Source organism: Pseudomonas helleri, assembly GCF_001043025.1.
Classification (GTDB): Bacteria; Pseudomonadota; Gammaproteobacteria; order Pseudomonadales; family Pseudomonadaceae; genus Aquipseudomonas; species Aquipseudomonas helleri.
On record NZ_JYLD01000009.1, the window covers coordinates 57,672 to 114,813 of the forward strand.

The window sequence follows — 57,142 nt, forward strand, 5'->3', positions numbered from 1 at the left end:
ACGTGGCCACAGCGCTGATCATCATCGTCGGCTTTCTGCGACGGTCCAGCACGGTGTCAGACAACCAGCCCCCTACGATATTGCCCAGCACGCCGCCAGCAAAAGGCAAGGCCGCCACGAAGCCGATCTGCATCAGTTCAAAATGCTTCACTTCCCCCAGGTACTTGGGCAGCCAGGCGAGCAGCACGTTGACCACGCCAGTCATCAACAAATAGCCCAGGCCGCAGCCCCATATGTTCCAGGACGCAAACACAGAGCGTGAGCTGGCCAATCGCGGGGTTTGCTTGTAACGCAGCAAAGTGTCCAGCGCACCGAAGCTTTTGTGAGTGCGCACACTGTCGGTTTTGCTGGTCTGCAGGTCTTCGATGTAGGTGGCTTCTGCGTCGTTGACCCGGCGACCGGCACGTGGATCGTTGGGCACCAGCCACCACCAGATCAGCGCCAGCACGACGCCGGGGATGGCGAAGGCAAAGAACATCGTCCGCCAGCCATCGAGCATGATCAGCGCTGCGCCAATGGGCGGGGCAATCACTGCGCCCATCTTCGCCGCCGACAGAAAAGCCCCTGTGGCGAGACCTTTTTCACGCGCCGGGAACCAGCGATTGATCGTACTCAGCATCGACAACGGCAGGGCAGCTTCGGCAATGCCCAGCGCTGAGCGATAGATTTTCAGCAGCCCGAAATTATGCGCGGTGCCAATCAGCAGGGTGACGATTGAGGTCAAGCCAATGGAGATCGGCGCCACAACACGCACGCCCACTTTGCTGAGCAAAAAGCCTGCTGGAATTTGCCCCAGGGAATAAAACAGAAAGAACGCGCTGACCAGCAATCCCGCCTGGGCATTGGTCGCCCCGAACTCTTTCTGGATGTAGGGCAAGGCGATACCGATGTTGGCCCGATCGGCAGCGGCCAGCATGTAAACAACGACAATGACTGACAGAACAACCCAGCGATACTTTGACCTCGCCTGAGCGGCAACGTCGGTGGCGGCGATTGCGGTCATGAACATTCCTTTTTTTTATGCTTATTGGAGCCGCCATGTTCTGCATTCAGCGATGTCGATAAAAGCGATAAATAAGAAACCTTATTCATTCCTTTTTCGAATCATTAAGAGCCGCTATTCAGGGGTGTAACGGCAGGTGTTCGCGCAAAAAAAGGCACGACACTTGACCGGGTGTTCTCATCACTCCCCTTTGCCACGTGCAGTGCAAAGGGAAACAGGAGACTTCAACACCTTGGGTTCAAGCGCGTGCCGAACGCTCAGCGGAGCGAATCAAACAATCGTGACGTGTTTACGCCTGCTCAGTGGGCAGCAGTTCGGAAATCTCGATCAGGTTCAGATCAGGGTCGCGAAGATAAACAGAGCGGATAGGGCCGGTTGCCCCCGTGCGCTGCACGGGACCGAGCAGAATCGGCCAGTTCTCGGCTTCCAGGTGGGCGATGACCTCATCCAGGGTGACGGTGGCGATGAAACAAAGGTCGAGCGCCCCCGAGACGGGCAAATGAGCTTTGGGTTCGAACTCAAACCCGCGCACGTGAACGTTGATCTTCTGCTGGCCAAAATGGAACGCCATCCGCCCTCCCGGCGAAGGGACAAATTGCATGCCGAGCACACGCATGTAGAAGTCTTTGCACGCCTGCACATCAACGGTGGTCAGAACTAAGTGATCAAGGTGTTTAATCATGGGGCGCCCTCCAGAGTTTCGAACACAACCTGCTTATTCAAGGTTGATAGCGTTTCTAACATTAAATGCCCGTTCTCAGCGTCACATAACGTAGGGAATTTAACGGGTTTGGGTTAAACGACGTTTCTTGGCTCGCCACGAACAAAGGCTTCAATGTTGTCGACCAATTGATCGGCCAAACCTTGTACGGCCTCATCACTCGCCCACGCAACATGGGGGGTGAGAATAAAGTTGGGCCGATCCACCAGCGTCATGAACGGATGATCCGGCGCTGGCGGCTCGGCCATCACCACATCAAAACCAGCGCCGGAAATCTGCCCCGCTTCCAGGGCCGGGCCGACAGCGCTTTCATCCACCAGCCCACCGCGTGCGGTATTGATCAGTAAAGGCTTGCGGCGCATCAGCGCAAACTCTGCGGCGCCAATCATGTTGCGTGTCTCTGGCAGCAGCGGGCAGTGCAGGGTCAGGATATCGGCTTCAGCCAACGTCTGCTCAAACGGCACATACAACGAGCCAAGCCCGGAGTGCCCTTTGTACCCGGCGAAAATCACCCGCATGCCGAGCCCGCGCGCCATATTGGCGACCGCCTGCCCCAGTACCCCATCACCGATGATGCCGAGGGTAGAACCGGCCAGGTCCTTGATCGGGTAATCGAAGAAGCAGAACTGTTGCGCCTCTTGCCAGCGCCCTGCCCTCACCGCGTCACGGTACGCACAAATGCTCCGGCGCAGGGCAAAGATCAGGGCAAAGGTATGCTCTGGCACCGTGTTGACGGCGTAGTTGCGGATATTGCTGACCACGATGCCGCGCGCCTTGCACGTCGCAATGTCGACGTTATCGGTGCCCGTTGCGGCAATGGCCACCAGGCGAAGGTTTTTCGCCGCAGCGATTACTTCACCGCTGAGCTTTACCTTGTTGAGCACAACGATGTCGGCATCGGCGATCCGCTCAGCCACTTGGTCGGGAGCGGTGCGCCCCCAGGACTGAATCTCATGCGCAAAGGACGGCGCCCGCAGCACGGTCTGTGGCGACAGCGTGTCCCGGTCAAGAATGACGATCTTCATGCCTTGTAACCCAGGCGTGCCAACTGGGCATCAATCCAGGTGATATCCAGGCGGTCTTCTTCGATTTCTTTAACCGTCACTTTCTCTGCTGCGCACTTGCCCAGCGCGGCATCGAGGATCTGCTCGGCGGCTTCAAATGGTACGCACAGCAAGCCATCAGCATCACCGAGTATCAGGTCACCCGGGTTGATCACCATGCCGTTAATGGCGATTGGCACGTTGATTTCGCCAGGCCCGTCCTTGTACGGGCCACGGTGGGTGATCCCGGCGGCGTACACCGGAAAGTCACCGGCCTGGATCGCATCGATGTCGCGAATCGCCCCATTGAGCACGATGCCGCCAAGGCCGCGCTTGATAGCCGTTGCCACCATCAGCTCGCCCATCAGCGCGTTCGTCAGGTCGCCGCCGCCGTCCACCACAATCACGTCACCGGGTTGTGCCAGATGCAAAGCCTTGTGGATCATCAGATTGTCACCCGGACGGGCTTTGACCGTGAAGGCAGGCCCCGCCAACACACCGCCTTTGTGATACGGACGCAACTGAGTACCGCCAGCAGTCATTCGCCCCATGCAGTCACTGACGTTGGCGACCGGGACTGCGCGAAAACTGTCGACCAGTGCGGCGCTGACTTGGCGTGTACGAGGGAGGATTCGAAGTCCGATCATTGTTGTTTTCCATCTTGACGGAGTGGGCGGTCGGCAATGTGCCAGCCGGGGGTACAGGTGTGGATGCCAGCCGCCTTCAAGCCAGGGGCGCGGCCGATATCACCTGCGGATTGACGCCACTTTAGGAGAAGGCTTCGCCTGTAAAAAGCGAATTAAAGAAGGCAAAAATGTTCGAAAAAAGTGATGAGTTAGTGGCTCGTCAGACCACTAAAAGGGCATTTCGCAGCGGTCTAAACCGCCCCCACCAATGCCCTCAGGTGCCGCCCCGCGCCCCCTGTACGCTGGCAGCTATGGTAGATTGCCGCGTAAACCAATGGCTCTCACTTGGGATCTTTGTCATTACGGAGGATATATGTCCGACACGCTTTCTCAGCTTGAATCCGACCTTAACGGCCCCTTGGTCGCGTCTGCCCATCTGGTGGTAGAAGGCCAAGTGCCGGCGTCGGAGTTTGAGTTCGGCATGATCCTGACGTGGAACGCATTTTCAAGGTGGGCCACCTCCTGCATGAGCGCGGCCGGAGCACCGGATCTGGGCATGGTCGACATCATGGTGCTGAACCACATTTGCCACCGTGGCAAACAGAAGAAGCTCGCCGACATCTGCTTTACCTTGAATTTCGCAGACACCCACATCGTCTCTTACTCCCTGCGCAAGCTGTCGGGGAGCTTGCTGATCAGTTCCAAAAAGATTGGCAAGGAAGTGTTCTACAGCCCGACCAAAAAGGGCTTGGCGCTGGTAGAGCGGTATGTGACGGTACGCACCAAATGCCTGGTGCCGAGCATCGATCAAAACCTGGTCGAAAAACTCAGTTCAACGGCCCGGACGTTGAGAGAAATGTCTGGCACGTATGACCAGGCAGCAAGGGCAGCCTCTTCACTGGTTTGACCCCCTCAAGCTTTACGCAAGCACTCGACGCGATGTTACCTTTTGTAGCGACTTTGCTCCCTTAGGTAGCATTGCCAAAATAGCGTCGCGAGCTGAAAAATCCTTTTCCCGCCGAATTCTCGGCAAAAAATCGCAAAAAACAAAATCTAATTTTCAGCTTAACTTTCAATTAGTTACTTTCTTAAAAAAGCACTTTAAAGACTAAACGAAGACAAAACACATTCGAATCGTAAACGTTGGCGTGCTCCATGCAACGCCTCCCGCACGGCATCTGTCGTTCGGTGAGCACCTGCATTTGGAATAGCCATGATTCTTTTTGAACCCACATTAGCAACGTCAAAGGCCGTTGATACCTCTGTGCGAATCTCGCTCGCAGGTACCAACGGCCTGCTTCTGGATGTGTCCTGCGGCCCTTATGACAAGGCGCTGCAACAACGGCTTTGGGCGTTGAACAACACCCTGCGTGATCCGCAAAGTTTTCCAGGGTTAGTCGAAACCGTGCCAGGGGTTAACAACCTGCTGGTCATCTACGATCCCCGCAAGATCCCCCCAGATGCAGCGGCACAGGTGCTGTCCGACCTGTGGATCCGCTCCAGCCCAACCCCTATCAAGGGCAAGCACTTCGTCATCGACATGATCTACGGCGGCGAACACGGGATGGACCTGGACTACGTCGCCGAACAAACGGGCCTCACCCCACGTGACGTCATTGCCCTGCACAGCTCGGTCACTTACACCGTGGCCGCGCTCGGATCGATGCCAGGCTTTCCCTATCTCGTGGGCTTGCCCCCGGCACTTGAAGTCCCTCGGCGCCAAATCCCGCGCACCTTGATTCCTAAAGGCAGCGTGGTGATCGCCGGTGAGCAGGCCTCTGTCTTCCCGTGCCCAGGCCCGTGCGGCTGGCACGTCATCGGCCACGCCGACTTTGATGGCTTTGACAGCCAGGCAATGCCGCCTGCGCTGTTGAGCCCCGGTGACACCCTGGTATTTCGTTCAAAGGCGCAATTGAAATGATGGAAATCCTCTCTAACGGTCCTCTCAACATCATTGTCGATCGCGGTCGTATCGGGTTCCTGGCCAGCGGTGTCAGCCGCAGCGGTGCCATTGACAGCCTGAGCTACGAGCTCGGCAACGCGATGCTGGGCAATTCACGCGAGGCTGCCAGCATTGAGATCAACAACTTCCCGTTCAAGGTGCGCATGAGCGAAGCGTGCTGTGTTGCCATTACCGGCGCGCTAAGCACTAGCCGAATCGGGCAAAAACAACACGCGCCGTGGTCACGGTTAAAGCTCAATGCGGGTGAAACCCTGGTCATCGAAGCGCCTCAAGAAGGCCGCTGTGTTTACCTGGCAATCGAGGGCGGCATTGAGGTGCAACGGGTGCTCAACTCTTGCGCCACCGACCTTAAAGCCGCGTTCGGAGGCCACGAAGGCAAAGCCCTGGCGAAGGGCGACAGCCTCCGCAGCTCCCCCCTCAACAGCACTGCATCAGCCGCCGCATCGAGCCTCTTTGACCCGGCACTGCAAACCTACTGGCGGACGCTGAGTGAAGCGGGAACCACGGTTCGCGTCTTGCCCTCGGCCGAATGGCAAGAGTTCCCGGACGAGAGCAAAGAGCGTTTCTTCAACACCCATTACACCGTCGGGCGCAGCTCCAACAGGCAAGGTTACAGGCTGTCTGGCGCCGTGCTGAAGCGCACGGTCAACCGTGAGTTGCTCTCCCACGGAATCGTCCCCGGAACGGTGCAAATACCCACCAGCGGCGAGCCGATCATTCAACTGGTCGACGCCAATACCTGCGGTGGCTACCCCAAGCTGGTGAACGTGATTGAAGCCGACCTCTGGAAACTGGGCCAACTGATGCCGGGGCGCACCCTTCGGTTCGAGCTTACCGACATCGACGCCGCCCTCAGCGCAGGCGCCCAGCGGCACTCCTTGTTTGAAACGACCGCGACGCAGTGGCGGTAAGTTTTTTGTAGTTGATCTGAAAAAAGTGGATGAGGAAAAATGCACAGCAAAGATCTTGAACGATTGATTGATAGCTTCGAGCGCTCGACTCTCGTTGAGTTGAAGTACACCCAAGGGAACACCAAAGTCCACCTCGGTCGCCGACAACAAACGCCTGTCAGTACCACCGAAACACCTCTCAAACCCGCAGCCACTGTGGTTGTGCCAGCACCCGCCGCACCACTGGATGAGCACCTGATTGCCGCCCCGATGGCGGGCATCGTGTACCTGCGACCCTCCCCGACAAAGCCTGACTTCACCAGCGTCGGCAGCCAGGTCAGTGAAGGCGACACCCTGGCGGTGATTGAAGCGATGAAATTATTCAACCCGCTGGAGGCCGAGTTTGCCTGCGAGATCGTCGAGATCCTGGTGGCGGATGGTGAAGACGTTGAGCGCGGCACCCCCATTTATCGAGCCAGGAAGGTTAACCATGTTTGACAAGGTATTGATCGCAAACCGGGGTGAAGTCGCGTTGCGTATCTGGCGTGCCTGTAAATCACTGGGCCTGCAAACCGTGGCGGTGTATTCAAAAGCTGACCGCGACTTGCGCCATGTAAAGCTGGCTGACACCTCTATTTGCATCGGCCCGGCTTCGGCCTCCAAAAGCTATCTGTTGCAGCAAAAAATCCTGCTGGCGGCAAAACTCACGGGGGCTCAGGCCATTCATCCGGGGTATGGTTTTCTGTCCGAGAACGCCGGGTTCGTCAAAGCGGTTGAGGACGCAGGCCTGACATTCATAGGTCCGTCATCCGAGGCCATTGCGTGCATGGGCGATAAGGTGCGCGCCAAGCAGGCGATGATTGCAGCCGGTATTCCGTGTGTGCCGGGGTCAGATGGCGCAGTGCCTGATAGCGATGCAGAGATCCTCGAGTGCGGCACAAAAGTCGGCTACCCGCTGATCATCAAAGCGGCCGGTGGCGGGGGTGGCCGTGGTATGCGAGTGGTCAATGCGCAATCGGAGCTACTGCGCTCGGTCAGCCTGACCCGCGAAGAGGCCAACGCTGCCTTTGGCAACCCGGTGGTCTACATGGAGCGATTCCTTCAGACACCGCGTCACGTCGAGATTCAGGTGCTGGCCGACCAGCATGGCAATGCGCTGTGGCTGGGTGAGCGAGACTGCTCAACGCAACGCCGACACCAAAAATTGATTGAAGAATCCCCGGCGCCGGGCGTCGGCCGGGATTTGATCCAGGAGATTGGCCAGTTGTGCGTGAAAGCGTGCCTGGCGATTGGCTATGTCGGTGCCGGGACATTCGAGTTTCTCTACGAAAACGGCGAGTTCTTTTTCATCGAAATGAACACCCGCGTTCAAGTCGAGCACCCGGTTACCGAGATGGTCACCGGCGTCGACATCGTCGCCGAGCAAATTCGAGTGGCCATGGGCCTGCCGCTGTCGATCAGCCAGGATCAGATTGTATTTTCAGGCCACGCCATCGAGTGCCGTATCAACGCAGAAGACCCATGGTCTTTTGCACCGTCAGCCGGCACGGTGAGTGACTGGTTGCCGCCAGGTGGTCCGGGCATTCGGGTCGAGTCACACCTTAAACCCGGGTTCAAAATCACCAGCCACTATGACTCCCTTATCGCCAAGGTTATTGCCCATGGCTCAACGCGAGAGCAAGCCATCGAGCGAATGAAAGTAGCGCTCAGTGAACTGGTGATCGCCGGTGTTGATTCAAATATCCCCTTGCAACTGGAGATATTGGGCACACCGCAGTTTGCTCAAGGCGGGGCGAACATTCATTACCTGGAGCATTATCTAGACCAGCGAGAAGGGAGCCAGCAGTCATGACCATTGATGACATTGAATTATTGATCCAGCGACTGCAAGGATCGAGCATCCGCTCATTAACCGTTGAAGATGACCATTATTCTTTAAGCCTTGAGTTTGGTAGCGCAACGACAACCCTGAGCGTTGCAGAACCCGCGCTGGCAGCGCCTGCCAAGACTCTGCAAGAGGGCACAGTGATTGAATCACCCGAGATGGGTGTTTTTTATCATCAGCATCCCTTTGCCGGGGCCACGACTGACCTCTGCGGACAACAGGTGACACCTGACATGATCATTGGTTATGTCGTCGTTGAAACAACAATCGTACCGGTATACCCCAGCACCAGCGGAACATTGAAAAGTTATTCAGTCAGTAATGCTCACGTTGTGGGCTACGGAGATATCGTCGCAATACTTATATAACGCCCAGCCTGACGTTTAACCTGACAAGCAACATCACCACCGGTTTAGTGGCGCGACTTCTCACGCTCTGAATTTCTCTATAGATGAGAAAAAGCGATGATATTCCATCCCAATAAATCGCTATAGCCATGATAAGCGGTGGTGTATGTTGCAAGTGGCTTACAGCAAACAAATACAATAACAATTACTAGCTACTACGGGTTAATGCTTCGGCACCTGCTCTTTCCCTACTGTCTAGTGGTTACATCTCAAAAGTTCTCGGATTCCTCCGGCGAGATAAACACCTATGATAAAAGATACTGCAGTTCTGCATTATTCATTCGATGAAACTTCATCCAAACCTCAATCCCCCTGGAAAGCCTCTATTGTTGCAGGCATGGGTTCAGCCGTTGAGTACTATGACTTTGCGATATATGGCTTATTGGCCAGCACGTTGGCGAAAGTATTCTTTCCTGCCATGAATTCATTTGAGGCCCTTCTTTCTGCACTTGCCGTTTTCGCCAGTGCTTTCATCATGCGCCCATTGGGGGGCATCTTTTTCGGTCGCCTGGGTGACCGTCGGGGCCGTTCGTACACATTGGTTGCGACGGTCATCGGCATCGGTATTGTCAGCGGCATCGTCGGGATACTACCGACCTACGATCAAGCGGGAGTGCTTGCCCCTGTGATGCTGGTGGCCTGCAGAATGGCGCAGGGGTTTTTCGCGGGAGGCGAAGCCAGCGGTGCCGCCACGTACATATCCGAGTGTGCTCCCGCCAACAAACGCGGGTTCTTCGGTGCCTTCAACCCGGCGGGTGTTGCCATTGGTATTGCCACCGCCGCGGGCATGGCGGGCGCGGTCAGTTTCATGATCACCCCGCAAGAAATGGTGGCGTGGGGCTGGCGTATTCCATTTTTGATCTGCATTCCCTTTATCGGCCTCACCTTATGGGCACGGATGAAGCTGGAGGATTCCCCCAAATTCAAAAGCCTGGTGGAATCAAATGAAGTGGTTAAAGCCCCGGTTCGCGAAGTATTCACGCTCCATAGAAAATCGCTGTATCTGGCGGTATCCATTGCCTTTGCGCAGAACTGCACCGCCTACTTGGGCATTGTTTATTTAAACCTGCATATGACCCGAACCCTGGGCTATGAAACAGGCAAAGTCTTTTGGCTGATGGCCGCCAGTACCTTGGCCGCGGCCTTGGCAATGCCCCTGTTCGGTCAAATATCTGACCGGGTGGGTCGTAAAACATTAATGATCATTGGTTATGCCAGCTATATCGTTGTTATCCCCATTTCAATGTACTTGATGTCACTTGGCAGTTTCCCACTGGCCAGCTTCGCCGCCCTGCTCGCCTTTTTGCCGTTTGCCATTGTTCAGGCCCAGGGTTACACCGTTTACGGCGAGTTATTTCCAACCCGTGTGCGTTACACCGGCATGGCCATGAGTTTTAACGTGGGCGCTATTTTTGGCGGCGCCAGCACGCCGTTTATCTGCACTTGGCTGGTCGAAAATACCGGCAACTCAATGTCACCGGCCATTTGGACAAGCTTGGCCGCCATGATTTCCATTATTGCCCTGAGCAAGATGAAAGATGTCACCGGACAAGAACTCACCAACTAACTAAAGGAGTTTCACCGTGCTTAAGTCTGTCGATATTAACTGCGATATGGGTGAGGGCTTTGGTCCTTACACCATTGGTCAGGATGACGAAATGCTGGATGTTGTTACAACGTCCAACCTTGCCTGCGGTTTTCATGCGGGCGACTTCAAGATCATGGCCGATATTTGCGCAAAAGCTAAGCAAAAAGGCGTCGCGGTTGGCGCTCATCCGGGTTACCCCGATCTGTGGGCCTTTGGTCGTCGGCATCAGGAATTCTCCCAGGACGAACTCCGCCAACTGTTGGCCTATCAAATTGGCGCCGCATGGGCGATGGCCAGGTCGGTCGGCCACCGGTTGACCCATGTAAAAGCCCATGGTGCCTTGGGGCATTTGGTTGCAGACAATGAAATGGCAGCTCAGGCGTTAATTGAGACGATCCAGAAAGTCGACGACACGCTCATTCTGTCGACCATGGCCGGCGTCACCCTCGAACGCCTCGCCGAGAGTGCCGGGGTGGCGTACGTCACCGAAATCTATGCCGACCGCGCTTACCTTGATTCCGGCCGCCTTGTGCCAAGAACGCAGCCAGGTGCGGTGATCCATGACGCCGACCAGGCGGCAGCACGGGTGATGCAGATGATCGAAGAAAGCGCAATTATCACCCAGTCGGGCAAGCGTATTCCGGTGTCCATCGACACCATCTGCGTTCATGGTGATACCGACGGCGCGCTGCAGATGGCGAAAAAAGTGCGTGCCTCCCTTGAGCAAGCAGGCATCGCGGTGAAGCCCTATTGCCAACCTGAGTAATTAACCGCCCCAGGCAAAACGCCCAACTTCGTGTTGGGCGTTTTGTTTTTAACGCGGCTGCCAGAGCATCGTTATCTACACAACTCTAAAGCGACGTGGCTTTGTGGCCGCTCTGCGATCGGCTGCGTGGTTTAGGGGGGCCTCTTAGATCAAAAGCCAGATCAAGATCAACAGATCGCGAGCAAGCTCGATCCTACAAGGTATTTAGAATCAATAACTTATGTTGTGTTTGATAAGAGTTGCCGCCCCGTCTACGACGCCGCGCTGTCGCGTAGCAAACAGGTGACTGTAGTCGCTGACGAGGTACGAAGGCTGCGATCGGCTGCATGCAGCCGTAAAACCATCCACCTCGGTATTTTTGGGTACATATCTATTGCTGCGGCTTAGCCACTGCGCAACACCTGCGTTCGGACAACGTGGTTTAACGGGGCCTCTTAGATCAAAAGCCAGATCAAGATCAAAAGATCGCGAGGCAAGCTCGCTCCTACAAGGCCTTTGGCATCAATCACTTATTTCATGTTTGATAGGAACTGCCGCAGGCGGCGATCTTTTGATATTGAAGGTCAAATGATCGCAGCCTGCGGTGCTCCTACAGCGCGATTATTTTATGCCTTTCAGCAACGTGGGCCTGATCAGCGCAACGCTTCACAGGCACGACGAATTCGCGCGCAGCCGTCCTGGATCACCGCTTCGCCACTGGCAAAGGACAACCGCACGTAAGGGCTGATGCCATAGGCCTCGCCCACGACCGTGGCGACACCCGCCTCCTCCAGCCAGTACTTGACGACATCGCTGTCGGTGTTCAGCACCTGCCCACGCGGGGTGGTCTTGCCCAGGAGCCCTTTGACGTTGACGAATACGTAGAAAGCGCCGTCCGGGACGGTCCAGGTCAGGCCTGGCACGCCTTCAAGTGCAACCAGCATGATGTCCCGGCGGCCCTTGTAGAGCGTCGACATTGCCTGGACCGGACCTTGATCTCCGCTGAACGCCGCAACCGCCGCCGCCTGGCTGATCGAACTCGGGCAAGTAGTGCTCTGGGACAGCAACTTGCCAATCGCAGCTATCAGCCATTTCGGGCCCGCGCCGAAGCCCAGGCGCCAACCCGTCATCGCGTAGCCTTTGGAGGCGCCATTAACAATCAGGGTGCGTTCCTTGAGATCGGGAGCGGCGGCCGGGAATGAGACATAGGGCTCATCGCCATACACAAAGTGCTCATAGATTTCGTCAGCCATGATCAGCACATGGGGGTGATCACGAAGCACTTGGGCCAGTGCTTGCAACTCGGCAACGCTATACACGGCGCCGCTGGGATTGTTCGGGCTGTTCAGAATGACCCACTTGGTCCGTGCCGTTATGGCGTCTTCAAGTTCAGCCGGGGTCAGCTTGAAACCGTTGCTTTCGTGCCCATGGATAACGACCGGCGTGCCGCCATTCAGGCGAGTGATATCGGGGTAAGAAACCCAGTAAGGCGTGTGGACGATGACCTCGTCGTCAGGGTTGAGGGTGGCCGCCAGCGCTTCAAAAATAATTTGCTTGCCGCCCGACCCGGCTACCACCTCTTCGAGGCTGTACTCCAGGGCGTTGTCACGCGCCAGCTTGGTCACGATGGCATGGCGCAGCAAAGGTGTCCCAAGGGTGCTGGTGTAATGAGTATCGCCAGACGCCATGGCCTCGCGCGCCGCCTCAACGATATGCGCCGGCGTGTTGAGATCAGGCTCACCCACGGTGAAGTTCACAATGTCCTGACCTTGTGCCCGCAGCTGCGCCACCAGGGCGTTGGCAGCCACACTCGGGGACGGGGCAATACTCAGGACCCGCTCGGACAAAAACGCGTTTGTCATTTTATTTTTTTCTCGCCGCAAACTGATGTCAGCCAAAGCGGAGTTGATCGACAGGGATCAGCAGATCCCTGTCGATCACAGCCTTGACGTGTCGTTACGGTCATGCCGCCAACGCTGAGGTTCAGCTTGCTGCGTAGAGGGACAGTGGGGGGACCAACCTGAAGACGAAACTGAACCCTTAGCGATGGACAATCATCACCGTGGGGTCGATCTTAGGCTGCCCGCAAGAATACTTTTAGCGACATTAAATGATGATTTTTCATCGCTTTTAGTGATGTTTATTAAGGCTTAAAACTCGCTTGTACGTTCGGGCCGGCGATGCAAGGATCGTCTCGTCTCAGGCGGCCCCGGTACCGAATAAAGCACTGTTTAAACAACACTGTCGGACTGCCATTCGCCATAACTTCCACCCGGCAACACCTGAACAAGGCTGCTCTACATGGTGACTTTTAAGCAATTGGAGGCTCTTTACTGGATTGCCCAGCTAGGCAGTTTCGAAGCAGCGGCAACCAAGTTAAATATGTCCCAATCAGCGATATCCAAAAGAATCGTTGAACTCGAAGAGACCTTCAGCGTGGCGATGTTTGATCGCACGCGACGCACGGCCCGACTGACCACAAAAGGCTCTTTATTGCTGGAGCATGCCACCGACTTGCTCTACCGGCGCGACCACATGCTGGGTGAGGTCAGCGACAAGACGATCCTGGTGGGCCGGTATCGTATCGGGGTGACAGAGCTGACCGCTATGACCTGGCTCCCGTCATTGGTCGAGGCCGTAAGCGAGGTCTACCCTCGCCTGCAATTGGAACCGGTGGTCGAGGTCGGCGCAGAACTCTTTCGCAAGTTTGAACAAGACCATTTAGACCTTGTTGTTGTGCCGGATATATTCTCGGACGCCAGATCCATTACGGTAGCCTTGCAAACAGTAGGGTTTGCCTGGATGTGCTCGCCCAGATTGCTGGACACCGAACGAACATGGAACGTGCTTGAACTCTCCCAGCAAAAATTATTGGCCCAAGGGACTTCATCAGGCACCGGCTTGTTCTATCAAAAATGGTTTTCGGATCAGAGCGTCTATTTCGCCAATACCGTGACCGCGAGCAACTTGCTCGCGCAAGTCGGTTTGACCATGTGCGGGCTGGGTATTTCCTATTTACCCAAGCGTTGTTTGCAGCATCTTCTGGAAAGAGGCGACCTGAGCGAAATACGCTGCGAGCCACCATTACCGAACATTAACTATGTGGCCCTTTACAGACCTGGCCGCTGGATAGGCGTCAGCCAGGATATTGGGGTGATCGCGCAAAGGCTGTGCGATTTCTCAAGGCTCTTGATCGCCGGGTAAAGCCTCACGCCACGATCGAATCAACCGCAAAAATAGCCGTCAACTCGGCCAGAAAGGCGCTCACCACATCATGCTGACGCGTGGAATGTCGAACGGCGGCATGAAAACCGACCTCATAACGTAACTGCTCAGCGTTAAGCGGATGCAACTGCCCCAGCACTTCGTGTTTGGCGGCGTAATGCTGAGGAAGAAAACCCAAATGCTGGCCTGACAAAATCAACAAAGCGGCCCCGTCCATGCTGTCGGTGAGCGCGGTCAAGCGTTCAATGGAGGTGGGGACCGGCATTTCCGGTAACGGATGGCTGGGCCAAACCCAGTCATGCTCGCGAACATCCTCGCTGCTGAGCGCTCCAACTTGATCAAAAAGCACATGAGACGGCCCGCAATAAGCAATTTGCGTCTCTTGAAACAGTGAAAAATAGTCGATGTTGGGCAACCGTCGCCAAAAGTAACCAATCGCCAGATCCAGATGCCCGTTGATCAACTTCTCTTCCAGAAGCGAGGAAGACAACTCAGTAAAGTGAAAGTAGAGCCCTTCATGCTCGGATCGCAGACGGGCGATGGCCAGCGCGATTTTTTTGTTGGCTACGGGATCGATCTGGCCCATCAAACCGATATTGACGTTCCCGGTAATTTTGCGATTGATGTGCTGAACCTCAATGCGAAAGCCTTCTGTGGCAGCCATCAAGCGGCGCGCCGCCTCGAGAAACTGCTGGCCTTTGGGCGTGACTGAAAACCCCGCGCGCCCGCGCTCACACAGGCGAAACCCCAGCCTGGCTTCCAAGGTGGCCAATTGCGCACTGATCGTGGGCTGCGTCGTATTGAGCGCCGTTTGCGCTGCAGAGATGCCCCCGGCTTCAACAACGGCCAGAAATACCCGGATCAAGCGTATATCCAGCTCCGACACCGTTCCTAACATGCGCGCTCCTGGCCAACGGCTTACATAGAAAAACACCTATGTGAACAGTTGGCCTCTGATATTTAACAGCTTGAAATTGACCCCTACATTGCCAGGGACCGGCACTCAATCGCCTTGATGGCGAGCGATGATAGGTCGGTTTTTGGTGCACGTGCCACAACGTTTTTTGGCGATCTCATCGCAGTGTTCTGGAGTTCTACCTGATTGAGAGACAGGGTGATGGAGCCGCCCGCCTGCACTGACAGCTTCACTTTATAAAAACAATGATCACTGTCGATTCCAGCAAAAGGAGAATCGTATGTCAGCCCCCAAGAGCCCCACGTGCACCTTAAAAACAAGCGACGGGATGGCCATCGAAGGCCATTCGATCGATTACATTCCGCAAAACGAGCGGCACGCCAAGCTCAGCAGCCAAGGCCCTTTCTGGTTTTTGGGCAATTTCCACTTTTTCACCATTTCTATTGGCTTTGTAGGCCCAAGCCTGGGGCTTTCGGCCCTGTGGACAGCGCTGGCGGGCACGCTCGGGATCATGCTGGGCACCATTTTTATGGCCTTCCATGGCTCCCAGGGGCCTGAGATGGGCCTGCCGCAAATGATCCAGTCGCGGGCGCAGTTTGGCTACCGTGGGGTGATCCTCGCCCTGGTGGCGACGATGTTCGTGTTTGTCGGCTTCAACGTGGTGAATATCTCGCTCATCATCGACGGCCTCAAACATGTCTTTGGTTTTGACCCGACCCTTGTGGCCAGCGCCGTCGTGCTCATCGGCGCATTGCTCTCTGTCTATGGCCACGACCTGATGCACAAAGCGTTCAAGTGGGCGCTGCTGGCCACGTTGCCTCTCTATACGCTCGTCACCATAGCCTTGATGCTGGGCACAGGCCAAAGCGATGCCGTGGCGCCAGCCAGCAACCTTGGCTTTAACTGGGTCGCATTTGCCACCCTGTTTGCTATCGGTGCCAGCTACAACATTTCTTACGCGCCGTATGTCTCGGACTATTCCCGTTATCTTCCGAAAAACACCAGCAGGCCCAAACTGATCGCAGCGGTGTTTCTCGGTGCATCCTTGTCCGGCGGGTGGATGATCGGCCTCGGTGCCTGGCTTTCACAGCAGTTGCAAGCCACCGATGCCTTAGTCGCGCTGAATCAGGTGGGCTCTTCGGTCTTCCCGGGGTTGGGCAATGTCTTGGTGCTGATCTCGGTCGTCGGTTTTCTGCCAATCATTGCGCTCAATACCTACAGCGCCATGTTGACGTTGCTGACGGGGGTCGACTCCATCAAAAAAATCACGCCGACGCCGCAAGCCCGCGTGGTATCGATCTTCGCCATCAGCGTCATCGTGTTGACCTGCGTGCTGTCGATCAAAGGTGACAGTGTCGCGCTGTTGAACACCTTTCTGGTCGTGTTGCTGTACTTCCTGGTGCCCTGGACTGCCGTCAATCTGGTGGATTACTTCTTCGTGCGCAAAGGCCATTACGCGATCCCGCACTTCTTCACACCCCACGGCATTTATGGCGCCTGGCAATTTCGCGGGATCGTTGCCTACCTGCTGGGTTTCGCAGCCATGGTGCCGTTTTTCTACATCGTCGATGCCACCGCCAACCAAGAGATTTTTGTCGGCCCTCTGGCGCGTCTGCTGAACGGCGTGGACATTGCCTGGATGGTCGGGCTGCTGGTGTCCGGGCTCGTCTATTACGTGCTCAGCCGCTCGATTGACCTTGCGTACGAACGCCGGGTGATCGACGCCATTAGCGAAAGTGACATCGTCTCAATGAGCCAAACGTCGACACCGTCTGAGCCTTAAAGAACAGGAAACCGGGTAAATGAACAGAGCCAACAATGTCACCGTTGCGTGCTGCCAAGTGGCACCAAAAATCGGTGACCTTGCCTACAACCGAACGCTCACCGAGCGGGTTATCCGCCAGGCAGCCTCGGCCGGCGCCCAGATTGTGGTGCTCCCCGAATTGGTCCAGAGCGGCTACCTCTTCCATGACCGCAGTGAAGCGCTTTCACTTTCGGAGCCCACCGATGGGCCAGCCATCAACTTATGGAAAGCACTGGCCAAGGAGCTGAACATCCTCATCGTTGCAGGGTTTTGCGAGCGGCTGGGTGCTGATCAGTTGGCCAATAGCGCCGCGATGATTGACGCTCAAGGCCTGCGTGCGGTGTATCGCAAGGCTCACTTGTGGGACGAGGAAAACGCGATTTTCAGCGCCGGCAACGCGCCGCCTCCGGTGGTAGAAACCGCTTTTGGGCGCATCAGCATGATGATCTGTTACGACCTGGAGTTCCCGGAGTGGGTACGCCTGCCCGCATTGGCCGGTGCGCAACTGCTCTGCGCGCCGGTCAATTGGCCCGACGGCCCACGACCGGAAAGAGAACGCCCGGCCGAAGTGGTGCGTGTCCAGGCCAATGCCTCCGTCAACCGCTTGTTCATCGCCGCCTGCGATCGCCATGGCCACGAGCGAGGGGTTGGCTGGGTGCAGGGCTCAGTGATCGTCGACGCCGACGGCTACCCACTGGCAGGCCCGACGGAACTGGCAGGTGAGCAACTATTGCTGGCGACGATGAACCTCAAAGAAGCGCACAACAAACACATCAGTAAACTTAACGACTTGCATGGGGACCGTCGGCCACAGCTTTATGCGAGCGTGGGGTGATACAGGCTATTCAACTGCTTGCTTAAATTACGATTGGGCCTGACACAACCCGTGTCAGGTCTGGTGCCTACTCTACGATTAACTGCCCCACATGCTTTGAACGGCCGCCCCTCTCATTCAGAATGCTGAATATCCTCTTAAGTATTTTTAACGACCTGTTATTTATCACAGTAGACGCCGCTCAATCCGAACGCCTAACCTAATACCTCTTCAATAAGTAAAGCATTAGCCACACTTGAAGAGCGTTTAATATCGGCGCGAGGAAACAAGGTACTGAACCCTCATATATCGCTGACTATAGTTCGGCTTACCCGCTAGCGGGCAAGCATTAACTTGACGCCAGATGTTTATAGCATTGGTTTACCAGCAGGTACTGAGTTTAAGTATGTTTACTGCACTGTTGTGCTCCTCACTCCGACTGCCTCACAGACGTAAAACAACTAAAAATCGTATTCCATAAGATTCGGAGCAATAAAAATGACTAAAAGCCTGACAAAAATGTCCGCTGGCATTATTACTATGATGGCGTTGATGGGTAACGCTTATGCGGCTACCACTGCATGCCCGGCTGTCAGCGATATTAGACAGACTGCTGACGGTAACGGTTTTAGCTATACAGCAGCTGCTCCCAATGGGCAGCAGTGGGTAGGAGGAAACCCGATGGCTGATGAATCTGATCTGAAAAACGTCACATTTAAAATGGCGTCAATCCGCACTAATGCCAGTAAAACATTTGTAGCCTGCGACTATGAAGGTAAAAAAGACGAGGCCGTGAGGATGTCCCTTACAACTAAACCTGCTGCCAAGCCTGTTGGCACAGCGTGGAAAGGCAATGAATGTAAAGAGAACAACCAGGAACTCTGCACTTTCGAGTAATTGGTGTTCTGTCCAGGCTAGATAACCGACCTGGCCTTGGTCAGCCGCTTTACATCAACAGCTTGCTTTTCATTGGGCTTAATACACCCCCATGAAAAGCAAGACTGAAAGCACGGCGTCATTCTTATAGCTATTTCACTTGCCCTATCAATGTTTATCTTCCGGGCTACGCAGTAGCCGCACGCAAACTCGGCCGATACCATCTGACACTCCGCATCAGCATTTTCTATACCCGTAACTCAACAACGAATGTCTCGTCCTGTATCGGGCGCTTGTCAGTACGGGTGAATTTTCCGGAACCTTTACCATGCAGAAAAAAATAAAAACCAGGCTGACTCTCGTGCACGAGCGTATTAACGAAGCCGCAAAAAAAATTGAAGAGACCGCGACTCAGCAGACTGTAGAAGGCCGTGATGATAAAGCTGAAGCGCTTGAGTCTTCCCTCAAAAGCCTGAAAAAATCGTTGTCCCGAATTAGATTATGCGAAGACGGCAGTGTGGTAACACTGCATTAGTGCAATTGCGAGACAAACCGCTAACGGCCGTTTTAGATAAGACCAAACTTAACAGCAAGGACGAGAGACTCTTTACTGTTCGAAACACCTAGCTTTGTGTAGATACTGTTCAGATGAAAATTTACGGTCCTGGACGAAATAGATAACACCATCCCAATTTCCGAAGCGGTTTTCCCTTGCCCGTAATAATTCAATATTTCACGTTCTCTTACAGTGATTTTGAGCAACCTGTTATAACGATCTGAATCAGAGAGGTAAGCATCCATAAAGTACGTATGAAGCTTTGAACACAGCAACATCACGCTGCCGCCTTTTTCAACAATATCTTGATCCGAGATGGTGTTATGAGCCCTGATAACCGTTATCAGACTTGAGACACACGTATGATCATGCAGTGCTTGAGACCATGCATAGCTGCCTGTTTCTTTTTGAATCAGATCCTTAAGTTTTGGACAAGATTCAGCGCCCCAAATAATGGGCAATAAACTGGTGCGGCAATGACGAATAATAGGGTTGTCTTCTACTTGATTCTTATCTTCATACGGCTTCATGATTTCCGGGGGGATATTAGTCAGCACTGCACCGCCAGTACTGCTCAGATAGGTAGGTATAATCATGCGAAAGATAAAATAGTCAAAACCCATATTCAAAACAGCACGTTCGGCATAGCTGTATAAATACGCAGTCTCCTGTGAGTATTCTTCACTTCTAAAATAGTTATTCGACTCACCCACCAACAGAACTCCTTATCTCATCAGGCAGCACCACACATTACGAATTCATTTTTAATGAAAACGAAACATTCAGCAAGGAATTTTTATAATGAGAATATCGCGTTTAATGCGTTTACTCCTCTCACTCAACACAACCAAGCACATTAACTTTTTTAATTTTTAAAACGATCCGTAATTATTTCCCAGCAGCCCATCACATAACCTCCATTTGAATATATAAGACGGTGGAAAATGCGATCTTACATCTCTTTTTGAATGGCCTTAATCAAAAGGCGCTGTAGCAATGACCGAAACAACGCAGCCACTGTGTTTAATCTATATATCCAGAGTTTAGAATTGGCCAGCCACAGTAAACATTGAAATACTCAGGCCATGGATAAATCCGCTCATAGGTGATGTGGACACAGATTGCCCAATACGAGCAGGCGTTATGCCTCTTAACTGTTTAACGGTGTCACCATTCGAACCTGGGCGTCATGGACGATGACCCTGCCCTGCAGCCCACTCAGCCTGGTGCTGGAGAAAGCGCCTGTGCCATGAAAACGGTCTGACCGATGTCATAACAAAATGGCTATGCAGGAACACCATCGTGATTAACTCAACTCACAGAATCTCCAAACGCTAAAAACAAGAAAGCCCGGAAACCGGGCTTTCTTAAACCAAATGCTATTTACTCAGCAGTTTTCAGCTTAATCACATCGCCGGAAACGGTGGTGGTGTAGCCGTTCAGAACCCATGCCCAAAACCACTTTTCCTGGACTTGAGTATTAATCAGCGCATCCCCGCCCTTGGCCTGGATTGCAGATGTCTGCGCGCGTACAAAACGGCTGTTCTGACCAATAGGAATCAGACCGAAAAGCATCACACCCGTAGCGCTCGCTTCACTGTGGCCTACGACGGTGTACTGGTTGCTATCGTACTGATGAGTCTTCATAGCCGTACCGGTACAACCTGCAAGAGCCAAAACGCATACAGCAGAAGCGAGGGTTTTACTAACGATCTTCACGGTGTTACTCCATTCAATAGAACCCGAATCCAATTATCGGGCGGCGGCACTCTACCCTAAGGGCTGAAGCTTTTGACAGCTTTGCTACTCATTTTATCGCTGATAGCTATATAGAATTTCGACACATCACCCACGCAAAACCTGCGATCAAGCCTGAGGACGTGGAAGCATGGGTGGTCTGTGCTGCCCATCACCATGCACTCCTCTTTGGTTGCACTGCAGTTGCCGAGCAGGTTAATCCAAATCATCAATTTCTTCCTAGGCATGAAGGACATCGCCTCTTCGCTGCAGGCGTTTACGCAGATATCAATCTTTAGGCTCCTCTGCTGTTCCACAGCGGACTCGGGATGGCTATCTGGGCGTTCTCGTCCTCGTTGGCGAGAAAGCGCATCGCTGACGTTTGATTGCGCATAGCAAATGTCGCGACCGGCTCTTGGCGTTGGTGGATAGCCTCAGCCCAAGGCCTGCAACCATTTAAGTAAATCCATTTCCAAGCTGCCTGGTTTAGGCGCAACTGGAGACAACAGGCAATAGCGTGAGCCGTCTTCAACGAATCCTAAAGGCGCCGCGCGCTGGACTGGTACACGCAACTGATGTTCGCCCAGCACATTGCCAATCTGGCCCCTGTGTGGGGGCGCCCCACCGGCGCCGGTAAATCGGCGACCTTGTGCAGCCTCATCAGCCAACTGATTGCAATGTACCGCCCGCGCTTGTTTATTGTCGAAGCCGGTAACAGCTTCGGGCTTATCGGCGACCTGGCCAAACGCCTAGGGCTGACGGTGAATCGGGTAAAGCTGAGTCCGGGCTCCGGGGTCAGCCTGGCGCCCTTTGCTGATGCCATACGTCTGGTTCAAAGCTCAGACCCGATCAAGGTACTGGCACCTGACGATGTTGAGTCGTCTGACGCCCACACCAGCAGCCAGGATGAGCAGCGCGACATTCTGGGCGAACTGGAAATCGCTGCTCGCCTGATGATTACCGGCGGCGAGCCCAAGGAAGAAGAACGCTTGACCCGCGCCGACCGCAGCGCCATCCACCACAGCATTCTGGCGGCGGCTAAAACCTGCGCCCATGCTGGCCGTTCGGTGCTGACCCAAAACATTCGCGACGCACTCAAAGCCGCCGCACAGGTTGAAGACTCACCTGAAACCCGGCGCAATCGCATGCAGGAAATGGCCGAGTCCATGGACTTGTTTTGCATGGGCGCCGATGGCGACATTTTCAACTGTGAAGGGACGCCCTGGCCCGAGGCCGACATCACCATTGTCGATCTGGCGACCTATGCGCGCGAGGGCTACAACGCGCAACTGTCGATCGCCTACATCTCGCTGCTCAACACCATCAACAACCTGGCCGAGCGCGACCAATACAAAGGCCGCCCCATCGTCAAACTGACCGATGAAGGCCACATCATCACCAAAAACCCGCTGCTCTCACCCTACGTGGTCAAGATCACCAAGATGTGGCGAAAGCTGGGCGCCTGGTTCTGGCTGGCCACCCAGAACGTGGATGACCTGCCGCCTGCGGCCGCACCGATGCTGAACATGATCGAGTGGTGGATCTGCCTGAACATGCCGCCGGATGAAGTGGAAAAAATCTCCAAATTCCGCGAACTGAGCCCCGCGCAAAAAGCCCTGATGCTGTCGGCACGCAAGGAGAGCGGCAAATACACCGAGGGCGTACTCCTGTCCAAAAGCATGGAAGTGCTGTTCCGCGCGGTACCGCCCAGCCTCTATTTAGCGCTGGCCATGACCGAGCCCGAAGAAAAGAAAGAACGCTACGACGTGATGCAAAGCCTCGGGCTCAACGAACTGGACGCCGCCATCCACATTGCTGCCCGCATCGACCGGCTGCGCGGCATCGAACCTCACAGCATCACCTTCCCTGCCCCCACCACGGCCTTGGAGCCTCCGGTATGAGAACACTCAACACCCTGACCCAGAACTTGATCGAAAGCCTCACACAGTTGCTTCAACAACCGGGTGAAGACGCTTTGCACACCCTCGAAGTCTGCGCCCCCGTGCTGATCGAACAATTGCAGGAAGTACTCAACCGGGCCGTTGACCGTCGCGATATTCAAGGCCAATTACGAGCCGTGCTTGAAAGTTGGCTGAGAGACCATCCGCAAGCATCAGGCGCGCAGACCGCGTTGTTTGAGGCACTCAGCAGACATGGATTGGTGGGCGCGCGCGGCGATGCTTCGGTTTGAAATAGTTTTTAACCAAATAGCGTTCAGGAGAAAGCCCCATGAAAGGCCCCAAAAACCCGACTCAGTGCTTGAATTCGATGGTTCAAAAAAACGCTGAAACCCCTGATAAATCAGCCTGCCCCACGTGCGAAGAAGAGATGTTTTTTGCGCTTAAAGACGCTCATCACGAATTTTCACTGCCACTTACCACCTTGTTGCAGTGCCTGCAGCTCGCAGAACACCATGGAGGCGTTCCCACGCTGCCCGTCGAATGGTGGGTGCAATTGCATCAGCGCTACGAACTCAAGCTGAGGATCTGAAGATGGATGTGTATAAAACCAAGGTGGGCCAAACAACCCATACAAAAATTACGGTGACAAACTTTGAGCGCGACACACTGAAAGAAGCCCCCTACTACCAGGCAGGCAAGCCTGGGAAAGGGTCGTTACACTTTGCGGTGTGCCCGGCCTGCGAGAATCCAATCCAGATCCTCGGCCTCTACAAAAAGCTGGCCCATACACCAGACCCCTACGCCAAGCACTACTCAAAGTCAGTGACTTACCTGGCCGAATACGATCATGAGTCGTATGAGTTTTGCCCTTACTCCAACCCCGACCGCAATCCTGACCGCGATGGTCGGAGAACGCCGGGCTCGAAGATTGCTATCAGTATTTTAAATCTGCTGATCAATCACTTTGACCAAGTGATTTACATGATCGAAGAATCGACAGGGATAAAAATCGGCAACGCCTTTGCCGAACGTATGTTGAACAGTTACCGCGATCATCAAGGACATCTCTACAAAGCTGCGACCCTGCTCAACATCCCGTGGATTTTCGCCTACATGGCCAATGCCAAATCCATCACCCGGCAGCGGGTTCACAACAATCCAGCTCTGCTGAAGGCATTGCGTGAACACCTGCCTGAAGCGCAGATAGATGCCGAGGGTGGCCAGAAAGGCGTCTTAAGACCTAAAAACGATAAAGACTTCCTGAACATCAATGTGAGCTACATCCACCACACCATCACCAGTACCGACAATGTAATCACCGAGACCATGAAAATGGTCGTTTTCACCCAGCGCAAAAAAGTCAACGTGGAGCTTTATGAGCAGGTGATCACCTTTGATCCCAACCACTTCTTGGCGCTTATTAACGTGTCAGAAGACCGCGCTTATCGCCCTCGTAAAAATGAGCTGGTTGCGATGGCCCAGAAAATTCTGGGTGGTAAATCGTAGGTGGCGGCATTGGCCTGGAGTTGCACACCCATACGCGGTTGCACTTTAAGTACCCCAGCGTTACCCTTTCGACGTCGCTGCACATCAGCGAACGGGTTTGACGGCCCGATTAACAATAGGCGCACAGGCGCCCCCGTTACGATTGCAGGCGCTTTTTTTGCGTCCGCATCTTCGTTAATGGCGGCTGTGCGTGGGAGACCTTCGGGTCTGCCGGGTTTCCTATTGTCCCGGTCCGTCAACCTGCGCACAGCTGCCACCCTAAATCGTTTGACGGCGGTTCGTGGCAGCTCCTCAACAATAGGAGTAATGCCAGATGCACGCTCTCAATCCGTTCAAAAAATGCCCGACGCGTACTGTCGCCCTGCACAACGTCCAACTCCTCGATGCGAAACGAGGTGCCTTATGAACGTCTCACCGTTGATCAAAACCGTTGGCGGCGCCACCTTTGGCACCTGCAACGCAGAGAACCAGCGCCTGTTCAGCGTCATTGCCGGTGTCTCAGGTGAAGAAGCCCTGCAACATGCCTCTTTGCTGTTGAACTGCGTCAACACGCTCTCTTACCTGGGCGCCATGGACGATGGCCACGAAACCATGCGCTGGGCGTCGCACTACCTCAGCGAAATGGCGAAAGCGATCATTGACGACGTGACCTTGGGGCTGCAAGACGTACCGTAAAGGTATGGGTTTAGCGTCAGCCCATGGGCAGCCCCATCGTTACCGGGTGGGGTTATGTCCTGCTGCTAATGACACGACAGTCGCCACAACTGATCCAGCCGGGTCGTATAGCTTTGACTCATCATTTCCCTGCGCATGCCCCAATCCGGCTTGATGGGCACACTGGCAGCCCGTAGCGTGCCCCTGCCCCAGCGCGCGTTAATTTGATCCAGAACGGCCATCACCCTGGTCGCCTCTGCGGGCTGATTGACCGCAAACAGATCATCAGAGAACTCGCCCGGTTGCCGTAGATCCATGAGCAACACCTCAGCCTTGCTGTATTTGAACCCGGGCTGAAAAACATGGGTGAGCGCTTCGACAGCAGCCTTGGTCAAGAGGGGCCGATTCCCACCCCGACAGGAATACCCGTGCACTTCAGGATCCTGGCGCGCAACGCCCGCCCCATGGCGGTGGCGTCCGGAAGGCCCGTAAAGTCGGCGAACGACTCATCAATGCTGTAGACCTCCGCCGCTGGCACCATCGATTCAATCAGGCTCATGACCCGCTCGCTCATGCCGCCATATAGCGCATAGTTCGAAGAGAACGCAATAATGCCGTGCTGCTCCAACCGCTGCTTGATCTGAAAATACGGCTCGCCCATTGTCACAAACGGCTTGGCGTCACAACTGCGGGCGATCACACAGCCATCGTTATTGCTGAGCACCACGATGGGGACTTTGGCCAAATCCGGCCTGAACACCCGCTCGCAACTGGCATAGAAGCTTTTGCAGTCGATCAGCGCGAAAACCGGAGCGATCGATCACCGCCAAATCCCCTGAAAAAATCCCGATCCCTTGCATGCTGTCGCCATCGATAGACGCCAGATAAACATGCGGCGCGCGAACATTGAGCACTTCATCCAAAGAAATCGCCTGCTCGATATGATCCGCCGCCGGTGACGGAAGCCCGGCCGGAATCTTGAACAAACACAGCGGTATAGGAACTCCGCCCTCCACGAGAGGACCTAAAAGAGTGAAGCTCATGACGCGCGCCTTTAATTAACTGTATGAATATACAGTTAACCGCGTAGGACAGATCTGAGCAATACGCCCGCATGAGATTTAGACGAGAGGAACATCCCGTTTAATGCGTCTACGCTCCCTGCAGTCGCTACAGCCATGAGGCCCTCGCCATGTGCGGACGATTTGTGCAGTAATTTTGAAGGGAGAAAATATCTAGCAAATCCAATACTTCCGAGACGATGGCTTCTCAGGCGGGAAATGGCAACAATTCGGAGACCGACCACTAGTTTAGAATGCAAGATCCTATATTCAATAAAACCGGCCTAAAATATATTTTCAAATTTTCTATATGGAATCAGAAATCAACTTATTAAGCTTTTTCCAGTGAGGTTTCAGCTGCTTCTTGATAGATTTAGACTGCATAATTTTTGCAGCTCTAAAGCCATAAGAAATAAAATTTCTTCGACCTAAATAGCTGTAACCCCGGTATATCGTACGAAGAAAAAGCTCTTTTGGTAACTCTCCCCTCCCAGCACGAAGTTCATTGCATCGATCCATTGCTTTCTTACTTACACGAATCCGTTTTCCAAGCTTCTTGTAGTAGCGTGTCATGGATGATGATCGGATGTGTTCACGTTGACCATCAAACGAAAACCCAAGATAGTGAACCGCTTTATCCGATTTTAGCTGACCATTTTTATCGAAATTAAAATGACGGATTTCAGTTTTCTTATGTTGCAGATTAAGCTTGAGTGTTGCGATTTCCTTTTTAACAAACTCATGGATATCATCCTCATGTTCCAAATCACAGATTATTAGGAGATCATCACAATACCTGAAGAACACAGACTCTGTCAGGGACAACTTTGACAGTAGCTTCAGATCAAATTCAAGCATATAAAGATTTGATATAAACGCACTTATTGGCGACCCCTGAGGAATACCGAATAACTCCGGATTAACGCTTAAAAGCCCGCCTTTTCTTACATCATCGCGAAATTGTTTAGGCGTACACAACCGGGCTCCTCGCACGCGAGGGTTATGAATAGAAATCCCGAGTTTTTTATACAGATCGATTTTATTTACTTTTGCACTTCTAGTTATAGCTTTGAACACCGCAAAGTGATCACTGGGAAGCCTATCGACACATAACAATTTCTCCCATGCTTTTTTCAGCATTGAATGATCAAGCCGATCAAAGAACTTCTCAACATCAAAAGCCAACACACAACATTCGCCACGATTTTTAATCTCATTAAATGCATCATGAGCAAAGTTAATATTACTTTTTGAGTCAATTGAGCGAAATGCCAATATTGAGGTATGCAAACCTTTTCGCACCAATTCCTCCTCATATTTCTTGCTTAGCAATGAACAGTAGTAAGCATAAATATGAGAGTCTAAATGTGCCGAATAACTTATTGGCCTTGGCTTAGAATTTTTAGTAAATACACCCCGATCATTATCCAGCCGATACTTTATTACTTCAGATGTATAGCTAATAAAAGGATAGAAAGAATGACTTGCCACTTTTTCGGGAGAAGAAACATAGTTCAATGCTGACTTTTCACCTAGCGGGCGATCAAAATGCAGATACTTTCTTGGCTTAAACCACTGTAAATCGTCCATGTTTTACCTTAATAAGCCAACCGGCGGGACTAGGATGGCGACAATCCCGGAGTCGTCCCGCCGGCTCAACTTAATGCTCTAAACATTATCCATCTTTTCAGACTAGGCCGCGTATTGCTAGAGTTGACATATAATGTCAGTATCACTATTACATTTGGAGGTTCTCAATGAAGAGATTCCGCGTGCTGTTGTTTGCCGTGTGTATCCCGCTGATAAATAATCATGGGTGGCTTGACAACATGTGATCCACCTCATGGCCTTATGCCATGAGCAAGATCGAATTTAGCATAGGGCGCGTGCAAGGGCTAGAGGCAAGAACGATTTTTATGCGTACCACAAAAAGGTGGTGCTAGCGCATACAGTAGGATTTATGATTTTCTAAATTGAAGCTTTGGCTACAAATACAATCCACACCCCAATAATCTGAAAGTCCCGGCGCTTCTCCCATTACTACCAAGAAAACCATCCCCCACTAAAAACCGTTTTCCTACTGCACCTACTCACTGTTTCTAGTCCCATGCACCTGAGCCCATCTCAGGTACAGCACCATGCCCACCCAACAAGCCCTCACCCTCATACCGCTTAAAGTGGTGCTATTGCTCGCCTTACTAACCATAACCACATTCGCCCAAGCCCAAACCTGGGTCATCACAGACCAAACGCACCCCATCACCTCCCCCGGCCCAGCCCGAATCATTCTTTTAGACCAGCAACAACACCTCGAGTCCGAGCTGTCCCGCGCCCTCCCCTCAGACCCACACCAAGCCGCCGCGATCATCCAAAGCCGCCTCAACAGCCCCTCCGGCAAACGCTTACAAGCCGAACTCGCCAAAGCCCAACAAGACCTTACCGATGCCTAGAGCATAGGTATCACCAAGATCCCTGCCGTCGTTGTTGACCGCCGCTACGTCGTCTACGGCGAGCCGGATGTAGCCAAAGCCTTGGTCCTCATCAACAACGCCAAAGGCCAACCGCAATGAACCGCTGCCTGCTCCGCCCTCTGTCGCTGGCTCTTATCTGTAGCCTGCCCTTCAGCGCCTCTGCATCGATCACTTCAGCAACGATCATTGCCTCGTCGCTGTCGCCTCAATGCCTTGAGTACAAAGTGGTTGGCATTTGCTATTGGCTGCTGTGCACGGCGCTGGGCTGCAAGGTGAAGACGTCGACCAAGGTGCGGCATTACGTGCCAGATACGGTGATGTCGGCGTATTCCAATACCGGGGCTAACCCGTGGGTTGAGATGTCGCCTTTGGGAACGCCGACTCCGTTGTCTCAGGCGGGCAATGACGCTACGACCAATCATATTGCCGAGAACGCGGCACTTAAGTTCAAAGAGGCGGATGTAATCGGGCACCCGGGCGGTGCTGTATTCAGTGAGTTCGCCAGTGCGTCGGGGTATGCTTGCCAAGGCGCGACGGCGCCGTGGATGCCGTATTACTTGAGCACGCTTGATCCTATTACCTGGCGGTACGGTATCCCTGAGGCGGTTTATCCAGAAGCTCGGGCAAGTCCATGTCTATTTGCCCATGCAAGCTTCTGCGCGCGACGGCTATTGGCATGCAGGTGAGCTTACTGAGGGCGATGCCACTACCGGCAACGCCGACGCTCAGTCAATCGTGTGCCGTATTCCCGCATTCAACACCACAGGTTCAGGCCGAGGACGGTGGTTACGCCTGGGCGCTCTGGCGTCCATACGCCTGCTGTCAGCGGCGTGGCCAAACCTTCCTGGGGAGTACGGACTTTTAATGAGCATCCAGACCAACAGCGATCGGAGCATGTCATGAAAATCACTCCCTGGTTGATCGGAACCCTTTACAGCCTCTGCAGCGCGACAGCCTGGTGTGCTGACCCTATCAACGCTTTGTCCTCTGGCAGCGTGATCGGGGATGAGGTGCTTTACAGCATCGGAGGTGGCAGCGCGGTCGCTATGGGCAGTGCTGGCAACATGCAGAGCATTCAGGTGGGTGGCGGCTGGAACAACAATCTGGTCTGCGGAAACATGAGCATGACCAACACCCTCGAAAACCAGTTGAACGGGGCCTCAACCCTCTTCGCCCTCATGATCACGCGCGGCTGTATAAAAAATTATGATTGGGGTTGAGGCAATGTCATGGCCAGTAGGAGCTCGGCTCAAAATACGCTCAACTAACCGCAGCACTATTGATATACGAACATTCCTACCTAGCAATGAACGTCGTCCGAAAGACACTTCGTATTTTGATCAAATGGCACCGCCAGTGGGCTACTGCAGATTGACATCACCCGGGCGCGAAACTACTGTTCGCCCTAAGACGGCTGCATGTCAGCAAGTGCATGGTGAACTTTTTGCCTTTCAGTCTGCGCGTCCCACCGAATTTCAGGCACAAAAAAGCCGGTAGACCCTGAGGTGCGTACCGGCTGTTTTGATGTTGCATATGGTGGGTCGTGTGGGATTCGAACCTACGACCAATTGGTTAAAAGCCAACTGCTCTACCAACTGAGCTAACGACCCGCTTCGTTGTGGTGCGTATAATACTGATTTTTAACGAGAATTCAACACCTTGTTAAAAATAAATGTGAAATAAATCAAAAGTAACGTGTTGGGTCCGAAACGCCGGCCGCTTGAAAGCCTTCTGCACGCAGGCGGCAGCTGTCGCATTTGCCGCAGGCTTGGCCTTGGGCGTCGGCCTGGTAGCAGGATACGGTGAGTGAGTAATCCACGCCGAGCCTGATTCCCGCCTGGACGATCTGCGCCTTGCTCATGTTTTGCAGTGGCGCTTTGATGCTAAAGCCCTGCCCCTCAACACCGGCTTTGGTCGCCAGGTTGGCCATGGCTTCGAAGGCTTCTACGAACTCCGGACGGCAGTCCGGGTAGCCGGAATAGTCCACCGCATTGACGCCAATGAAGATGTCCCGCGCTTGCAGCACTTCTGCCCAGCCCAAGGCCAATGACAGGAATACGGTGTTACGAGCCGGCACGTAGGTTACCGGGATGCCTTCGCTGGGTGCTTCGGGTACATCAATGGAGCTGTCGGTCAGGGCTGAGCCGCCAATACCGTCCAGGTTCAAGCCAATGACTTTGTGCTCAACCGCGCCCAGGTCGCGAGCAACACGTGCTGCAGCGTCGAGCTCGGCGCGATGGCGCTGGCCGTAATCAAAGCTCATGGTGTAGCAGCGATAACCTTCAGCGCGAGCCATGGCCACCACGGTGGCCGAGTCGAGGCCGCCGGACAGCAAAATTACCGCTCTTTTTTCAGTGACAGCAGTGTGTTCAGTCATTTCAGCGCCCCGGCTCGTCATTCCAAAGATATTTGTGCAGTTGCATTTGCAAACGTACAGGCAAGTTGTCCGCGACAATCCAGTCGGCCAGGTCACGGGCCGCCAGATCGTGATGGCTCGGCGAAAACAGCACTTCACCGGCGCGTCGCTCCAAACCGTATTCAATCAGCTTGGACACTGCCCAGTCGTAGTCCTCGCGCGAGCAGATCACGAACTTGACCTGATCGTGCGGCGTCAACAACGCAATGTTTTCGTAGAGGTTGCGATGGGACTCTTTGGAGCCAGGGGTTTTCAGGTCGAGCACACGACTGACGCGTGGGTCGACAGCCGAAATATCCAGCGCACCACTGGTCTCGATCGAGACGTCGTAACCCGCGTCGCAAAGCTGCTTAAGCAATGGAATGGCATTAGGCTGCGCCAAGGGCTCGCCACCCGTCACACACACGTAGCGCGGACGAAAATCGGCCACTTGCTCAAGAATGCTGTCGAGGGAGCGCACGGTGCCGCCACTGAAGGCGTAGGCACTGTCGCAATACTGGCAGCGCAATGGGCAGCCCGTTAGACGTACAAAAACGGTGGGCAGGCCAGCCGTTCGCGTTTCACCCTGCAAAGAGTAAAAAACTTCGGTAATTCTCAATGTGTCTTGCATATCCGCCACGGGCGTAACAGCTAAACAGGCTGTCCGCCTCCGTCAGGCACTCTAAAGAATCTGCACTCGCAGGACTCAGAAGAGCGTATTTCATAAAAGGGCGTGGATTCTAACGAAAAAACCCGCGACAAGCGCGGGTTTCTCGATGAAAGCTTCGTATGGCTTACATGCGCTGCAAATCGCGCTGGGCCAACTGTGCCGCCGACGTGCCAGGATACTGTGCAACAACCTGTTGCAAGATGCCTTTTACTTTGTCGGTATGGCCCAGACGGCGCTCTACGTCAGCCAGCTTGTAGAGCGAATCCGGCACTTTGGCGTGCTTGGGATATAGCTGGCTCACTTTGGCGAAGGCCTGACCAGCACCTTGCAGGTCGCCTTTGGCCAAGCTCACTTCACCCAACCAGTACTGAGCATTGCCCGCGTATTGGCTGTTTGGGTATTTGCGCAGAAAGGCCGCAAAGGCCTGACTGGCTTTGTCGAAATCCTTGGCTTTGATCAAGTCGAAAGCAGCATCGTAGTAGAGCTTTTCTTTCGCTGGATCACCCGGTTCCGAGCTGGCAGCAGCCTGAGGTGCAGGCGCTGCAGTATTACCGGCGGCAGCAGCACCACCGGCAGCAGAATTATCAGGTGCGGCAGCTGCAGGAGCGCCCGTACCAATACGCCGATCAAGTTCCTGGTATCGCTCCAGGCTTTCTTGCTTCATGCGTGAAATATCATTTTGCAAAACTTCGATCACACCCTGTTGGCGTGAGATCTGATCCTGCATTTGCTGCAGTTGGTTGAACAGCTCGCCCTGTGCCGAGACAGGGGTCGAAACCCCTCCCCCGGCATAGGCGCCGCTCGCACCATAACCCGGTGATGGATAACTCCCCCCGCTATTGCCAGAGTTGTCATCGACCACAGGAACCGCAGCCCATGCCGCTAGCGGCATGAGGCTGAGAGTCAGAATAGTTACAGCACGGCGGCACGTTCGCATGACGAATTACTTACGCAGTTCGACGCGACGGTTCTGAGCCCACGACTGTTCGTCGTTGCCAGTAGCAACTGGACGCTCTTTACCGTAGGACACCAGTTCCAGTTGTGCTGGAGAAACACCTTGCAGTACCAGGTAGCGTTGAACGGCTTTCGCACGACGCTCGCCCAGTGCCATGTTGTACTCACGAGTACCACGGGCGTCAGTGTTACCTTCCAGAACGACGCGAGCGCCGCTAGCTTTCAGGTCTTTAGCGTGAACGTCCAGAGCGCGCATTGCTTCTGGTTTCAGGTCCGAAGAATCATATTCGAAGTAGAAAACAGTAATGGCACGCAGAGCAGCTTCTTCGCTCAGGGAGCCATCAACAGCGCCTGTGTTTGCGCCGTAACCAGCGTTTGGATCAACAGCAGCGCCTTCACCGGCATTGTCGCCGCCTTTGGACGAGCAACCTACAGCTACAGCCATGGCCAGTGCCAGCGCAGCGAATTTACCAAACTTCAGCATTTCCATCGTAAAACTCCTAATGAACCCCAAGTGTTATGTGCAACTTGAATCTATCACCACGTCAGTTCAGGTAAGGGGACCAGGAAGGTTCTCTGACTTCGCCTTGAGCGGTAGGAAGAGGGAGCCTTACGCGTCCATTGATGGACACGAGCATCAAGACTCCCCGGCCCTGCTGGCGGGTGGCGTAGATTACCATGGTGCCGTTGGGCGCAACAGTAGCTGACTCATCAAGGTTAGTATCTGTGAGGATTTTTACACTTCCTCTTTCCAAATCTTGAGCCGCAACACGGAAATTGGTAAATCCGTCCTGACGGTGAATCATGACCAAGGTCTTTTCATCCGCCGACAGCTTAGGGTTGGCGTTGTAGTTACCGATAAAGGTCACGCGCTGCGCTGCACCACTACCGATCGTGGTTTTGTAGACTTGTGGCTTACCGCCACGGTCAGACGTGAAGTAAATGGTCGAACCATCCTTGCCCCAGAACGGCTCGGTGTTGATACCAGGACCGTTGGTCACGCGGGTGATCTGGCGCGAGGCCATGTTCATCACGTAGATGTCCGGGTTGCCGTCTTTAGACAGTACAAACGCCAACTTCGAACCATCCGGCGACCAGGCTGGCGCACCGTTCAGGCCTTCAAAGTTGGTGACTTGCTCACGATGGCCGGTATCGATGTTCTGAACGAAGATGCGCGGACGCTTCTGCTCGAACGACACATAAGCGATGCGCTTGCCATCCGGTGCAAAGCGTGGCGACAGGATCGGCTCGCGCGATTGCAGCAGGGTCACCGCACGCGCGCCATCGTAGTCGGAGCGCTGCAGGGTGTAGCGGGTGTTGTTGACACTGGCGCGCTCAGCCGTCACGTAGAGCAGACGGGTCGAAAATGCACCTCTGATGCCGGTCAGTTTTTCAAACGACTGGTCAGAAATGTAGTGCGCCATGTCGCGCAGTTGCTCAGTGGTGCCCGACACGCTGCCGGTCAACACCGGTTGCTCGGTCGACACGTTGAACAAGGCATATTGCACCTGCAGGCGACCGCCCGCTGGCACGATATTACCGACCATCACGTACTGTGCGCCCAGCGCCTTCCAGTCACGGAAGATGACTTCGCTGGCCTGGGTCGGCTGGCTGATCATGTTCTGCTTTGGAATCGGTGAGTAGTAACCCGAGTTACGCAGGTCGTTACCCACAATTTCAGCGATGTCGTCAGGCAGGACGGTACCGCCCTGCCAGCCGAACGGCACGACTGCAATAGGTGTTGCCCGGTCGCTACCGCTGGTAACCAGGATGTTCTTTTCTTCAGCTACAGCCATCCCTGCCATGCAGCAGACGATGACGAGCAGTCCTCGAAAAAATTTAATCACAAGGCTAGATCCTCAGGTGTGAATGTCATCTTGAATGATCGGTAAGGATTAAAATCGCTAGGCTTCAAGCTTTGCATTTCCGTTAAACGGCCAATGTTTTTGACCGCTGCCACAGCCGAACTGTCAAACGGACCATCACCACTGGACTTGGCAACCGTCACCGACGTTACCGTGCCATCTGGCAACATGCCAATTTGCAGCACAACCTTCATGTTCTTACGGGCCGAAGGTGGACGCGCCCAACCTTCTGCAGCGCGAGAGCGAATCAGGTCATCAAAGTTACCGGCGACCTCATCACCCTGCTCGTCTGCCAACGCCTGCTGGCGTTGCGGCGTATCAGAAAGCAAATCCGCCAAGGCCTGGGCCTTTTTCTCTTCGGCAGATTTACGCGCTGCTTCTACAGCCTTTTTCTTGGCCGCTTCAGCAGTGGCTTTCTTCTTGGCATCTTCAGCAGCTTTCTTCTTCGCGTCGTCTGCGGCAGCCTTTTTCTTGGCGTCCTCAGCCGCTTTTTTCTTGGCATCCTCAGCGGCTTTCTTCTTCGCGTCTTCAGCGGCCTGTTTCTTGGCCTCTTCTTCAGCGGCTTTTTTAGCCTCGTCGTCTGCTTTCTTTTTAGCGATATCAGCCAGCTTTTTCTCTTCAGCCTTTTTAGCGTCCGCTGCCTTTTTGGCATCGTCGGCTTTCTTCGCGTCATCGGCCTTCTTGGCTTCGTCGGCTTTTTTAGCCTCGTCCGCCTTCTTCGCTTCGTCCGCTTTTTTGGCTTCGTCTGCTTTCTTCGCTTCAGCTGCCTTCTCGGCAACCTCTTGTTTCTTTTGTTCCGCGGCTTTTACAGCTTCCTGTTCAACCTTCTTCTGCTCCATCTGTTCGACTTCAGTCTGACGCGCAGCCGATTTTTTTGCCTCACCCGCAATCTTCTGATTGGTTTGAGTCGTCGCCTGACTTTTTGACTTCAGTTGATACAAAGTAGCTTGAACAATGGGTTTTGCGGGCGGCAATTCTGGCGTCATGGCAAAGCTGGCGAACAGCATGCCGAAAATCAGGACGTGCAGCCCTACAGCCCAGACGGTAGGCCAAAAATAATTTTCAGAGGCGGACGGCTCCCGCTGGTCGCGCATCAGGGAGCCTCGGTAATCAAGCCAACGTTACCGACCCCAGCTTTTTGCAGGCCACCCATGGCACCCATTACAGCGCCGTAATCCACGGTTTTGTCACCGCGAATAAAGACTTGGGTCTGCTTGCCGCCCTCGTTGCCCGCGCGAATGATCTTGGTCACCGCGTCAGTCATCTGAGGCAAGGTCATCGCCTTGTCCATTTGTTTATCGGTGTCAACTTCACTGCCAAGGTTCCAGTAATAGGTCTTGTCAGCCTTGATCGAAATTGTCAGAACCTGAGTGTTGTTGTCTTGCGGCAAGGCCTCGCTGGAGACCTTAGGCAAATCAACTTTCACACCCTGGTTGAGCATCGGTGCGGTCACCATGAAAATCACCAGCAGCACCAGCATCACGTCGATGTATGGCACTACGTTCATTTCGGCAACCGGCTTGCGCTTCTTGCGAGCTCGAGCGATTAAAGCCATTGGGAATTACCTGCTTATTCTTCGCTGGTGTGCACTTTACGGTGCAGGATCGCCTGGAATTCATCGGCGAAGGTGTAGTAGCGGCTGATCAGCGTTTCGCTACGTGCAGCAAAGCGGTTGTAAGCAATAACAGCCGGGATGGCAGCAAACAGACCAATCGCGGTTGCAACCAATGCTTCAGCAATACCCGGTGCAACGGTCGCCAGGGTCGCTTGCTGGGCAGTCGCCAGACCACGGAAGGAGTTCATGATGCCCCACACGGTACCGAACAGACCGATGTACGGGCTGACCGAACCAACGGTTGCCAGAAATGGCAGGCTTTGCTCCAGTTTTTCTTCTTCGCGCGAAATCGCTACACGCATGGCACGCGCAACGCCTTCCATGACGGCTTCCGGGTCAACGCCCGGCTGTTGACGCAAACGCGAGAACTCTTTGAAACCGGCGCGGAAGATTTGTTCAACGCCAGAATCAGGGTCCGGGTTGCTGCCCGCCTGACGATACAGTTTTGACAAATCGATGCCCGACCAGAAACGCTCCTCAAAGCTGTCCAGGGCACGTCGACCGGCACGCAGCATGGTGCTGCGCTGAAAAATCATAATCCACGAGGTAACCGATGCAGCCAGCAAGGTCAACATTACCAACTGCACCACAATGCTGGCATTGCTGACCAAACTCCACATGGAGGAATGGTCGACGACGTTAGCTTCCACGCTTTATCTCCTGCTCTAAATGTTTACCCGCGCCGCTTACGTCGGCAAAGGCCGTACGTAAAGCTTCGGGAATGGCCCGGGGTTTAAAACTATCGGCGCGCACACAGGCCACCAAAAACTGCCCTTCACAGAGCAAGGTTGTATCCGCAGCCCGCCAGACCTGCTGCTTGAAACGCAGGCTGGCACGGTTGAGTTCTGTTACTTGAGCGCTTATCAACAGTTCGTCGTCCAGTCGCGCCGGTGCGTGGTAACGCGCCTCGCTGGAATGCACGACAAATAACAGGTTCTCGCCTGCCAGCGCGGATTGGGCAAAGCCCAGCTCCCGCAGCCTTTCGGTTCGAGCCCGCTCCATAAACTTAAGATAATTTACGTAATACACGACGCCACCCGCATCGGTGTCTTCGTAATAAACGCGACAGCGATGTGCGAACGGCTCAAGCCTGTTTTGCGCGCGCATACTCTAGTGCTTACTCCTCAGGTTGCCAATCCGCCAAACCACTGTTTTTTACGCTTCTTAGACTTTAATACCCAAGTTTTTTAGCGCCAGCCCTTGAGACAGCAAAAAGCGCAAAAAAATCAGCTGCGGATCGCTTAATTAATCATCCACAGCGTTCAAAAAACCATCCACAGCGGGGGTTTCGCCCAGTCGTGACGGAATGTTCAGACCAAAGTGTAAATAAGCATGTCGCGTCACCACTCGACCCCGAGGCGTACGCATGATGTAGCCCTGCTGAATCAGGTACGGCTCCAGCACATCCTCAATGGTGTGACGCTCTTCGCTGATGGCGGCGGCAAGGTTATCGATACCCACCGGCCCACCATCGAACTTCTCGATCATGGTCAGCAGCAAACGCCGGTCCTGATGATCGAAACCATGCTCATCTACGTCCAGCAGATTGAGCGCCAGGTCTGCTACCGCCTTGGTGATGTGCCCCTTGGCGCGCACTTCGGCGAAATCACGCACCCGGCGCAGCAGACGATTGGCAATACGCGGCGTCCCCCGCGCCCGACGAGCGATTTCATAGGCGCCTTCCGGATCAAGCGGCAAACCAAAAATGCTGGCCGAACGGCTGACGATCGTTGCCAGGTCATCCGTACTATAGAACTCTAGCCGCTGAACAATCCCGAAACGATCGCGCAATGGGTTGGTCAGCATCCCGGCACGGGTCGTCGCGCCCACCAGGGTAAAGGGCGGCAAATCCAGTTTGATCGAGCGCGCAGCCGGCCCTTCACCGATCATGATGTCGAGCTGGAAGTCTTCCATGGCCGGGTACAAGACCTCTTCCACAATCGGCGAGAGTCGATGAATTTCATCGATAAACAGCACGTCGTGGGGCTCAAGGTTGGTCAGCAATGCAGCAAGATCACCGGGCCGTTCAAGCACAGGGCCCGAGGTGCTCTTGATCGACACGCCCATTTCCTGGGCAATGATGTTGGCCAACGTGGTTTTGCCCAAACCGGGCGGGCCAAAGATCAGCGTGTGGTCCAGCGATTCTGCGCGCCCGCGAGCCGCTTGAATAAACAGCTCCATCTGCTCACGCACAGCTGGCTGACCAATGTAATCCCCCAGGCTCAAAGGGCGGATCGCACGATCCTGCACGTCTTCCCGGTCGCGCCCACTCGAGGCGGTTATCAAACGATCAGCTTCAATCACTTAAATCATTCCCTTAAGGGCACGGCGAATCATGTCTTCACTGCTCAACGTTTTGTCTTTGATGGCCGACACCGCCTTGCTCGCCTCCTGAGGTTTATACCCCAACGAGATCAAGGCGCTGACCGCATCACTCTCGGCACTGGCCACCGGTACCGGTGCATCCGGCTGGTTAGGCACCAACGCAAACATGCTCGGCACTTGCTCCCAGGCCTTAAAGCGATCCTTGAGTTCAACCAGTAACCGTTCGGCTGTTTTTTTGCCGACTCCCGGCACCTTGGTCAAGGCCGAGGTGTCCTGAGCCTGCACGCAACGCACCAGCTCATCAACCTCCAAACTGGACATCAAGGCCAGCGCGAGCTTGGGACCGACGCCATTCAGGCGGATCAGCTCACGAAAGAAGTCACGCTCACGCTTACCACTGAAACCATAGAGCAACTGCGCATCTTCGCGAACCACCAAGTGCGTGTGCAGGGTCAGCGGCTCACCAATTGAAGGCAAACGATACAGCGTGGTCATGGGCACTTCGACCTCATAGCCCAAGCCGTTTACATCGAGAATCAAGTGCGGCGGCTGTTTTTCAGCCAGAGTGCCACGCAAGCGTCCAATCACGTTCAGATCCTTTTCTCTGGCCAGATCAATGGCTGACAAGTAGAACAACAGAGCCGCATCATTGCAGGTGCAGCCCTGTTAGCAAGTTTAATCAGGCTAAAAGGCCCTTTTCAGAGACGCAAACGCCCGCCACGGCGGCGCGCCGCCCCCAAACCATGAGGCAACAGGCTGGAACGGGTGTGCGCATGGCACAAAGCAATCGCCAGCGCATCAGAAGCATCGACCTGTGGTTTGGTGGTGAGCTTGAGCAAGTGCATGACCATCATCATCACCTGCTCTTTATTCGCCCCGCCCGTCCCCGCCACAGCTTGCTTGATTTGTGTTGCAGAATATTCGGCAATCTCCAGGCTTTCTTCGGCGCCCGCGACAATTGCAGCCCCTCTGGCCTGGCCCAGTTTCAAGGCCGAGTCGGCATTGCGGGCCATAAAGACTTTTTCAATGCCCATGGTGACCGGGCCGTAGGTCTGAATAACCTCACGCACCCCGCGATAGACAATCTGCAAACGCTCATGCAGTTCGCCGCCGCCCGTACGAATACACCCCGAGGCCACGTACACACAGCCACGCCCAGTGTCTTGCACTACGCCATAGCCGGTGATTCGCGAACCCGGGTCAATACCAAGAATAAGAGTCATAACGCCTGCAGCTTATGAAGTGACGCCCACCGGCACATACCCGGACAGCTTAAAGGCAGAAGCCGGAGGTGCACAGCGCCGCGATCATCGCGGCGTTGCACCTCCGGCCTCTGTTAGACGGGTTCAGGTCAGGCGAGCTGTTCCAGCACCGCATCCGGGATTTCAGCGTTGGAGTAGACGTTTTGCACGTCATCCAGGTCTTCGAGCATGTCGATCAGCTTAAGCACTTTTTCGGCGCCTTCCAGATCCAGCTCGGCACTGGTAGTAGGCAGCATCACGATTTCTGCGTCAGCCGGGGCAAAACCCGCCGCTTCAAGGGCGTTACGAACGGCGTAAAAGCCCGCAAACGAGGTGAAGACATCGATGGAGCCATCGCTGTTGGTCACCACGTCATCGGCATCGGCCTCCATCGCAGCTTCCATCAAGGCATCTTCATCTACGCCCGCGGCGAAGGAAATCTGCCCCTTGCGCTCGAACAGATACGCCACCGAGCCATCCGTACCCAGGTTGCCACCGCACTTGCTGAACGCATGACGCACCGCAGCCGCCGTACGGTTACGGTTGTCGGTCATGCATTCGACCATCACCGCCACACCACCCGGGCCGTAACCTTCGTAGCTCAGCTCGACCATATCGTCGGTTTCAGCCGCGCCAGCACCCCGCGCAATCGCCCGATCAATGATGTCGCGGCTCATGTTCGCGCCCAGCGCCTTGTCCAGCGCCAGACGCAGACGCGGGTTCGTAGCAGGATCACCACCGCCCTGACGGGCAGCAACGGTCAGCTCACGAATCCACTTGGTGAAAATCTTGCCTTTTTTGGCATCCTGACGCTCTTTGCGGTGCTTGATGTTCGCCCACTTAGAATGACCTGCCATAACCCACTCCGAATCCTTGATGAAACCTTGCCGGCCTCAGCACATGCCGTGGCCCCGCAATAAAATACTCGACCCAATGACAAAGGCGCATCCGAAGATGCGCCTTTGAAGGTCAGACTTACTCCGCCTTAGGCTGTTCGCGCAAACGAATGTGCAGCTCGCGCAACGCTTTGGCATCTACCAGACCTGGCGCCTGAGTCATAACACAGGCAGCGCTCTGGGTTTTCGGGAAGGCAATCACTTCACGAATCGACTGAGCACCAGTCATCAGCATCACCAGACGGTCAAGACCGAATGCCAAGCCACCGTGCGGCGGTGCGCCGTACTTCAGGGCGTCGAGCAGGAAGCCGAACTTCTCTTCTTGCTCTGCTTCATCAATGCCCAACAGGCGGAACACCGCTTGCTGCATTTCTTTACGATGGATACGGATCGAACCGCCACCCAGCTCAGTACCGTTCAACACCATGTCGTATGCGCGGGACAGAGCGGTAGCCGGGTTGGCTTCCAGCTCTTCTGGCGAGCATTTTGGTGCGGTGAACGGGTGGTGCAAGGCGCTGAAGCTGCCGTCGTCGTTCTCTTCGAACATCGGGAAGTCGACAACCCACATTGGCGCCCACTCGCAAGTCAGCAGGTTCAGGTCGTTACCCACCTTGATCCGCAGTGCGCCCAGCGCTTCGCTGACGATCTTGGCCTTGTCGGCACCGAAGAACACGATGTCGCCATCGACTGCGCCAACGCGATCCAGGATCACATTGAGGTTAGCTTCAGGGATGTTTTTAACGATCGGCGATTGCAGACCTTCAACACCTTTAGCCCGCTCGTTGACCTTGATGTACGCCAGGCCTTTGGCACCGTAGATGCCAACGAACTTGGTGTAGTCGTCGATCTGCTTGCGCGGCATGCTCGCAGCACCCGGCACACGCAGGGCGGCAATACGGCATTTAGGGTCGTTGGCCGGGCCGCTGAACACCTTGAAATCCACTTCTTTAAGCTGGTCAGCAACGTCAACCAGTTCCAGCGGGTTACGTAGGTCTGGCTTGTCGGAACCGTAGCGACGCATGGCTTCTTCGAAGGTCATGTGCGGGAATTCACCGAACTCCAGATCCAGCACTTCCTTGAACAGGTTGCGGATCATGCCTTCGGTCAGGCCCATGATGTCTTTTTCGTCGAGGAAGCTGGTCTCGATGTCGATCTGAGTGAACTCAGGCTGACGGTCGGCACGCAGGTCTTCGTCACGGAAGCACTTGGCGATCTGATAGTAACGGTCGAAACCGGCCACCATCAGCAGCTGTTTGAACAGTTGCGGCGACTGCGGCAAGGCGAAGAAAGAACCGGCGTGGGTACGGCTTGGCACCAGGTAGTCACGCGCACCTTCAGGGGTGGCACGGGTCAGGATCGGTGTTTCAACGTCCAGGAAGCCGTTTTCGTCCAGGTAGCGACGAATGCTGGTGGTCATGCGCGAACGCAGACGCAGCTTGTCGAGCATCTCTGGGCGACGCAGGTCGATAAAGCGATAACGCAGGCGGGTTTCTTCGCCAACGTCAGAGAATTCGTTCAATGGGAACGGCGGAGTCTCAGCTTCGTTCAGGACTTCCAGCTCGTAACCCAGCACTTCGATCATGCCCGAGGCCATGTTGGCGTTCACAGCACCGGCCGGACGCAGGCGAACCTTACCGGTCACCTTGACAACGTACTCGCTGCGCACGCGGTCGGCAGCAGCGAAGGTCTCAGCACGATCCGGATCGAACACAACCTGCGCCAGACCATCACGATCACGGATATCGAGGAAAATCACCCCACCGTGGTCACGGCGACGATGAACCCATCCGCAAAGGGTAATTTCCTGGCCTTCCAGGCTTTCGTTCAGTTGGCCGCAATAATGGCTGCGCATCATGGTAGTGGTTTCACTTCTCGTAATTCGTAATTCGGTGGAGGTCTTGCGCACCGTCGGTGCTGGTGTGACTGCAAGATCCCGCTTGTGTTCAGAGGGCTTTCGCTCAACCTCAGTCGGACTTGTCGCCGCCTGCCAGATTCTTTTTCGCGCCCGTCTTGAAGTCTGTTTCATACCAGCCTGTTCCGCTTAGGCGAAAGCCTGGCATGGACAGCAGTTTCTTCAGCTCAGGCGCCTGGCAGGCAGGACAATCAACCAGTGGCGAGTCACTGATCTTTTGGATGGCTTCCAGCTGATGACCACAGGAAGCACATTGGTAATCGTACATGGGCATTGGCGTGTCTCGACAATCCGTTAGCGGCAACCCGTCAGGGGCCACACAGCAAAGCGCGAGATTATATCTGGTAAATCGAGCCAATGCAGCCGCATGAGCAGCCTTAACACCTCAAAGAAAGCCTGAATATTGAAAGATTGCAAGCCACTGAACACTTAATGACGCCCAACACCGCACATCACCCTACCCACATCTGTTCTGGCAGCACTCCCCGGGCAGAGCGACCGCCCTTCATCAGGTGCATCACACAGACCACTCGAATCAGACCGCTGAAATTCTTCACACCACCGTGACGCAAATGAATCTCTCTATCGATATACGACAGTAATGCATTAATTGAACAATGGTTACACTGGGAAATATCTGACAGCACCTCCCAATAAATCTCTTCTAGCCGCAAGCAGGTCGCAAAACCATTTAACCTGACAGACTTCGACAGTGGCTGAGCCGAGCCCATACCAAAGTCCAGAATCACCGGATCAATTCTAGCCCTCTGCAATAAGCGCCCACCACCACCTGCTTGCCGTATTAAACGCCCCATATACAAAAGTCTCCAACACAACGCCTAAGAAATAATTAATAGCGATTCAACATGAACACACCCTCATAAAACATTATGCAAAACTTCTTATCCAGCAGACTTAACCCGCATCTCTGTAGGAGCACTCTCGGCAACCATCCTGAATCCGCCTCCACCCTTCCTGCACGGCACTGAAATCAAGCCCCTGCACTGCAGGACCCAGCCGCACGCACACAGCCAGAACCATTGAAATCCTGTATCCCACACATTAAGAGACACCTTGCCTTCACGACAAAAAAAAAGACTGAACAACAACTCATACCAACTACCACTTCTACTCAGCGATATTTAAATACTACAACCAGATACCTATACGTAATCCTTTATAGGAACTTAACCCAACCCTTAATAACAACCCATTAACTGCGCACACCCTTATTACAGATAACCTACACGCTATAAGCCACACTCAATACTTATCGCTCAACAAAAAAATCGACCAACGGTCGTTGGCTCTCGGATATTTGCCTTCCATTTTAATTTGGACACGTTCCAATACGACACAAAGAAGTGGGCTACAGGGCTCTAGAGCAATGCCTTCGCCATAAGTACGCATTTTCCGGGCCTTCTCGCGCAAACACTGCGCTCGACATCTCAATACGCTTAATTTGAGAAGGCCCAAGCTTTGCTGTTAAATAGGCAGCGTGTCGCCTTCGCCAAGTCTCTGGCGACGGTGCATAGGCTGATACCACGTGCGTGTCCAGCGCCTCCATTTTTTTCAGAAGCGAACCGCGCGCTATCAGCTCTTCCTTGCGATCCGTCTAAACGTGAGTTAATTGAAATGTTGAAAATCGTTCACCTACTAACGGGCGCAGCTGCTTTGCTGCTGTCCTTCATTCCCAGCCTGCAATCCGACGCTGTCCCTTACCTCCAACACGCTGATGCTCTTTACCTGGCTTTTCTTGGCCTGCTTAACCTGGCACTGGCGCCAGTCATTCCTTACTGGAATAAAGGCCCACGCCATCAACTGCAAAACCTGGTCAGCGCCTTGCTGGTGCTTTCTGTTGTCCTGCAAACCCTCACCCTGTTCGGCCTGCTGCTGCCGATCGGCGACCAACCAGCGATCCTGATCAGCCTGGTACCTGCCGTGATTGCTGTAGCCCTGCACTTGATCGTGAGTTTCTACAAGTCGTCACCTTCGTCCACCGCACAAACCTACGACATGACCAACCGCGATACAGGCACTGTAAAGTGGTTCAACACCTCCAAAGGTTTCGGCTTTATTTCCCGAGATTCCGGCGATGATATTTTTGTCCACTTCCGCGCCATCCGTGGCGAAGGCCACCGTGTATTGGTGGAGGGACAACGTGTTGAGTTCTCGGTGATGAACCGTGACAAAGGCCTGCAAGCTGAAGATGTGATCGCAGCGTTACCGCGCCGCTGATTTCAGCCTGAAAAAAACCGCGAGCAGCCTGGCTGTTTCGCGGTTTTTTTTATGCCTGCTGAAAACTCAGTAGTGCGGTGGCGGCGCCTCGTCCTCAAACGACTCGAATTGCCCGCCCATTTCTTCCTGGCGCTTGAGCAAGGCCGCTATCTGCAGTTGCAGTCGATCAACTGCGTTTTGCTGCGACACCAGCACATCGTTCAATGCCTGAATGGTGTCGTCCTGAAACGCCAGGCGGCTCTCCAGATCCATCACTCGCTCTTCAAGGCTCACTGCTTACCCTCCACAAACGTGAAACCAGCGCCCAGGCCCGCTTTAAGCTTGTCCCGGATCACTTGCACATCAGCCTCACTGTAAGGTTTGGCAGGATGCTTACCCCATACCGGACCTGGCCAGGCCGCATCCGACGCGTACCGGGCAATCACATGCATGTGTAACTGGCTGACCACGTTACCCAATGTGGCCACGTTCATTTTGTCAGCCGTGAAAAGCTCTTTAAGCACGCCAGCCAGCGCTGTGGTTTCAGCCCACATCAATTGCTGATCAGCGTCATCCAATTGAAACAGCTCACTGATACCCTCGCGGCGCGGCACCAAAATGAACCAGGGGTAATTCGAGTCGTTGGAAAGCAACAAGCGGCACAAAGGGAAATCCCCAATCAGCCAGGTATCCTCTTGAAGGCGTGTATCCAAAATGAACACGGGGTGCTCTCCTGTTTAACAAATAATTTAAGCTCGACTCAAGGCCGGGCCAGACCCGCCTGCCCTGCGAGCGTCAGATGTGCAGGATACCCTTGATTGCCTTCAGCATCACACCGCGCTCGCCCCTGGACGCAAGCCGATGGCCAACGGGCGCCGTACCTGCTCCAAGCATTCGCCAGACACTCCTGCACCAAAACGGCACAGACCGAGTGGTTTTAGTGCACCTAAACGTCACCTGCTACCCACACCGGGGTGAAGCGGTAACATTTTGCACATCTTTGGGGCTGCAACGCCGCCTCCGGGTGCATGCAACGCGCCCTTCAAAGCAGGCCAGCGATCACCTCAACCTCGCTAAACCGGGCCTGTCAGCCCGCCAAAAGCCAGATAATTTTTTTTCATGCTCAAAACCTGACTTGAGCATGCTTGTTGCATATACACGGTACAGGTCGACTGGGGCGCGGCAGGGGAGCTGCGACCCGACGATAAATAACAAAAAAGTTGAGCCGTCAAAAAGGGGAGCTTTAATAAGGGGTCAGCAGGCTATTTGGCTGTCTCGTTCAGAAAAACAGCTTGAGCAACATGCGAGGCACGACACATAGCTGCCAAAGAGCGACATGTAGAGTGTATTTCGTGACTTAGCTGTAAAGAAGCTGAAAGCTTTTGAAGGCAACTATAGCCAATAGGGTCGGCGTGATATAAGTTTGCGCCGACACAAAAAGAAAGAGCCGCCCAGATAATAATTCAGGTGGGACGGCAGTACTCTTCCTAAAACCAAAGGAGCAAATCACGATGCGCGTGATGAAGTGGAGCATGATCGCCCTGGCTGTTTCAGCCGGAACTACACAGTTCGCAATGGCTTCGTCCCAGGACGATTCCAAAGGTTTTATTGAAGACAGCACGCTGACTTCCAAAACTCGCATGTTGTACATGAACCGTGACTTCAAAAACGGCGCTGGCAACATTGCCAAGCCAGGTGGCGGCTACAAAAGCGGTTACCGTGAAGATTGGGGTCTGAGCGAACTGCTCAACTACTCTTCGGGCTTCACCCAAGGCACCATCGGTGTCGGTGTTGATGCATTCGCCATGGGCACCCTGCGCCTGGACGGCGGTGCCGGTCGTCAAGGCAACGGCCTGTTCGCTTCCAAGAGCGATGGTTCGCCAGAAGACACTCAATCCAAGGCCGGCGGCGCTATCAAATTCCGCCTGTCCGACACCGTCCTGAAGTACGGCAACCAGTTCGTTGCAAGCCCGGTTTTCTCTACCGATGACAGCCGTTTGCTGCCTGAAGTGGCGACCGGTACTTTGATTACTTCCCACGAAATCAAAGGCCTGGAACTGAGCGCAGGTCGCTTCACCGCCATCAGCTCGCAGACCGGCATGTACCATGACAGCCTGCACCTGCCAGCGGCCAACATCGCCGGCGCAACCTATCAGTTCACCGACAACTTCGTCGGCGGCCTGGCAGCGTCGGACGTTGATGACTACTTCAAGAAGCAGTACATCAACCTGAACTACACCTTCCCGATCGACGATTCTCAAGCCCTGAACTTCGACTTCAACGGCTACAGAACCTCGAGCCAAGGCCAGGAACTGGCAGGCAACGTTGACAACAAAATCTGGAGCTTGGCAGCGGCCTACAGCATCGGCGCTCACAAGTTCACCCTGGCTCATCAGCGCTCTACCGGTGACAGCGGTTACTACTACGGCGTAGACGGCGGCGGCACCATTTTCCTCGCCAACTCCGTGCAATACTCCGACTTTAACGGCAGAGACGAGCGTTCATGGCAGGCTCGCTACGACCTGAACATGGCCACCTATGGCGTGCCAGGCCTGAGCTTCATGGCTCGCTACGTTAAAGGCGACAACATCAACACCGACACGGGCGAAGGTAAAGAACACGAGTTCAACTTCGAGAGCAAATACGTGATGCAAGAAGGCCCGGCCAAAGACCTGTCCTTCCGCCTGCGTAGCGCTGTTTACCGCAACAACGGTAACTACCACGCAGACAGCGGCAACACTGACAACAACGACGTTCGTATCATCGTTGAATACCCACTGAACATCTTGTAATAACCGCCTTCGGGCAGTCATTACCCACGTTGTTCAGTAAAACCCCGCACCTGTTCAGGTGCGGGGTTTTTTATTGGCTGCGGATTTAGTTATATATAGGAAGCTAACTAACAAGCATAAATGCAAGCAATTATCACTCACTTAAAGCTGACTTCCGAGTCCATCCTCAGATATGTCTTACACACCCCAGAAACAATTAAAGGGACCGAAGTCCCTTTAATTGTTTTTGTGCCTATTAAATAGCTGACTATCGAATTAACAATTAGTCCGCAGACACTTCCTGCACAACGCGAACGACACGTTGCGGAAACGGAATATCAACACCCTGCGCTTTTAAGCGGTCTCGGGCATGTTCGTTAAACATGAACAAGACATCCCAGTAGTTAGGCGTATCAACCCACACACGCAACGACATGGTGATTGCACTGTCGCCCAAAGCGGTCACAACCACGGCTGGCGCGGGCTCTTTCAGCACCCGAGGGTCGTCAGCCAGGGTCAGCAAGACCTCACGCACCTTCTGCAAATCTGCCTCGTAATCGACACCCACATCAAACACCACCTTGCGCGTCGGCTGCCGGCTGTAATTGGTGATGACGCCGTTGGACAGGTTGCCGTTGGGCACGATAACGGTTTTGTTGTCACTGGTGCGCAGCACCGTGTGGAAAATTTGAATGCTGTCGACGGTCCCGCTCACGCTTTGCGCTTCGATCCAGTCACCGATTTTGAACGGGCGGAACAGCAAAATCAGCACCCCACCCGCAAAGTTGGCAAGACTGCCCTTCAACGCCAGGCCAACGGCCAAGCTAGCAGCACCGATTGCAGCCACAAATGAGGTTGTCTGGATGCCAATCATCGAGGCGACGCTGACCACCAGCAACACCTTGAGAATGATATTAACCAGGGTACTGATAAAGCCTTGCAGCGCCAGATCAGCCTTGCGCACTGCCAGCAACTGCCTCAACTTGCCAGTTAGCCGATTAACCAACCACCAGCCAACACCCAGCGTGATAAGCGCCAGCAACACACGACTACCGTATTCCATAATCATTGGAAGCCAGGCCTGCGAGGTCTTGACCAGGTGATCAATTTCCGCGTTCAGATCCATTTATCTCTCCTAATACCGATATCCGGTGACGTTGTTCAGGCTCTGTACCCGATATGTCCATGCTCAGTGATGCTTCAGGCCGTCGCCGCACCTAAGCTTCACTCGAAGACATGTCGTACAGACCCAAACGATTGAACGCTCACGCTCAATCGTTTAAGCCGCGCCCAGGAAAATCGGACGTCGATGATCGCCACAGGTTCCCTGGCCGTGATCAGTCGCGGAAGTTATTGAACTGCAGCGGCATGTCAAACGTCTTGGCACGCAGGGCTGCAATGGCTTCTTGCAGGTCATCACGCTTCTTGCCGGTGATACGAACCTGCTCACCCTGAATGGCTGCCTGCACCTTCAACTTGGCGTCTTTGACGTGAGCAACGATCTTTTTCGCCAGCTCTTTATCAATGCCTTCCTTAAGCACCGCCTCTTGCTTCATCAGCTTGCCCGATGCGTAAGCATCCTTGACTTCAAGGCACTGCACGTCGATTTTGCGCTTGACCAATGCCAGCTTGAGGATCTCAATCATGGCTTCGAGCTGAAAATCCGCCTCGGCGGTCAGATTCACCGTAAGGTCTTTTTCTTTGAACTCAAAGCTGCCTTTGCCTTTGAGGTCATAACGACGGTCCAGCTCCTTGACGGCGTTCTCGACTGCGTTGGTGACTTCGTGTTTGTCCAGTTCGGATACCACGTCGAACGACGGCATGTAATTTCTCCACTCTTTAAAGGGCGCGCACAACACAGATGGAGCGCGCCTGACCTGACAGTTAAAATGCGCGGGCATTATAGCGGTTCTTCCACGTCATTCACTTGCGAGCACACATGCCACCTTTTAACTGCAGATCTGCCCCTACTCGCTGGCACATTCTGGGCGCCGGCAGCATGGGCACACTGTGGGCCGCCCGGCTGGCGAGAGCGGGGTTGCCGGTTACATTGATCGTACGCAACGCAGCGCGCCTGCACGCCTACGAAGCCGCCCACGGCTTAACTCTAGTTGAAGGCGAGCAAACCCACCTGCTGCCCGTCACCGCTCAGTTGCCTGAGGCTGACGAGCCGATCGAGCGTTTGCTGGTCACCTGCAAGGCGTATGACGCCGAACACGCCATCGCGCAGATTGCCCACCGGCTTCAACCCGGTGCCGATGTGGTGCTGTTGCAAAATGGCCTTGGCAGCCAACAGGCGGTGGCGGCCAGGGTGCCCCAGGTACGCTGCATTTTTGCCTCCAGCACAGAAGGCGCATTTCGTGAGAGCGACTGGCGCGTAGTCTTTGCTGGAGCGGGCCACACCTGGCTGGGCGATACCCGTCAGGGCGAAGCACCGCACTGGCTCGAAGACCTGCAACGCAGCCACATCGCCCACGAATGGAGCCCGACGATTCTCAGCCGCTTGTGGCGAAAGCTGGCGCTGAACTGTGCGATCAATCCGCTGACGGTACTGTACAACTGCCGAAATGGCGGCTTGCAGGCGCACCGCGCCGAGGTCGACACCCTGTGTGACGAGTTGGCTGCCTTGCTTGAGCGCTGCGACCAAGCCGAGGCGGCAGACAACTTGAATACCGAAGTGCATCGTGTGATCCAGGCCACGGCCAACAACTATTCTTCAATGCATCAGGATGTCGCCCAAGGCCGGCGCACCGAAATCAGCTACTTGCTGGGTTACGCCTGCGAAGCGGCACGCCAGCGGCAGTTCGCCGCGCCGCATTTACACGCCCTGCATCAGCGACTGATCGACCACCTGAAGCAGCGCGGATTGCCCTGCAACTGAGGCCCGCGCTACCCTGCGACTTCGTTCTTCTTTATGCGGTCATTGCGATGCCCTTGCGCCAGCGCCTCGAAAACCTTCCGGTCGGCCAGAAGTTGCTGGCCGCCCTCCTCGTCCTGCTGGCGACTGTGCTGGTGGTGGCCAACTTAACCTTCATCACCGCCGCGTACTGGATTTCACACGAAAGCACCGCCCCGCAAGCCTTGCAAACCCTGGGGCGGCTGGCGTCCAACCCTAAACTGATTGTTGAGTCGCTGGACTCTGCGTCACAGGCTGAGGCGTTGCTCGACGAAATAGGCAGCTACGCGCCTCTGCGCGCGGCGGCCATTTACGACGGCTCAGGGCACTTGCTGGCACAACTGCAACATGGCGAGCACCTGCCACTGCCCGAGCATTACCGCCAGCTTGAAGCCTGGAGCCTGACCGAGCTGCGCAGCCATTTGATTACGCGCTTGCACAACGGCGATAAACCCTCAGGGCACTTGCTACTGATCGCCAGTAGCGAATTACCCGCCGCGTTTTACACCGGCACACTCACCGCGAGCCTGGGGATTTTGATCTTCAGCATTTTGCTGTGGCTGGTGGTTTCACGGCAGATCAAACGGCTGATCACCCACCCCATCCACCGGCTTGAAGAACTCTCGCGCCAGGTCACCCGCGAAGAAAACTACGCCTTGCGCGCAGCACCGGGCAATCACGATGAAATCGGCAGCCTGGCGGAAGCATTCAACACCATGCTGTCGCGTATCGAAGCGCGCGAACAAGAGCTCAAACGCGCCCGTGATGAGGCGCAGGCAGCTTACGACCAAGCCCAGACCCTGGCCGAAGAAACCCGCCATACCAACCGTAAGCTGGAGCTTGAAGTACAAGTTCGCAGCAAAATCGAGAAAAAACTGACGGGGTTCCAGAACTACCTCAACAACATCATCGACTCAATGCCCTCCGCCCTGATTGCGCTGGACGACCAACTCTACGTCACCCAGTGGAACCAGGAAGCCAGCGCCCTGTCCGGTACGAAACTCGATGAGGCCATGAACCAGCCGATCTACCTGGCCTTCGAACCGCTAAAACCCTTTTTGCCGCAGCTTAAAGACACCATTGAAACCCATCGCGTGGCCAAGATCGAACGGGTGACCTGGACCCAAAACGACGAAGTCCGCCACTATGCCCTGACCTTTTACCCGCTGACCGGCAGCAGCGGGCGCGGCGTGGTGATCCGTATCGACGACATTACCCAGCGCCTGTCACTGGAAGACATGATGGTGCAGTCGGAAAAAATGCTTTCGGTGGGCGGACTCGCGGCCGGCATGGCCCACGAAATCAACAACCCCTTGGGGGCGATTCTGCACAACGTGCAAAACATTCGCCGACGCCTGTCCAGTGACCTGCCAAAAAACCTGGAGGTCGCCGAACAGACCGGCATTACCCTGGATGCAATCAGCCACTACTTGCAGGCCCGCGAAGTGCCGCAGTTACTCGACGGCATCCAGCAGGCTGGCGCTCGCGCAGCAAAAATCGTCACCCACATGCTCAGCTTCAGCCGCCGCAGCAACCGGCAAATGAGCCCGTGCGATTTATCGGCGTTGATTGATCAGGCCATAGACATTGCCAGCAATGACTTTGACCTGGCCCTGGGTTTTGATTTCAGGGGCCACGACATTGTTCGCCAGTTCGACCCTGAGCTCGGCCCCGTGCCCGGCATCCCCAACGAACTGGAGCAAGTGCTGCTCAACCTGCTGAAAAACGCGGCCCAGGCCATTCATCAGCGGCCCGCCAATACCGAACCTGGGCGCATCATTTTGCGCACCAAACTCAACCCGCCCTGGGCGGAGATCCAGGTGGAAGACAACGGCGTCGGCATGCCCGAACAGGTGCGCAAACGCATCTTCGAGCCGTTTTTCACCACCAAGGAAGTCGGCCAAGGCACCGGGCTTGGCCTGTCTGTGTCGTACTTTATTGTCACCAACAACCACAAAGGGCAGATGGAAGTGCACTCCACATTAGGCCAAGGCACCTGCTTCACCCTGCGCCTGCCACTGGCGGGCAACCTGCTGCCTTCTCACGAATCAACCACCATGGAACTGTAAACATGGGTTTTCGCTTATCAAAGATCTACACCCGCACCGGCGACAAAGGTGAAACAGGCCTTGGCGACGGCCGGCGTGTGCCCAAGGATCACCCGCGGGTAGAAGCCATCGGCGAAGTCGACACGCTCAACAGCCAATTGGGCCTGCTGCTGGCCGGGCTCAGCGCCCACAGCGTCGAGTGTTCGGGGCTAAATGAGGTGATTGAAGTGCTTGAACCTTGCCAGCATCGACTGTTCGACCTGGGTGGCGAACTGGCCATGCCGGTGTATCAGGCGCTCAACAACGCTGAAGTCGAGCGTTTAGAGGCGGCGATTGACCGCTGGAATGAAGAGTTGGGCCCGCTGGAAAACTTCATTTTACCCGGCGGCTCCACCTTGATCGCCCAAGCCCACATCTGCCGCAGCCTGGCCCGCAGCGCCGAACGCCGCTGCCAGCAACTCAATGCTCTGGAGCCATTGGCCGGGGTGGGTCTGGCGTACATCAACCGGCTGTCAGACCTGCTGTTCGTGGCCGCGCGTTTGATTGCCAAACGCCAGGGGATAGCCGAGATCTTGTGGCAGGCGGCGGCTAAGCCCGCCTGAGGCACGTGCGCCCTCATTGTGTGCGCTCTGTAGGAGCGAGCTTGCCTCGCGATCTTTTGATCTTCAACACACATCGGGTAGGAGCTCGATCTTTTCACGGCTGCTTCGCACCCGATCGCAGCCTTCGTGCCTCGGCAGCGACTACTGAGATCGTGCGCCCCTTGCTTCAACACCGTACTGAGGTCTATTCCTGTGGCCAGAACGCGCGGATTCCGGCAACGCCCTGTGCGCCGATGTTCCATGCTTGCTGGCAATCGTCCGGCCCCAACCCGCCCAGCAAAAACACCGGCTTGTTGAAGTTGGCGATCAACGCCTGCGCCTGCTCCCAGCCCAAAGGCTGTGTATCCGGGTGGGTCTGGGTCGGCAATACCGGCGACAGGGTCACAAAATCCACGTCCATCTGCTCGGCCAACGCCAGTTCTTCTGCGTTATGGCACGAAGCCGCCAACCAGCGCTCTTTTGCCAACGGCCGGCCTTTGGCGGCGTATTTACGCAATTGCGCCGCCGTTAAATGCCAACCCGCCGAAGGAAAATCCCCCAGCCATTCCAGCGGACCTTTGAGCATCAGTTGCGCCTTGCCGGCACACAACCCGGCCGCATCCACCGCCAAATCGCGGTACTTGGGGTCGTAACCATTGGGCGCACGCAGTGAAACCAGCTTGATACCGCCTGCAATGGCCTTCTGCAAACTGCGCAACAACTCCGGCGTCTCCAGCCCGTCCGGGGTGATCAGGTATTGATCCGGCAAACGCGCAGCCGCCACTATCGGCTGATTCGCCGCCGGGAACTCATAACTGGCCAAGTCTCGCGCCGAAGCCCACGCCAATGGCTGACCTTCTGCACCATGAGGCTCGCCCGTGAATTGCGAAACTTCCCAAACATCAAGCAGAACCTGCTTGTCCGGGTAATCATGCTGAACCTTGATCAACGGTCGCGCAGCGCTCACCGTAATCCCCAGTTCTTCTTGCAGCTCACGATTCAACGCAGCCTCGACCGACTCCCCTGCCTCGACCTTGCCACCAGGGAACTCCCAGAGCCCGCCTTGATGCTGAGTATCAGCGCGACGGGCAATCAGTACCTTGCCGCCCTCGCCACGGATAACGGCCGCAGCCACATGAATTCGTTTCACCCTTGTGCTTCCTCTAATCCGGCCTGTTGCCAGGCTTTAAACGCCAAACCTTGGTATCTACCCGCACCAACGTTCTACGCGAGCATGGCCTGCATGCTCGCGTAGAGCAGTGATCAGGTACGGTATTCAGCGTTGATTTTCACGTACTCGTGGGACAAGTCTGTGGTCCAGATGGTTTCGCTGGCGGTGCCGCGACCCAATTCGATGCGAATGGTGATTTCTTCGCGAGCCATCACCGCCGAGCCCTGCTCTTCGGTGTAAGTGGCCGCACGTGCGCCGCCGCTGGCAATGCACACTTCGCCGAGGAACACGTCGATTTTGCTCACGTCCAGGTCCGGCACACCGGCACGCCCAACGGCCGCCAAAATACGGCCCCAGTTCGGGTCAGAGGCAAACAGCGCAGTCTTGATCAACGGCGAGTGAGCCACGGTGTAACCGACGTCCAGGCATTCCTGGTGGTTGCCGCCGCCATTCACTTCAACGGTCACGAACTTGGTCGCGCCTTCGCCGTCACGCACGATGGCCTGGGCCACGTCCATGCACACTTCAAACACCGCCTGCTTCAAGGCTGCGAACAGCGGGCCGCTGGCTTCGGTGATTTCTGGCAGGTTGGCTTTGCCAGTGGCAATCAACATGCAGCAATCGTTGGTCGAGGTGTCGCCATCGATGGTGATGCGGTTGAACGACTTGTTGGCACCGTCAAGCAACAAGTTTTGCAGGACGTCGCGGGACACTTTGGCGTCGGTCGCGATGTAACCCAGCATGGTGGCCATGTTCGGACGAATCATGCCCGCACCTTTGCTGATGCCGGTGACGGTGATGGTCACGCCTTCATGCTCAAATTGACGGCTCGCCCCTTTCGGCAAGGTGTCTGTGGTCATGATGCCGGTGGCCGCTTCGGCCCAATGGTTCTCCGACAGGTCGTCCAGCGCTGCTTGCAAAGCACCTTCAATTTTCTCAACCGGCAGCGGCTCGCCGATCACACCGGTGGAATACGGCAGCACAGCGCTCGCATCCACACCCGTCAGTTCAGCCAGCTTGGCGCAGGTGCGTGTGGCCGCGATCAGGCCCGGCTCGCCGGTACCGGCGTTGGCATTGCCAGTGTTGGTCAGCAGGTAGCGCACTGGCCCCTGAACACGTTGCTTGGCCAAAATCACCGGCGCAGCGCAAAAGGCATTCAAGGTGAACACGCCAGCGACGTTCGAACCTTCAGCGCAGCGCATGACCACGACATCCTTACGCCCAGGACGCTTGATACCGGCGCTAGAAATACCCAGCTCAAAACCGGCCACCGGGTGCAAAACAGGCAAAGGACCAAGACCAACAGCCATGACGCGCTCCTACATAGAGATGACAGTTCCGCCAATGGGCGGGAATTCAATGGTAAAACGCCGCGACGGCTAAAGCCGGTCGCGGCGCAGGTGTTTCAGCAAATGAAGCGGGCTTTAGTTGATTTGCCCGTGACAGTGCTTGTATTTCTTGCCCGAGCCGCAGTAGCACAGCTCGTTGCGGCCCAGCTTCTGGTCATTGCGCACCGGCTCGGACGACGTGTCGACGTCAGCGATGTCTGCACCTTCAAGCACTTGGGCCATGGCATCAGGCTGATCAAGGCCTGGCGCTTCGGCGTGCTGGAACTGCATGCGCGAAGCCAGCTCTTCAGCTTCTTGACGCAGACGGGCTTCTTCTTCAACCGGGTCTTCGCGACGAACCTGTACATGGGACAGTACACGGATCGAATCACGCTTGATCGAATCAAGCAGCTCGGAGAACAGGTTGTACGACTCGCGCTTGTACTCTTGCTTCGGGTTCTTCTGCGCATAGCCGCGCAAGTGGATACCGTGACGCAAGTGGTCCATGGTCGACAGGTGGTCTTTCCACAGGTCGTCCAGAACACGCAGCACAATTTGCTTCTCGAACGTGCGCAGGGCTTGCGCGCTGGCCTGTTCTTCTTTCTCGTTGTACGACGCCAGCAGCTCGTTCAGCAGCTTCTCGCGCAGGGTTTCTTCGTACAGGTGATCGTCTTCGTCGAGCCATTGCTGGATCGGCAGTTTCACCCCAAAGCCGCTTTCGATGGCGGCTTCCAGACCGGCAATGTCCCACTGCTCAGGCAACGATTGCGGCGGGATGTGCGCGCTGACCGTGCTGTCGAGCACGTCCTTGCGGAAGTCGGCAATGGTTTCGCCGATGTTTTCAGCCGCCAGCAACGTGTTACGCATGTGATAAATCACTTTACGCTGCTCGTTGTTAACGTCATCGAACTCCAGCAATTGCTTACGGATATCGAAGTTGCGACCTTCAACCTTGCGCTGAGCCTTTTCGATTGCGTTGGTCACCATGCGGTGCTCAATCGCTTCGCCAGACTGCATGCCCAGGGCCTTCATGAAGTTCTTCACTCGATCAGAAGCGAAGATACGCATCAGGCTGTCTTCCAGCGACAGGTAGAAGCGGCTGGAACCGGTATCACCCTGACGACCGGCACGACCACGCAACTGGTTGTCGATACGGCGCGATTCATGGCGCTCGGAAGCGATGACATGCAGACCACCCGACTCCAGCACTTGCTGGTGACGTTTTTGCCAATCGGCTTTGATCTGGGCAATTTGCTCTGGCGTCGGGTTCTCGAGCGAAGCCACTTCGACTTCCCAGTTACCGCCCAACAGGATGTCGGTACCACGACCGGCCATGTTGGTGGCGATGGTCAGTGCGCCCGGACGACCGGCCTGTGCAATGATTTCAGCTTCTTTTTCGTGGAACTTGGCGTTCAGTACCTTGTGCTCGATGCCTTCCTGCTTCAGCAGGTTGGACATGTGCTCAGAGGTTTCGATGGTGGCAGTACCGACCAGTACCGGGCGGCCTTTTTCCATGCAGTCCTTGATGTCGGCCACGATGGCGGCGTACTTCTCGTCTGCGGTCAGGAACACCAGGTCGTTGTAGTCTTTACGCGCCAGCGGCTTGTTCGGCGGGATAACCATCACCGACAGACCGTAGATCTGGTGGAATTCGAACGCTTCGGTGTCTGCCGTACCGGTCATGCCGGACAGCTTGTTGTACAGACGGAAGTAGTTCTGGAAGGTTGTCGATGCCAGGGTCTGGCTCTCTGCCTGAATGTTCAGGCCTTCCTTCGCTTCAATCGCCTGGTGCAGGCCTTCGGACAGACGACGACCCGGCATGGTACGGCCGGTGTGTTCGTCGACCAGCAATACCTGACCGTCTT

The 57,142-nt window shown here is 55.0% G+C and carries 54 protein-coding genes, 1 tRNA gene and 6 pseudogenes (2 of these 61 only partly in view); 26 read left to right on the forward strand and 35 right to left on the reverse strand.

The genetic code is table 11. From position 1 onward, the window contains the following. The 4 genes from TU84_RS15665 to TU84_RS15680 form a co-directional block, all read right to left on the reverse strand. Window positions 1-1,003, reverse strand: partial view of an MFS transporter gene (locus TU84_RS15665; protein WP_048370491.1) — the 5' portion only. 341 nt of this gene lie to the left of the window's left edge; only the first 1,003 of its 1,344 coding nucleotides appear in the window; its start codon is at window positions 1,001-1,003; its stop codon lies beyond the left edge, outside the window. Window positions 1,004-1,292: 289 nt separating this feature from the next. Continuing rightward, the gene (locus TU84_RS15670) at window positions 1,293-1,685 is read right to left on the reverse strand and encodes a VOC family protein (protein ID WP_048370493.1); all 393 of its coding nucleotides are present in this window, start codon (window positions 1,683-1,685) and stop codon (window positions 1,293-1,295) included. 113 nt (window positions 1,686-1,798) lie between these two features. Next, window positions 1,799-2,749 carry a D-2-hydroxyacid dehydrogenase gene (locus tag TU84_RS15675; RefSeq protein ID WP_048370495.1) on the reverse strand — a complete coding sequence of 317 codons (951 nt, stop codon included), beginning with the start codon at window positions 2,747-2,749 and terminating at the stop codon, window positions 1,799-1,801. Further along, window positions 2,746-3,414, reverse strand: a complete 669-nt coding sequence (locus TU84_RS15680; RefSeq protein WP_048370497.1) for an RraA family protein — start codon at window positions 3,412-3,414, stop codon at window positions 2,746-2,748. The genes TU84_RS15675 and TU84_RS15680 overlap by 4 nt, the downstream gene beginning before the upstream one ends. A 352-nt stretch (window positions 3,415-3,766) precedes the next feature. Here TU84_RS15680 and TU84_RS15685 point away from each other — a divergent pair, with 352 nt between their 5' ends. From TU84_RS15685 to TU84_RS15720, 8 genes are all read left to right on the forward strand, one after another. Then, the gene (locus TU84_RS15685) at window positions 3,767-4,300 is read left to right on the forward strand and encodes a winged helix DNA-binding protein (protein WP_048370499.1); all 534 of its coding nucleotides are present in this window, start codon (window positions 3,767-3,769) and stop codon (window positions 4,298-4,300) included. Between the two features lie 306 nt (window positions 4,301-4,606). Further along, window positions 4,607-5,314: a 5-oxoprolinase subunit PxpB gene (gene pxpB / locus TU84_RS15690; RefSeq protein WP_048370501.1), complete on the forward strand. Its 708-nt coding sequence runs from the start codon at window positions 4,607-4,609 to the stop codon at window positions 5,312-5,314. Next, window positions 5,311-6,267, forward strand: coding sequence for a 5-oxoprolinase subunit C family protein (locus tag TU84_RS15695; RefSeq protein WP_048370503.1), 957 nt, complete (start codon window positions 5,311-5,313; stop codon window positions 6,265-6,267). The genes pxpB and TU84_RS15695 overlap by 4 nt, the downstream gene beginning before the upstream one ends. Window positions 6,268-6,306: 39 nt before the next feature. Continuing rightward, complete coding sequence (locus TU84_RS15700; RefSeq protein ID WP_048370505.1) at window positions 6,307-6,744, forward strand: acetyl-CoA carboxylase biotin carboxyl carrier protein; 438 nt, start codon at window positions 6,307-6,309, stop codon at window positions 6,742-6,744. Continuing rightward, the gene (gene accC, locus TU84_RS15705; RefSeq protein WP_048370508.1) at window positions 6,737-8,098 is read left to right on the forward strand and encodes an acetyl-CoA carboxylase biotin carboxylase subunit; all 1,362 of its coding nucleotides are present in this window, start codon (window positions 6,737-6,739) and stop codon (window positions 8,096-8,098) included. The genes TU84_RS15700 and accC overlap by 8 nt, the downstream gene beginning before the upstream one ends. Continuing rightward, on the forward strand, window positions 8,095-8,499 hold the full coding sequence (locus TU84_RS15710; protein WP_048370509.1) for a hypothetical protein: 405 nt from the start codon (window positions 8,095-8,097) through the stop codon (window positions 8,497-8,499). The genes accC and TU84_RS15710 overlap by 4 nt, the downstream gene beginning before the upstream one ends. 286 nt (window positions 8,500-8,785) lie before the next feature. After that, complete coding sequence (locus TU84_RS15715; protein ID WP_048370511.1) at window positions 8,786-10,105, forward strand: MFS transporter; 1,320 nt, start codon at window positions 8,786-8,788, stop codon at window positions 10,103-10,105. A 16-nt stretch (window positions 10,106-10,121) separates the two neighbouring features. Then, entirely contained in the window at window positions 10,122-10,892 is a 771-nt protein-coding gene (locus TU84_RS15720) for a LamB/YcsF family protein (protein WP_088500396.1), read from the forward strand. 632 nt (window positions 10,893-11,524) lie between these two features. Here the strand turns inward: TU84_RS15720 and TU84_RS15725 are convergent. Beyond that, complete coding sequence (locus TU84_RS15725; RefSeq protein ID WP_048370513.1) at window positions 11,525-12,733, reverse strand: pyridoxal phosphate-dependent aminotransferase; 1,209 nt, start codon at window positions 12,731-12,733, stop codon at window positions 11,525-11,527. Window positions 12,734-13,172: 439 nt separating this feature from the next. Here TU84_RS15725 and TU84_RS15730 point away from each other — a divergent pair, with 439 nt between their 5' ends. Beyond that, window positions 13,173-14,075 carry a LysR family transcriptional regulator gene (locus TU84_RS15730; RefSeq protein WP_048370515.1) on the forward strand — a complete coding sequence of 301 codons (903 nt, stop codon included), beginning with the start codon at window positions 13,173-13,175 and terminating at the stop codon, window positions 14,073-14,075. Between the two features lie 4 nt (window positions 14,076-14,079). On the opposite strand, the gene TU84_RS15735 is transcribed toward TU84_RS15730, so the two are convergent. Next, window positions 14,080-14,994, reverse strand: coding sequence for a LysR family transcriptional regulator (locus TU84_RS15735; RefSeq protein ID WP_048370517.1), 915 nt, complete (start codon window positions 14,992-14,994; stop codon window positions 14,080-14,082). Window positions 14,995-15,292: 298 nt separating this feature from the next. Here TU84_RS15735 and TU84_RS15740 point away from each other — a divergent pair, with 298 nt between their 5' ends. The 4 genes from TU84_RS15740 to TU84_RS15755 all read left to right on the forward strand — a co-directional run bounded on the left by TU84_RS15740 (window position 15,293) and on the right by TU84_RS15755 (window position 19,041). After that, window positions 15,293-16,795, forward strand: a complete 1,503-nt coding sequence (locus TU84_RS15740) for a purine-cytosine permease family protein (protein WP_048370519.1) — start codon at window positions 15,293-15,295, stop codon at window positions 16,793-16,795. Between the two features lie 19 nt (window positions 16,796-16,814). After that, complete coding sequence (locus tag TU84_RS15745) at window positions 16,815-17,651, forward strand: nitrilase family protein (RefSeq protein ID WP_048370520.1); 837 nt, start codon at window positions 16,815-16,817, stop codon at window positions 17,649-17,651. Window positions 17,652-18,128: 477 nt separating this feature from the next. Then, on the forward strand, window positions 18,129-18,527 hold the full coding sequence (locus TU84_RS15750) for a DUF3757 domain-containing protein (protein WP_053225251.1): 399 nt from the start codon (window positions 18,129-18,131) through the stop codon (window positions 18,525-18,527). Window positions 18,528-18,834: 307 nt separating this feature from the next. After that, complete coding sequence (locus TU84_RS15755) at window positions 18,835-19,041, forward strand: hypothetical protein (RefSeq protein ID WP_048370522.1); 207 nt, start codon at window positions 18,835-18,837, stop codon at window positions 19,039-19,041. Window positions 19,042-19,073: 32 nt separating this feature from the next. On the opposite strand, the gene TU84_RS15760 is transcribed toward TU84_RS15755, so the two are convergent. Both TU84_RS15760 and TU84_RS15765 read right to left on the reverse strand, forming a co-directional pair. Beyond that, window positions 19,074-19,775, reverse strand: a complete 702-nt coding sequence (locus TU84_RS15760; RefSeq protein WP_048370525.1) for a helix-turn-helix transcriptional regulator — start codon at window positions 19,773-19,775, stop codon at window positions 19,074-19,076. A gap of 670 nt (window positions 19,776-20,445) precedes the next feature. Continuing rightward, window positions 20,446-20,781: a hypothetical protein gene (locus TU84_RS15765; protein ID WP_048370528.1), complete on the reverse strand. Its 336-nt coding sequence runs from the start codon at window positions 20,779-20,781 to the stop codon at window positions 20,446-20,448. Window positions 20,782-21,341: 560 nt separating this feature from the next. On the opposite strand from TU84_RS15765, the pseudogene TU84_RS15775 reads away from it, so the two are divergent. The 5 genes and pseudogenes from TU84_RS15775 to TU84_RS15795 all read left to right on the forward strand — a co-directional run. Then, window positions 21,342-22,700, forward strand: a pseudogene (locus TU84_RS15775) (conjugative transfer ATPase); the annotation flags it as partial. Further along, window positions 22,697-22,990, forward strand: coding sequence for a hypothetical protein (locus TU84_RS15780; protein ID WP_048370532.1), 294 nt, complete (start codon window positions 22,697-22,699; stop codon window positions 22,988-22,990). The pseudogene TU84_RS15775 and the gene TU84_RS15780, both read left to right, overlap by 4 nt. Before the next feature lie 38 nt (window positions 22,991-23,028). After that, entirely contained in the window at window positions 23,029-23,289 is a 261-nt protein-coding gene (locus TU84_RS15785; protein WP_053225252.1) for a hypothetical protein, read from the forward strand. A gap of 2 nt (window positions 23,290-23,291) precedes the next feature. Beyond that, window positions 23,292-24,206, forward strand: coding sequence for a hypothetical protein (locus TU84_RS15790; protein ID WP_048370534.1), 915 nt, complete (start codon window positions 23,292-23,294; stop codon window positions 24,204-24,206). Between the two features lie 402 nt (window positions 24,207-24,608). Then, on the forward strand, window positions 24,609-24,881 hold the full coding sequence (locus TU84_RS15795; RefSeq protein ID WP_048370536.1) for a DUF3077 domain-containing protein: 273 nt from the start codon (window positions 24,609-24,611) through the stop codon (window positions 24,879-24,881). 65 nt (window positions 24,882-24,946) lie between these two features. On the opposite strand, the pseudogene TU84_RS25625 reads toward TU84_RS15795, so the two are convergent. The 3 genes and pseudogenes from TU84_RS25625 to drt2 all read right to left on the reverse strand — a co-directional run bounded on the left by TU84_RS25625 (window position 24,947) and on the right by drt2 (window position 27,511). After that, window positions 24,947-25,677, reverse strand: a pseudogene (locus tag TU84_RS25625) (Y-family DNA polymerase). Then, window positions 25,670-25,903, reverse strand: a pseudogene (locus TU84_RS15805) (LexA family protein); the annotation flags it as partial. The pseudogenes TU84_RS15805 and TU84_RS25625, both read right to left, overlap by 8 nt. A gap of 324 nt (window positions 25,904-26,227) precedes the next feature. Then, window positions 26,228-27,511 carry an antiviral reverse transcriptase Drt2 gene (drt2, locus tag TU84_RS15810; RefSeq protein WP_048370538.1) on the reverse strand — a complete coding sequence of 428 codons (1,284 nt, stop codon included), beginning with the start codon at window positions 27,509-27,511 and terminating at the stop codon, window positions 26,228-26,230. 548 nt (window positions 27,512-28,059) lie between these two features. Here drt2 and TU84_RS15815 point away from each other — a divergent pair. From TU84_RS15815 to TU84_RS15825, 3 pseudogenes are all read left to right on the forward strand, one after another. Beyond that, window positions 28,060-28,491, forward strand: a pseudogene (locus tag TU84_RS15815) (TIGR03757 family integrating conjugative element protein). Then, window positions 28,488-29,257 (forward strand): annotated as a pseudogene (locus TU84_RS15820) (TIGR03756 family integrating conjugative element protein). Before TU84_RS15815 ends, TU84_RS15820 begins: the two co-directional pseudogenes overlap by 4 nt. A gap of 34 nt (window positions 29,258-29,291) precedes the next feature. Beyond that, window positions 29,292-29,564: pseudogene (locus TU84_RS15825) on the forward strand (integrating conjugative element protein); the annotation flags it as partial. 362 nt (window positions 29,565-29,926) lie between these two features. On the opposite strand, the gene TU84_RS15830 reads toward TU84_RS15825, so the two are convergent. From TU84_RS15830 to TU84_RS15910, 17 genes are all read right to left on the reverse strand, one after another. Further along, window positions 29,927-30,002, reverse strand: a tRNA-Lys gene (locus TU84_RS15830). 74 nt (window positions 30,003-30,076) lie between these two features. Then, window positions 30,077-30,769, reverse strand: coding sequence for a 7-cyano-7-deazaguanine synthase QueC (gene queC, locus TU84_RS15835; RefSeq protein ID WP_048370542.1), 693 nt, complete (start codon window positions 30,767-30,769; stop codon window positions 30,077-30,079). A 1-nt stretch (window position 30,770) separates the two neighbouring features. Further along, the gene (gene queE / locus TU84_RS15840; protein ID WP_048370543.1) at window positions 30,771-31,418 is read right to left on the reverse strand and encodes a 7-carboxy-7-deazaguanine synthase QueE; all 648 of its coding nucleotides are present in this window, start codon (window positions 31,416-31,418) and stop codon (window positions 30,771-30,773) included. Window positions 31,419-31,581: 163 nt separating this feature from the next. Next, on the reverse strand, window positions 31,582-32,394 hold the full coding sequence (gene ybgF / locus TU84_RS15845; protein ID WP_048370545.1) for a tol-pal system protein YbgF: 813 nt from the start codon (window positions 32,392-32,394) through the stop codon (window positions 31,582-31,584). A 6-nt stretch (window positions 32,395-32,400) separates the two neighbouring features. Then, window positions 32,401-32,901 carry a peptidoglycan-associated lipoprotein Pal gene (gene pal / locus TU84_RS15850; protein ID WP_048370547.1) on the reverse strand — a complete coding sequence of 167 codons (501 nt, stop codon included), beginning with the start codon at window positions 32,899-32,901 and terminating at the stop codon, window positions 32,401-32,403. 55 nt (window positions 32,902-32,956) lie between these two features. After that, a complete protein-coding gene (gene tolB, locus TU84_RS15855) occupies window positions 32,957-34,216 on the reverse strand; it encodes a Tol-Pal system beta propeller repeat protein TolB (RefSeq protein WP_194286902.1) in 1,260 nt (419 codons plus the stop codon). Window positions 34,217-34,254: 38 nt separating this feature from the next. Further along, entirely contained in the window at window positions 34,255-35,370 is a 1,116-nt protein-coding gene (tolA, locus tag TU84_RS15860) for a cell envelope integrity protein TolA (protein ID WP_048370550.1), read from the reverse strand. After that, window positions 35,370-35,822, reverse strand: a complete 453-nt coding sequence (gene tolR / locus TU84_RS15865; RefSeq protein ID WP_162207691.1) for a protein TolR — start codon at window positions 35,820-35,822, stop codon at window positions 35,370-35,372. Before tolR ends, tolA begins: the two co-directional genes overlap by 1 nt. A 23-nt stretch (window positions 35,823-35,845) precedes the next feature. Further along, window positions 35,846-36,541 carry a protein TolQ gene (gene tolQ / locus TU84_RS15870; protein ID WP_048370552.1) on the reverse strand — a complete coding sequence of 232 codons (696 nt, stop codon included), beginning with the start codon at window positions 36,539-36,541 and terminating at the stop codon, window positions 35,846-35,848. Further along, window positions 36,531-36,998 carry a tol-pal system-associated acyl-CoA thioesterase gene (gene ybgC / locus TU84_RS15875; protein WP_048370554.1) on the reverse strand — a complete coding sequence of 156 codons (468 nt, stop codon included), beginning with the start codon at window positions 36,996-36,998 and terminating at the stop codon, window positions 36,531-36,533. The genes tolQ and ybgC overlap by 11 nt, the downstream gene beginning before the upstream one ends. A 138-nt stretch (window positions 36,999-37,136) precedes the next feature. Continuing rightward, window positions 37,137-38,195 (reverse strand): Holliday junction branch migration DNA helicase RuvB, encoded by a 1,059-nt coding sequence (gene ruvB / locus TU84_RS15880; protein WP_048370557.1) that lies wholly within the window; start codon window positions 38,193-38,195, stop codon window positions 37,137-37,139. Then, on the reverse strand, window positions 38,196-38,804 hold the full coding sequence (gene ruvA / locus TU84_RS15885; RefSeq protein ID WP_048370816.1) for a Holliday junction branch migration protein RuvA: 609 nt from the start codon (window positions 38,802-38,804) through the stop codon (window positions 38,196-38,198). A gap of 110 nt (window positions 38,805-38,914) precedes the next feature. Then, entirely contained in the window at window positions 38,915-39,439 is a 525-nt protein-coding gene (ruvC, locus tag TU84_RS15890; protein ID WP_048370560.1) for a crossover junction endodeoxyribonuclease RuvC, read from the reverse strand. A gap of 128 nt (window positions 39,440-39,567) precedes the next feature. Beyond that, entirely contained in the window at window positions 39,568-40,314 is a 747-nt protein-coding gene (locus TU84_RS15895) for a YebC/PmpR family DNA-binding transcriptional regulator (RefSeq protein ID WP_048370562.1), read from the reverse strand. A 118-nt stretch (window positions 40,315-40,432) separates the two neighbouring features. Then, a complete protein-coding gene (gene aspS / locus TU84_RS15900; protein ID WP_048370563.1) occupies window positions 40,433-42,208 on the reverse strand; it encodes an aspartate--tRNA ligase in 1,776 nt (591 codons plus the stop codon). A 109-nt stretch (window positions 42,209-42,317) separates the two neighbouring features. Beyond that, a complete protein-coding gene (locus TU84_RS15905; RefSeq protein ID WP_048370564.1) occupies window positions 42,318-42,539 on the reverse strand; it encodes an FmdB family zinc ribbon protein in 222 nt (73 codons plus the stop codon). A gap of 178 nt (window positions 42,540-42,717) precedes the next feature. Next, window positions 42,718-43,080 carry a ribbon-helix-helix domain-containing protein gene (locus TU84_RS15910; RefSeq protein ID WP_048370565.1) on the reverse strand — a complete coding sequence of 121 codons (363 nt, stop codon included), beginning with the start codon at window positions 43,078-43,080 and terminating at the stop codon, window positions 42,718-42,720. A gap of 820 nt (window positions 43,081-43,900) precedes the next feature. Between TU84_RS15910 and TU84_RS26620 the strand changes: the two genes are divergently transcribed. Next, a complete protein-coding gene (locus TU84_RS26620) occupies window positions 43,901-44,503 on the forward strand; it encodes a cold-shock protein (RefSeq protein WP_048370568.1) in 603 nt (200 codons plus the stop codon). A 66-nt stretch (window positions 44,504-44,569) separates the two neighbouring features. Here TU84_RS26620 and TU84_RS15920 read toward each other — a convergent pair whose 3' ends face one another. Beyond that, window positions 44,570-44,776, reverse strand: coding sequence for a SlyX family protein (locus TU84_RS15920; RefSeq protein WP_048370570.1), 207 nt, complete (start codon window positions 44,774-44,776; stop codon window positions 44,570-44,572). Then, a complete protein-coding gene (locus TU84_RS15925) occupies window positions 44,773-45,204 on the reverse strand; it encodes an HIT family protein (RefSeq protein WP_048370571.1) in 432 nt (143 codons plus the stop codon). Before TU84_RS15925 ends, TU84_RS15920 begins: the two co-directional genes overlap by 4 nt. A gap of 789 nt (window positions 45,205-45,993) precedes the next feature. On the opposite strand from TU84_RS15925, the gene TU84_RS15930 reads away from it, so the two are divergent. Next, a complete protein-coding gene (locus TU84_RS15930) occupies window positions 45,994-47,274 on the forward strand; it encodes an OprD family porin (protein ID WP_048370573.1) in 1,281 nt (426 codons plus the stop codon). A 262-nt stretch (window positions 47,275-47,536) separates the two neighbouring features. Here the strand turns inward: TU84_RS15930 and TU84_RS15935 are convergent, their stop codons facing one another. Next, window positions 47,537-48,379, reverse strand: a complete 843-nt coding sequence (locus tag TU84_RS15935) for a mechanosensitive ion channel family protein (RefSeq protein ID WP_048370576.1) — start codon at window positions 48,377-48,379, stop codon at window positions 47,537-47,539. Window positions 48,380-48,590: 211 nt separating this feature from the next. Then, the gene (locus tag TU84_RS15940) at window positions 48,591-49,076 is read right to left on the reverse strand and encodes a YajQ family cyclic di-GMP-binding protein (RefSeq protein WP_018926510.1); all 486 of its coding nucleotides are present in this window, start codon (window positions 49,074-49,076) and stop codon (window positions 48,591-48,593) included. A gap of 176 nt (window positions 49,077-49,252) precedes the next feature. On the opposite strand from TU84_RS15940, the gene TU84_RS15945 reads away from it, so the two are divergent. Genes TU84_RS15945 through TU84_RS15955 form a run of 3 tightly spaced genes read left to right on the forward strand, consistent with a single transcriptional unit; the run spans window position 49,253 to window position 52,799 of the window. Continuing rightward, window positions 49,253-50,134 (forward strand): putative 2-dehydropantoate 2-reductase, encoded by an 882-nt coding sequence (locus tag TU84_RS15945; RefSeq protein ID WP_048370579.1) that lies wholly within the window; start codon window positions 49,253-49,255, stop codon window positions 50,132-50,134. Window positions 50,135-50,181: 47 nt separating this feature from the next. Next, entirely contained in the window at window positions 50,182-52,218 is a 2,037-nt protein-coding gene (locus TU84_RS15950) for a sensor histidine kinase (RefSeq protein WP_048370581.1), read from the forward strand. Between the two features lie 2 nt (window positions 52,219-52,220). Further along, window positions 52,221-52,799, forward strand: coding sequence for a cob(I)yrinic acid a,c-diamide adenosyltransferase (locus tag TU84_RS15955; RefSeq protein ID WP_048370584.1), 579 nt, complete (start codon window positions 52,221-52,223; stop codon window positions 52,797-52,799). Window positions 52,800-52,983: 184 nt separating this feature from the next. Here the strand turns inward: TU84_RS15955 and TU84_RS15960 are convergent, their stop codons facing one another. From TU84_RS15960 to secA, 3 genes are all read right to left on the reverse strand, one after another. Further along, window positions 52,984-53,928 carry a Nudix family hydrolase gene (locus TU84_RS15960; RefSeq protein ID WP_048370585.1) on the reverse strand — a complete coding sequence of 315 codons (945 nt, stop codon included), beginning with the start codon at window positions 53,926-53,928 and terminating at the stop codon, window positions 52,984-52,986. A 113-nt stretch (window positions 53,929-54,041) separates the two neighbouring features. Beyond that, a complete protein-coding gene (argJ, locus tag TU84_RS15965; protein ID WP_048370587.1) occupies window positions 54,042-55,259 on the reverse strand; it encodes a bifunctional glutamate N-acetyltransferase/amino-acid acetyltransferase ArgJ in 1,218 nt (405 codons plus the stop codon). 114 nt (window positions 55,260-55,373) lie between these two features. Then, a protein-coding gene (gene secA, locus TU84_RS15970) for a preprotein translocase subunit SecA (protein WP_048370589.1) crosses the window boundary here: on the reverse strand, window positions 55,374-57,142 show its 3' portion. Its footprint extends 985 nt past the window's final position; the window shows 1,769 of its 2,754 coding nt (coding positions 986-2,754); its start codon lies beyond the right edge, outside the window — the gene reads right to left on this strand; it ends in the stop codon at window positions 55,374-55,376.

Bases quoted from the DNA above. Each gene is read 5' to 3' on its own strand.
- queE (WP_048370543.1), bottom strand. From the start codon at position 31,418: ATGCAAGACACATTGAGAATTACCGAAGTTTTTTACTCTTTGCAGGGT.
- TU84_RS15790 (WP_048370534.1), top strand. From the start codon at position 23,292: ATGGATGTGTATAAAACCAAGGTGGGCCAAACAACCCATACAAAAATT.
- tolB (WP_194286902.1), bottom strand. From the start codon at position 34,216: ATGGCAGGGATGGCTGTAGCTGAAGAAAAGAACATCCTGGTTACCAGC.
- argJ (WP_048370587.1), bottom strand. From the start codon at position 55,259: ATGGCTGTTGGTCTTGGTCCTTTGCCTGTTTTGCACCCGGTGGCCGGT.
- TU84_RS15785 (WP_053225252.1), top strand. From the start codon at position 23,029: ATGAAAGGCCCCAAAAACCCGACTCAGTGCTTGAATTCGATGGTTCAA.
- TU84_RS26620 (WP_048370568.1), top strand. From the start codon at position 43,901: ATGTTGAAAATCGTTCACCTACTAACGGGCGCAGCTGCTTTGCTGCTG.
- TU84_RS15795 (WP_048370536.1), top strand. From the start codon at position 24,609: ATGAACGTCTCACCGTTGATCAAAACCGTTGGCGGCGCCACCTTTGGC.
- TU84_RS15945 (WP_048370579.1), top strand. From the start codon at position 49,253: ATGGGCACACTGTGGGCCGCCCGGCTGGCGAGAGCGGGGTTGCCGGTT.
- TU84_RS15935 (WP_048370576.1), bottom strand. From the start codon at position 48,379: ATGGATCTGAACGCGGAAATTGATCACCTGGTCAAGACCTCGCAGGCC.
- ybgC (WP_048370554.1), bottom strand. From the start codon at position 36,998: ATGCGCGCGCAAAACAGGCTTGAGCCGTTCGCACATCGCTGTCGCGTT.
- TU84_RS15725 (WP_048370513.1), bottom strand. From the start codon at position 12,733: ATGACAAACGCGTTTTTGTCCGAGCGGGTCCTGAGTATTGCCCCGTCC.
- TU84_RS15685 (WP_048370499.1), top strand. From the start codon at position 3,767: ATGTCCGACACGCTTTCTCAGCTTGAATCCGACCTTAACGGCCCCTTG.
- TU84_RS15735 (WP_048370517.1), bottom strand. From the start codon at position 14,994: ATGTTAGGAACGGTGTCGGAGCTGGATATACGCTTGATCCGGGTATTT.
- TU84_RS15955 (WP_048370584.1), top strand. From the start codon at position 52,221: ATGGGTTTTCGCTTATCAAAGATCTACACCCGCACCGGCGACAAAGGT.
- TU84_RS15895 (WP_048370562.1), bottom strand. From the start codon at position 40,314: ATGGCAGGTCATTCTAAGTGGGCGAACATCAAGCACCGCAAAGAGCGT.
- ybgF (WP_048370545.1), bottom strand. From the start codon at position 32,394: ATGCGAACGTGCCGCCGTGCTGTAACTATTCTGACTCTCAGCCTCATG.
- TU84_RS15910 (WP_048370565.1), bottom strand. From the start codon at position 43,080: ATGGGGCGTTTAATACGGCAAGCAGGTGGTGGTGGGCGCTTATTGCAG.
- TU84_RS15940 (WP_018926510.1), bottom strand. From the start codon at position 49,076: ATGCCGTCGTTCGACGTGGTATCCGAACTGGACAAACACGAAGTCACC.
- TU84_RS15745 (WP_048370520.1), top strand. From the start codon at position 16,815: ATGAACAGAGCCAACAATGTCACCGTTGCGTGCTGCCAAGTGGCACCA.
- TU84_RS15930 (WP_048370573.1), top strand. From the start codon at position 45,994: ATGCGCGTGATGAAGTGGAGCATGATCGCCCTGGCTGTTTCAGCCGGA.
- TU84_RS15670 (WP_048370493.1), bottom strand. From the start codon at position 1,685: ATGATTAAACACCTTGATCACTTAGTTCTGACCACCGTTGATGTGCAG.
- TU84_RS15950 (WP_048370581.1), top strand. From the start codon at position 50,182: ATGCCCTTGCGCCAGCGCCTCGAAAACCTTCCGGTCGGCCAGAAGTTG.
- TU84_RS15780 (WP_048370532.1), top strand. From the start codon at position 22,697: ATGAGAACACTCAACACCCTGACCCAGAACTTGATCGAAAGCCTCACA.
- TU84_RS15700 (WP_048370505.1), top strand. From the start codon at position 6,307: ATGCACAGCAAAGATCTTGAACGATTGATTGATAGCTTCGAGCGCTCG.
- TU84_RS15905 (WP_048370564.1), bottom strand. From the start codon at position 42,539: ATGCCCATGTACGATTACCAATGTGCTTCCTGTGGTCATCAGCTGGAA.
- pal (WP_048370547.1), bottom strand. From the start codon at position 32,901: ATGGAAATGCTGAAGTTTGGTAAATTCGCTGCGCTGGCACTGGCCATG.
- TU84_RS15695 (WP_048370503.1), top strand. From the start codon at position 5,311: ATGATGGAAATCCTCTCTAACGGTCCTCTCAACATCATTGTCGATCGC.
- TU84_RS15710 (WP_048370509.1), top strand. From the start codon at position 8,095: ATGACCATTGATGACATTGAATTATTGATCCAGCGACTGCAAGGATCG.
- TU84_RS15755 (WP_048370522.1), top strand. From the start codon at position 18,835: ATGCAGAAAAAAATAAAAACCAGGCTGACTCTCGTGCACGAGCGTATT.
- queC (WP_048370542.1), bottom strand. From the start codon at position 30,769: ATGACTGAACACACTGCTGTCACTGAAAAAAGAGCGGTAATTTTGCTG.
- TU84_RS15740 (WP_048370519.1), top strand. From the start codon at position 15,293: ATGTCAGCCCCCAAGAGCCCCACGTGCACCTTAAAAACAAGCGACGGG.
- TU84_RS15715 (WP_048370511.1), top strand. From the start codon at position 8,786: ATGATAAAAGATACTGCAGTTCTGCATTATTCATTCGATGAAACTTCA.
- TU84_RS15680 (WP_048370497.1), bottom strand. From the start codon at position 3,414: ATGATCGGACTTCGAATCCTCCCTCGTACACGCCAAGTCAGCGCCGCA.
- ruvC (WP_048370560.1), bottom strand. From the start codon at position 39,439: ATGACTCTTATTCTTGGTATTGACCCGGGTTCGCGAATCACCGGCTAT.
- accC (WP_048370508.1), top strand. From the start codon at position 6,737: ATGTTTGACAAGGTATTGATCGCAAACCGGGGTGAAGTCGCGTTGCGT.
- TU84_RS15750 (WP_053225251.1), top strand. From the start codon at position 18,129: ATGACTAAAAGCCTGACAAAAATGTCCGCTGGCATTATTACTATGATG.
- TU84_RS15675 (WP_048370495.1), bottom strand. From the start codon at position 2,749: ATGAAGATCGTCATTCTTGACCGGGACACGCTGTCGCCACAGACCGTG.
- tolA (WP_048370550.1), bottom strand. From the start codon at position 35,370: ATGCGCGACCAGCGGGAGCCGTCCGCCTCTGAAAATTATTTTTGGCCT.
- drt2 (WP_048370538.1), bottom strand. From the start codon at position 27,511: ATGGACGATTTACAGTGGTTTAAGCCAAGAAAGTATCTGCATTTTGAT.
- pxpB (WP_048370501.1), top strand. From the start codon at position 4,607: ATGATTCTTTTTGAACCCACATTAGCAACGTCAAAGGCCGTTGATACC.
- aspS (WP_048370563.1), bottom strand. From the start codon at position 42,208: ATGATGCGCAGCCATTATTGCGGCCAACTGAACGAAAGCCTGGAAGGC.
- TU84_RS15730 (WP_048370515.1), top strand. From the start codon at position 13,173: ATGGTGACTTTTAAGCAATTGGAGGCTCTTTACTGGATTGCCCAGCTA.